This window comes from Pseudoalteromonas sp. MMG013 (assembly GCF_018100885.1).
GTDB classification, from domain to species: Bacteria; Pseudomonadota; Gammaproteobacteria; order Enterobacterales; family Alteromonadaceae; genus Pseudoalteromonas; species Pseudoalteromonas aurantia.
On sequence record NZ_JAGJEE010000030.1, the window covers coordinates 1 to 57,671 of the forward strand.

Annotated in this window: 45 protein-coding genes; 30 read left to right on the forward strand and 15 right to left on the reverse strand. The window is 40.5% G+C overall.

Translation table 11 applies throughout. The features are described 5' to 3' along the window. Positions 1-137: 137 nt before the first annotated feature. Positions 138-785: a DUF2959 domain-containing protein gene (locus J8L98_RS19685; protein ID WP_210997833.1), complete on the reverse strand. Its 648-nt coding sequence runs from the start codon at positions 783-785 to the stop codon at positions 138-140. An 86-nt stretch (positions 786-871) separates the two neighbouring features. Here J8L98_RS19685 and J8L98_RS19690 point away from each other — a divergent pair, with 86 nt between their 5' ends. The 3 genes from J8L98_RS19690 to dtd all read left to right on the forward strand — a co-directional run bounded on the left by J8L98_RS19690 (position 872) and on the right by dtd (position 3,215). Beyond that, positions 872-1,747, forward strand: a complete 876-nt coding sequence (locus tag J8L98_RS19690) for a virulence factor BrkB family protein (protein ID WP_192506263.1) — start codon at positions 872-874, stop codon at positions 1,745-1,747. Between the two features lie 27 nt (positions 1,748-1,774). Continuing rightward, on the forward strand, positions 1,775-2,716 hold the full coding sequence (locus J8L98_RS19695) for an alpha/beta fold hydrolase (RefSeq protein ID WP_210997834.1): 942 nt from the start codon (positions 1,775-1,777) through the stop codon (positions 2,714-2,716). Between the two features lie 61 nt (positions 2,717-2,777). Next, positions 2,778-3,215, forward strand: coding sequence for a D-aminoacyl-tRNA deacylase (gene dtd / locus J8L98_RS19700; protein WP_210997835.1), 438 nt, complete (start codon positions 2,778-2,780; stop codon positions 3,213-3,215). Here dtd and J8L98_RS19705 read toward each other — a convergent pair. Next, positions 3,212-3,889 (reverse strand): fused MFS/spermidine synthase, encoded by a 678-nt coding sequence (locus J8L98_RS19705; RefSeq protein WP_247682631.1) that lies wholly within the window; start codon positions 3,887-3,889, stop codon positions 3,212-3,214. The genes dtd and J8L98_RS19705 overlap by 4 nt on opposite strands. A 175-nt stretch (positions 3,890-4,064) precedes the next feature. Here J8L98_RS19705 and J8L98_RS19710 point away from each other — a divergent pair, with 175 nt between their 5' ends. After that, a complete protein-coding gene (locus tag J8L98_RS19710; protein ID WP_192506259.1) occupies positions 4,065-4,958 on the forward strand; it encodes a bifunctional GNAT family N-acetyltransferase/hotdog fold thioesterase in 894 nt (297 codons plus the stop codon). Positions 4,959-5,022: 64 nt separating this feature from the next. On the opposite strand, the gene J8L98_RS19715 is transcribed toward J8L98_RS19710, so the two are convergent. From J8L98_RS19715 to J8L98_RS19735, 5 genes are all read right to left on the reverse strand, one after another. Next, a complete protein-coding gene (locus J8L98_RS19715; protein WP_210997836.1) occupies positions 5,023-5,676 on the reverse strand; it encodes an XRE family transcriptional regulator in 654 nt (217 codons plus the stop codon). Positions 5,677-5,832: 156 nt separating this feature from the next. Next, positions 5,833-6,354 (reverse strand): hypothetical protein, encoded by a 522-nt coding sequence (locus J8L98_RS19720; RefSeq protein ID WP_210997837.1) that lies wholly within the window; start codon positions 6,352-6,354, stop codon positions 5,833-5,835. A gap of 155 nt (positions 6,355-6,509) precedes the next feature. Then, on the reverse strand, positions 6,510-7,820 hold the full coding sequence (locus J8L98_RS19725) for a trypsin-like serine protease (protein ID WP_210997838.1): 1,311 nt from the start codon (positions 7,818-7,820) through the stop codon (positions 6,510-6,512). Positions 7,821-8,163: 343 nt separating this feature from the next. Beyond that, positions 8,164-10,881, reverse strand: a complete 2,718-nt coding sequence (locus J8L98_RS19730; RefSeq protein ID WP_210997839.1) for a hypothetical protein — start codon at positions 10,879-10,881, stop codon at positions 8,164-8,166. A 141-nt stretch (positions 10,882-11,022) separates the two neighbouring features. Continuing rightward, a complete protein-coding gene (locus J8L98_RS19735) occupies positions 11,023-11,829 on the reverse strand; it encodes a helix-turn-helix transcriptional regulator (protein WP_210997840.1) in 807 nt (268 codons plus the stop codon). A gap of 99 nt (positions 11,830-11,928) precedes the next feature. Between J8L98_RS19735 and J8L98_RS19740 the strand changes: the two genes are divergently transcribed. Continuing rightward, positions 11,929-13,104 carry an MFS transporter gene (locus tag J8L98_RS19740; RefSeq protein WP_210997841.1) on the forward strand — a complete coding sequence of 392 codons (1,176 nt, stop codon included), beginning with the start codon at positions 11,929-11,931 and terminating at the stop codon, positions 13,102-13,104. A 60-nt stretch (positions 13,105-13,164) separates the two neighbouring features. Here the strand turns inward: J8L98_RS19740 and J8L98_RS19745 are convergent, their stop codons facing one another. Further along, positions 13,165-13,362, reverse strand: a complete 198-nt coding sequence (locus J8L98_RS19745; RefSeq protein WP_192506252.1) for a hypothetical protein — start codon at positions 13,360-13,362, stop codon at positions 13,165-13,167. 80 nt (positions 13,363-13,442) lie between these two features. Continuing rightward, complete coding sequence (locus J8L98_RS19750; RefSeq protein WP_210997842.1) at positions 13,443-14,336, reverse strand: LysR family transcriptional regulator; 894 nt, start codon at positions 14,334-14,336, stop codon at positions 13,443-13,445. 99 nt (positions 14,337-14,435) lie between these two features. Between J8L98_RS19750 and J8L98_RS19755 the strand changes: the two genes are divergently transcribed. Next, positions 14,436-15,638 (forward strand): MFS transporter, encoded by a 1,203-nt coding sequence (locus tag J8L98_RS19755; RefSeq protein WP_210997843.1) that lies wholly within the window; start codon positions 14,436-14,438, stop codon positions 15,636-15,638. Next, positions 15,635-16,156, forward strand: a complete 522-nt coding sequence (locus J8L98_RS19760) for a GNAT family N-acetyltransferase (RefSeq protein WP_210997844.1) — start codon at positions 15,635-15,637, stop codon at positions 16,154-16,156. Before J8L98_RS19755 ends, J8L98_RS19760 begins: the two co-directional genes overlap by 4 nt. A 56-nt stretch (positions 16,157-16,212) precedes the next feature. Here J8L98_RS19760 and J8L98_RS19765 read toward each other — a convergent pair whose 3' ends face one another. Both J8L98_RS19765 and J8L98_RS19770 read right to left on the reverse strand, forming a co-directional pair. Beyond that, positions 16,213-16,896 carry a LiaF domain-containing protein gene (locus tag J8L98_RS19765; protein WP_210997845.1) on the reverse strand — a complete coding sequence of 228 codons (684 nt, stop codon included), beginning with the start codon at positions 16,894-16,896 and terminating at the stop codon, positions 16,213-16,215. A gap of 228 nt (positions 16,897-17,124) precedes the next feature. Next, on the reverse strand, positions 17,125-18,057 hold the full coding sequence (locus J8L98_RS19770; RefSeq protein ID WP_210997846.1) for an alpha/beta hydrolase: 933 nt from the start codon (positions 18,055-18,057) through the stop codon (positions 17,125-17,127). Positions 18,058-18,723: 666 nt separating this feature from the next. Here J8L98_RS19770 and J8L98_RS19775 point away from each other — a divergent pair. Both J8L98_RS19775 and J8L98_RS25205 read left to right on the forward strand, forming a co-directional pair. Then, positions 18,724-19,854 carry a hypothetical protein gene (locus tag J8L98_RS19775; RefSeq protein WP_210997847.1) on the forward strand — a complete coding sequence of 377 codons (1,131 nt, stop codon included), beginning with the start codon at positions 18,724-18,726 and terminating at the stop codon, positions 19,852-19,854. Positions 19,855-19,989: 135 nt separating this feature from the next. After that, positions 19,990-22,542, forward strand: a complete 2,553-nt coding sequence (locus tag J8L98_RS25205; protein ID WP_210997848.1) for a serine/threonine-protein kinase — start codon at positions 19,990-19,992, stop codon at positions 22,540-22,542. A 7-nt stretch (positions 22,543-22,549) separates the two neighbouring features. Here J8L98_RS25205 and J8L98_RS19785 read toward each other — a convergent pair whose 3' ends face one another. Both J8L98_RS19785 and J8L98_RS19790 read right to left on the reverse strand, forming a co-directional pair. Then, a complete protein-coding gene (locus J8L98_RS19785) occupies positions 22,550-23,035 on the reverse strand; it encodes a hypothetical protein (RefSeq protein WP_210997849.1) in 486 nt (161 codons plus the stop codon). 242 nt (positions 23,036-23,277) lie between these two features. After that, on the reverse strand, positions 23,278-25,320 hold the full coding sequence (locus J8L98_RS19790) for a glycoside hydrolase family 97 protein (RefSeq protein ID WP_210997850.1): 2,043 nt from the start codon (positions 25,318-25,320) through the stop codon (positions 23,278-23,280). A gap of 208 nt (positions 25,321-25,528) precedes the next feature. Here J8L98_RS19790 and J8L98_RS19795 point away from each other — a divergent pair, with 208 nt between their 5' ends. Both J8L98_RS19795 and J8L98_RS19800 read left to right on the forward strand, forming a co-directional pair. Beyond that, entirely contained in the window at positions 25,529-26,167 is a 639-nt protein-coding gene (locus J8L98_RS19795) for a methylamine utilization protein (RefSeq protein WP_210997851.1), read from the forward strand. After that, a complete protein-coding gene (locus tag J8L98_RS19800) occupies positions 26,160-27,389 on the forward strand; it encodes an OprO/OprP family phosphate-selective porin (RefSeq protein ID WP_247682632.1) in 1,230 nt (409 codons plus the stop codon). Before J8L98_RS19795 ends, J8L98_RS19800 begins: the two co-directional genes overlap by 8 nt. A 45-nt stretch (positions 27,390-27,434) precedes the next feature. Here the strand turns inward: J8L98_RS19800 and sthA are convergent, their stop codons facing one another. After that, positions 27,435-28,871 carry a Si-specific NAD(P)(+) transhydrogenase gene (gene sthA, locus J8L98_RS19805; RefSeq protein ID WP_210997853.1) on the reverse strand — a complete coding sequence of 479 codons (1,437 nt, stop codon included), beginning with the start codon at positions 28,869-28,871 and terminating at the stop codon, positions 27,435-27,437. A 42-nt stretch (positions 28,872-28,913) separates the two neighbouring features. Beyond that, a complete protein-coding gene (locus J8L98_RS19810) occupies positions 28,914-30,050 on the reverse strand; it encodes a fatty acid desaturase (RefSeq protein WP_210997854.1) in 1,137 nt (378 codons plus the stop codon). Between the two features lie 105 nt (positions 30,051-30,155). On the opposite strand from J8L98_RS19810, the gene fabR reads away from it, so the two are divergent. The 19 genes from fabR (at position 30,156) to J8L98_RS19905 (ending at position 57,534) form a co-directional block, all read left to right on the forward strand. After that, positions 30,156-30,761: an HTH-type transcriptional repressor FabR gene (fabR, locus tag J8L98_RS19815; RefSeq protein WP_192506238.1), complete on the forward strand. Its 606-nt coding sequence runs from the start codon at positions 30,156-30,158 to the stop codon at positions 30,759-30,761. A 274-nt stretch (positions 30,762-31,035) separates the two neighbouring features. Continuing rightward, positions 31,036-34,311, forward strand: coding sequence for a M4 family metallopeptidase (locus J8L98_RS19820; protein WP_210997855.1), 3,276 nt, complete (start codon positions 31,036-31,038; stop codon positions 34,309-34,311). Positions 34,312-34,428: 117 nt separating this feature from the next. Beyond that, positions 34,429-36,438 carry a Hint domain-containing protein gene (locus J8L98_RS19825; RefSeq protein WP_210997856.1) on the forward strand — a complete coding sequence of 670 codons (2,010 nt, stop codon included), beginning with the start codon at positions 34,429-34,431 and terminating at the stop codon, positions 36,436-36,438. Positions 36,439-36,488: 50 nt separating this feature from the next. Continuing rightward, positions 36,489-37,739 (forward strand): hypothetical protein, encoded by a 1,251-nt coding sequence (locus tag J8L98_RS19830; RefSeq protein WP_210997857.1) that lies wholly within the window; start codon positions 36,489-36,491, stop codon positions 37,737-37,739. Between the two features lie 10 nt (positions 37,740-37,749). Further along, positions 37,750-38,595 carry a GEVED domain-containing protein gene (locus J8L98_RS19835; RefSeq protein WP_210997858.1) on the forward strand — a complete coding sequence of 282 codons (846 nt, stop codon included), beginning with the start codon at positions 37,750-37,752 and terminating at the stop codon, positions 38,593-38,595. Between the two features lie 9 nt (positions 38,596-38,604). Next, positions 38,605-40,083: an internalin gene (locus J8L98_RS19840; RefSeq protein ID WP_192506233.1), complete on the forward strand. Its 1,479-nt coding sequence runs from the start codon at positions 38,605-38,607 to the stop codon at positions 40,081-40,083. Positions 40,084-40,133: 50 nt separating this feature from the next. Beyond that, the gene (locus J8L98_RS19845) at positions 40,134-41,198 is read left to right on the forward strand and encodes a hypothetical protein (RefSeq protein WP_210997859.1); all 1,065 of its coding nucleotides are present in this window, start codon (positions 40,134-40,136) and stop codon (positions 41,196-41,198) included. A gap of 432 nt (positions 41,199-41,630) precedes the next feature. Further along, positions 41,631-43,178, forward strand: coding sequence for a 2-isopropylmalate synthase (gene leuA, locus J8L98_RS19850; RefSeq protein ID WP_210997860.1), 1,548 nt, complete (start codon positions 41,631-41,633; stop codon positions 43,176-43,178). Then, positions 43,175-44,251 carry a 3-isopropylmalate dehydrogenase gene (leuB, locus tag J8L98_RS19855; RefSeq protein WP_210997861.1) on the forward strand — a complete coding sequence of 359 codons (1,077 nt, stop codon included), beginning with the start codon at positions 43,175-43,177 and terminating at the stop codon, positions 44,249-44,251. Before leuA ends, leuB begins: the two co-directional genes overlap by 4 nt. A 56-nt stretch (positions 44,252-44,307) precedes the next feature. Continuing rightward, entirely contained in the window at positions 44,308-45,711 is a 1,404-nt protein-coding gene (gene leuC, locus J8L98_RS19860; protein WP_210997862.1) for a 3-isopropylmalate dehydratase large subunit, read from the forward strand. Next, on the forward strand, positions 45,708-46,307 hold the full coding sequence (gene leuD, locus J8L98_RS19865) for a 3-isopropylmalate dehydratase small subunit (protein ID WP_210997863.1): 600 nt from the start codon (positions 45,708-45,710) through the stop codon (positions 46,305-46,307). The genes leuC and leuD overlap by 4 nt, the downstream gene beginning before the upstream one ends. Before the next feature lie 106 nt (positions 46,308-46,413). After that, positions 46,414-47,007: a hypothetical protein gene (locus tag J8L98_RS19870; RefSeq protein WP_210997864.1), complete on the forward strand. Its 594-nt coding sequence runs from the start codon at positions 46,414-46,416 to the stop codon at positions 47,005-47,007. Positions 47,008-48,474: 1,467 nt separating this feature from the next. After that, positions 48,475-50,313, forward strand: a complete 1,839-nt coding sequence (locus J8L98_RS19875; protein WP_210997865.1) for a hypothetical protein — start codon at positions 48,475-48,477, stop codon at positions 50,311-50,313. Between the two features lie 20 nt (positions 50,314-50,333). Next, a complete protein-coding gene (locus J8L98_RS19880; protein WP_210997866.1) occupies positions 50,334-51,251 on the forward strand; it encodes a hypothetical protein in 918 nt (305 codons plus the stop codon). Positions 51,252-51,306: 55 nt separating this feature from the next. Continuing rightward, positions 51,307-53,238, forward strand: a complete 1,932-nt coding sequence (locus tag J8L98_RS19885) for a hypothetical protein (protein WP_210997867.1) — start codon at positions 51,307-51,309, stop codon at positions 53,236-53,238. Between the two features lie 60 nt (positions 53,239-53,298). Then, positions 53,299-53,850, forward strand: a complete 552-nt coding sequence (locus tag J8L98_RS19890) for a hypothetical protein (RefSeq protein ID WP_210997868.1) — start codon at positions 53,299-53,301, stop codon at positions 53,848-53,850. Between the two features lie 20 nt (positions 53,851-53,870). After that, a complete protein-coding gene (locus J8L98_RS19895; protein ID WP_210997869.1) occupies positions 53,871-56,243 on the forward strand; it encodes a PKD domain-containing protein in 2,373 nt (790 codons plus the stop codon). 23 nt (positions 56,244-56,266) lie between these two features. After that, the gene (locus J8L98_RS19900; protein WP_210997870.1) at positions 56,267-56,767 is read left to right on the forward strand and encodes a hypothetical protein; all 501 of its coding nucleotides are present in this window, start codon (positions 56,267-56,269) and stop codon (positions 56,765-56,767) included. 80 nt (positions 56,768-56,847) lie between these two features. Continuing rightward, positions 56,848-57,534 (forward strand): collagen-like protein, encoded by a 687-nt coding sequence (locus tag J8L98_RS19905; RefSeq protein ID WP_210997871.1) that lies wholly within the window; start codon positions 56,848-56,850, stop codon positions 57,532-57,534. Positions 57,535-57,671: the final 137 nt, after the last annotated feature.

Below are 57,671 nucleotides of genomic sequence, written 5' to 3' on the forward strand. Positions count from 1 at the left end.
TCAGATAGGCCACACAAGGCACCGTAGCTACATTTCATTTATGGTGAAGTTAATGGCGGGGTTGATTGCTAATACATTTCAAGCAAAGAAGCCGAGCATAAAGGTAACTCGGCTTTAGTTTTTATATAAAACTCAGGTTATGTATTTTTATTATTCATTTGTGCAATGAACTTATTTGAGTCAGCGATAGAGCGGTTCATATCGTCTATCAGCGATTGGATATCGTTTTTTAAGCTTTTAAATTCGCCTCGTATGGCCGCTATGGCTTGCGCATTTAGGTTATGCTTTAAATATAAGACATTGTCTTTTAACGATGATAACACTGGCTGCATCTTCTTTTCACTGCTGCGCATTGAGCGTAGTAATTTATCAAATTGGCGCTGTGTTTGTTTGAGTTTCTTTTCACTTTCTCGTTTTAGTGTTGCACTAGAGTATTGTGTCAGCTCTTCTTCCCATTCACTGAATAAAGCACCAGCAACATCTTCAACTTTATCTATGTTACGACTCACATCGGTTGCGGCTGATAAACTGGATTCATAGTCATCATTGAGTTGGTTATAGGCTGATTGCAACTCGCCACCATCAAAGTTGATGAGAGTAGTGAGTCGCTCAAGAGCAGACTGAAATTCTTGTTGTGACTCTTGCTGTGATTCTTTGGTTGCTTCGACACGATCAACTAGGATATCTCGTTTGTGAACACCGACTTGTTCCATTGCCGAATAGTATGCAGTTTGGCAGCCTGTAAGTACAAAACATAATGTGGCAGCGAGTGTAAAGTGTTTCATATTCAACCTATTTTCTTAGTATGTTGCTGTAAATTATGTAGCTGATTGTTATGATGTGCAAAGTGTTTTTAAGAATTAAGTACATTATGCGTGAAAAGATTGAACAATATGAACTGCATATAAAAGCATGGGGAAGACAACAGCCTCAGTGGTGGTTACGCTACTTTAGGCGCTGCCAAGAAGATCAAATTACGATTAATGCTGGATATTTAGCATATGTAACTTTGCTATCACTTGTGCCATTGATTGCAGTTGGCGTTGCTATCTTTTCGGCATTTCCGGGCTTTGAAGATACACGATTAGCAATTGAAAATTTTATTTTCAATAATTTTGTACCGACCTCTACTGACTCAATTAAAGCCCATATCAGTGCTTTTACAGGTAATGCAAATCAAATGACTGCTGTGGGGATTAGTTTTTTAGCCGCTATTGCATTATTGCTCATAAGAAATGTAGATAGTGCACTTAATCGAATTTGGCGAGTGGTAGAAAAGCGTCCATTGATGATTTCGTTTGCAATCTATTGGATGGTATTGACGCTTGGCCCTGTATTACTGGGAGCCAGTATTGGCGTTACGTCTTATATTGTGTCACTTGTCTCGTTTGCTGATCAAGGGATCCCAGGATTCAGTGGCTTTTTATTAAAGCTATTACCTTATGTTATTTCAATGGCAGGTTTCATTATGCTCTATACTTTAGTGCCTAATACACGTGTGTCTTTTCGAGCTGCCATTCCAGGTGCATTATTTGCTGCACTACTATTTGAATTGACGAAAAAAGGATTTGCGATGTATATAAGTCATTTTCCATCTTATGAGGTGATTTATGGTGCTGTTGCAACTGTGCCTATTTTGTTTGTTTGGGTGTATTTATCGTGGATCGTTGTGCTACTTGGTGCTGAATTCACGGTGTGCTTGGATGAGCGTCAAGCACCGTCGTTATTGGAGAATGAGCAGCCGTAAGATACACCTTAAACTAAGGTGTGATATATGACACAACGTTATGTGGTGAACGACCCTATACGTAGTTTCCACTTAGCTGTGGGTGAGGGGCATCAAATTCATGTTGAAGAATATGGTGATATTAATGGTCAGCCAGTCATTGTTTGTCATGGTGGCCCAGGCTCCGGCTTATGTCGTGAAAGTGCGGGGTATTTTAATCCGAAGCGCTATAGAATCATTTTATTTAGTCAACGAGGCTGCGGAGAATCAACCCCTTTAGCTTTGACACATAATTCGCCGAGTTATTTAGTCGATGACATAGCACGACTGATTGATCATTTAGCGATAGGGCAATGTATTTTAGCTGGCGGCTCGTGGGGGGCAACATTGGCACTATTGTATACTAGTCAATTCCCTCACAAAGTAAAAGGGCTTGTGTTATGGGCTAGTTTTTTGGCGTCTAAAAATGATTTGGACTGGCTTTATGGGCCACTTAGCGCTGGTGCCCAGTTTTACCCTGAACAGTACCAAAAGTTCCAACGAGGTCAAAGTGATACTCAGCAAATCTTAAATGGGTATTTAGTTGATTTAACAGGACAAGATGAATTGCAGCAACATAAAGCTGCGCAACGGTGGCATGCCTGGGATCGTCAATTGACCTTAGGAGCTTTAGCGAGTCGATATCATTTGGATAATGTTGAATGCATCCTTCAGCAAGCCAAGCTCATGAATCATTATTTTAGCCCAGAGATTATGTTGCAATTAAAACCACTACAAGAGGTCAGTGAGCAACTTAAAACCATTCCAACTTGGTTTATACATGGCCGTCATGACTTAGTGTGTCGCTTCGCAGCGGTACAACAATTGGCAAAAAACACTGGTGCGCAACTATATGTACTTGATGGCTTGGGTCATTGTGGGGCAAATGAAGTTTACGTTGAAGCTATACGACGGGCAGCAGATCTATTGGCTTGTAAACTCTCTCATTGATACCACTCATTTGCACTTTACGTTATTATTTGGTTTTATTTAAATATGTAAAGAGCTGCTTGTGCAAGGACTAATCCAAAGAGTGACGCATGCAAATGTGGTGGTTGATGGGGCTATGATAGGAGAGATTCAACAGGGGATCTTATTACTATTGGGTGTTGAAAAGGGGGATGATGAAACCTCTGTTGATAAGTTACTTCATAAAGTCACGCATTATCGTATATTTACTGACTCGGAGGGTAAGATGAATCTGAGTTTAAAGGATATTCGGGGTGACTTATTGATCGTTTCACAATTCACCCTCGCGGCAGATACTAAAAAAGGGATGAGGCCCAGTTTCTCAAGTGCGGCGACACCCGCTCAAGCAGAGCACCTTTATAATTATTTTGTGGAGCAGGCCCGTGAACTTGGTTTAGTTATATCAACGGGAGAGTTTGGTGCCGATATGCAAGTGAGCTTATGTAATGATGGTCCAGTAACATTTATGCTTAAGAGTTAGCGATTGATCACAATGACATGATTTGCATATAAGGGTACTTGCTCAATATGAGGTTTTCTTCCGAAATTAGTAATGAGTAAGTGCGTTAATTGTTTTAACTGTGATTCGTGTTCAGCTAAAAAATTTATAAATAGCTTTCCGCCAGGGCGCAGTCGAGCTCTTAACTGGCGGTAGAATTGGTGCTGAAATAAAAATATAGGGGCATCAAACTCACTAAATAAATCAAGGATGATCCAGTCATACATGTTGTTATCTGTTAGTGCGTCATCAACATCCATGCATGCAACAGCACAAGTGTGATCACCACTAAAATAGCGTTTATAGCAACGGATGATATCTGGGTTATTATCGACCGACAACACATCACATTCTGGGTAAGTTGCATGTAAATAGTCTCTTATAGCGCCTGCGCCCAGGCCTAATTCCAAAACTTTTTTTGGGGCCGGATATAACTCCCAGAGGCGAGCGAGTTGCTGTAAATGAGGAAATAGTAAATTCTCTGGGTGGTCTCTCTCCACAACAGATTGTAAGGTATCGTTGATCAATAACCATCTAAAGGTTTTATCTTGCCTTATTTGTATGCTAACACTGCCATGCTTATGCCAATAAAGTAAATGGCCCAGCAAATGACTTTGTTTAACAAATTGGTTAGCGACCGTGCCCTCGGCAGTCATAAAATTAACCATAATTACATCATCATAGTCGAGCGTTCCTGTAATTCCACTTTGTTAAGTAATATTTACGAAAGAAACTCTGTAAGACTTAAATGTTACTTGAAGTAGAGCTAATTTTTAGTAAGGTGGGGTGTTATAAAAAATCATTTTAAGATGCACAACAACAGGAATTCGTATGTTTCAAGTGACGACACCACAAAGCAGTGAAGATTGGCAGGATTATTATCAGTTGCGCTGGCAAGTGCTTCGAGCGCCTTGGGATCAGCCGAGAGGCTCGGAACAAGATGATTTGGAGCAAGAGTCAGAGCATCGCTTTATTAAGAATAATGAGGGCGATGTTCTTGCTGTAGCAAGGCTTCACTTTAATACTCAGCAGCAAGCGCAAGTACGCTATATGGCGGTGTCAGATCAACATCGAGGTCACCGTTTAGGTGGGCGGTTATTGCATGAATTAGAGAAACTTGCATGGCACCAAAATGCAGACGAGTTGGTACTGTATGCAAGGGAACGCGCACTCGCATTTTATGAGCGTCATGGATATAAAGTGTTAGAAAAAGCACATTTAGCCTATGGAGATATACAGCATTGGAAAATGGTGAAGCAGAACCCGTCTGAACCAGGATGGTTTCGTCACCCTGATTGGACGCAAATTTTACAAGATACGTGGCGTGAATCTATTCCAATTAGCGATGCTATGGGCATTAAAGTTGAAAGTTATACCGACTGGCAGTTCTCAACACGTGCAGATCTCAAAGCGAATTTAAATTTACATAATTCAATGTTTGCTGGGTCAATATATAGTATGGCAACTTTGACTGGGTGGGGCGCAACCTACTTAGCGCTAAAAGAGCTTAACCTAGAAGGCGACATTGTTTTAGCTGACGCGAATATTAAGTATTTAAAGCCTTTAACGACTGCACCTCGAGCAACAGTATGTATTGCTGAGTGTGATGGCAAATTAGAAGAGTTAGAAACACATGGGAAAGCAAAATATATCGTACCAGTAAATGTGTATGATCAAGATATTGTGGTGGCGCAATTTGAAGGCGTATTCATCGTCAAACGTTAAGTATTTATTAAGCAAATATTTTACTACGAGTTAAAGTGATATATTCACTTTAACTCGTTATTAGCTATATGCTTCTACCACACCAAACAATTTTTCCTGCAATACCATGTTGCTCGGCATTACTGTGATCAATTTTCCAGTTAGGGTAATCATGATTGTCACTTATGACATCAATGTGTTGCTTACCTTGCTTTAATCGTTTCGCCATTAAACCATCGCTGGTTTGAATAATATAAATACCTTCTTGATGAGGTGTTTGGTGGCTGAGGTCAACCAATACCATGTCATCATGGTGCAAGGTTGGCAGCATGCTATCACCGCGGATAGAAACAAATGCTAATTGCTCTCCATAGACCCCTAATTGTGTGCTTAGCCAATGCTTATTGAGTGCAAATTGCTCAGTAATATCTTCGGAGTTGTTTACACTACCAAAGCCAGCACTGGCTTCTATATCAAGCTTGGGTACCATTAATAAATCCGTGTTTTGGCTACTGGGGTGTTGTTCTATAGAGTACTGTCCAGTTAGCAACCAGTTTAAGTCTATTTTAAATAGTTCGTAAAGGTGCTCTAAATATGCCACCGAAGGGCGGCTTAAGCCTCGGCATATTCGGTAAATATGAGATTGAGATTTTCCTGTTAGCTCAGCGAAGTGACGTTTATTGCCGCCAGAAAATTGTAATACAAGTTCGTTAAAACGATGAGAAAAAGCGCTGCTCATAAACCCTCTAGTAAGATTAAATAATACTTATACAGTGTGTTGCCTGATAGAAAATGGGGCAAGATTACGCGTCATCTCAATGTCTGTACAGCAAAAGATAAAAATTCAGTGGTAGAAACAAATGCGGTATATATTCAATACCGCATGGAAAAGCAATCAGGTTTTTTGTTTACTGAAGTATTTACCTAAATCTCTCAGTTTATTAAAAGAGGCTACATATTGACCTTTGTTATTGGTAACAATAATTGTTGGCGCTTTAATATGTTTATAGCTTTTGCGGATTTCATTATCGGCATATGAAAAGATAATATCACTGGTATGGTACAGCATACTGACTTCTTTTGCCGCTTTGTGACTTTTAACCAAGTGACCTGTGCCGCTGGTCTTGAATGACACGGCTATTATTTCTAGGTTTACTTCTTTCGCTTGTGCTGCCGATAAGAGCTTATCTAGGCTGCGAAGCCATTCGGTATGTTGTGCTGGATCCCAAAACAGCAAAATGGTGGTATCAGCAAGATGGTCATCAAGCTTCATGACGGCTTTACTGCTGTTGTAACCAATAATATTGGGGAGGGCCTCATTTTTATTAAAGTGTTGCTTGTTAGGCGGTGTTGCGGAACAGCCTGCCAAGGTAACAATTAATAAACTAAACAGTGCTGCTATGTAGTGATTTTTCATATATATCCTTAAGGTTGTGTATATCCATACTGTCAGCCTTAGTATAGGAACAAAATACGTACACCGCTAGTCTATATCTATGATTAAAAGGAGATAATACAGAGGCAGTAAATGCGAGATGATTCACTGCCTGTCGATTTATCTATATGGGTTATTTAATTTTTGCAGCTATTATCAGTGCCTATTTCTCGCCAAACTCCCCAGGTACCAGACTCTGACGGCACATCTCCTTGTGTCCACCAAAGTGCTTTATACACTTTACCGTAATAGGTTACTTGATCAGGTTTATCGTATACCGCACTCGCATTCCAAGTGCCTTTGCAGCTGCTGTCAGTGCTGGTTGCCACAGCACTTATTTTGGCAACATAGGTACTTGGGCTTTCGTCAAGTTTGAAACTCAAAGCAATATTCGCAGAACCTGGCGCTGTTGCTGTGAATTCAACACTGACTTGGCAGCTTTGATTTGCTTGTAATGTGCTAGCGCTACAACTATCTACAGCCGTCACAGGCGTTGAAGCCACGCCGCTATTTACTAAACTGATGCTTTTAAACGTAAATGCGCTAGTCCCTGTGTTTTTAATTGCATAGGTATGTGAGACCTGTTCACCGAGCTTGAAGTTAGGTAACGTTTGCGATTGTTGGTATGCAACTGAAACAGGTTGAGCCCCCCCTTTGACGCTATCGATCCAATTACCTAACGCTGCAACGTCAGAGTAGACTCCGTATTTAGCAGGGCGCGCACAACCAATACCCCAGCTTACAATACCCAACTGAACAATTTGACCGCCTGAATTGATCACAATTGGACCGCCACTGTCGCCACTACAAGAATCTTGTTGGCCTTGAGTATAGCCTGCACAAAATGCGACGCTGCCAACGTTTGCGTAATTGCCGCCAGATTGATTACAGACTTGATCAGAGACAAGTGGCACACTGACCTCATGCAAATTTGATGGACGACTGCCGCCTTCACTTAAACGACCTAGTCCAGCAACGGTTAACAAGTCGCCATTGCGTGCATAGTGGTTAATGTCGGTTTGGGCCAGTATTACTTGGCGGCCGGCAGTAGGGGTACGTTCCAATTTCAGTAGAGCGACGTCATTGTTTAATGTGTTTGAGTTATATTGTGGGTGCACAAATTTCTCAGCGACTTGGATACGATCGCCATCATTGCCGCCGAGTACAAATCCTGCGACTTTTACATGCAAAAACCGTGTTGCTTTGTTTTTTACGCAGTGGGCGGCGGTTAATACATAACCATCGCCAATATAGCTGCCGCCACAGAAAGCGGTTGAGCCATTTGAGTTTAATATTTGTGTATAAAATTGCCACTGGCTGGTATCAGCAGGCTGACCACCGACGATATTGGGTGTGATTTCTGACGCTAAAGATGTGGCACTTAGTAGGAGCGTGCTACTGGTAATGAGTGGGGACACCTTTTTAAATAATGAATTTCGCTTGTTCATTGTTATTTCCATGTTGTGTTGTTGTATCTGGCAACGAGAATATGGGGACTGACATCTAAATGCAAACTAAATGTAAATGAATTGTTTTCAGTTTTATGTCATGTAATTACAAATAGGAACAGGTGATATTATTTTAATTTTCACTCATTTGTGAGGTTTTTATGCTAATTGTAGAGTTAGAGGGTTATATTTTTTATTGAAGAAAAGATTTCAAAGATATAACAAAGAAACGCCATCTTGAAAAAAAGTCATAGTGCGCCTTCAAAGTTGCTGGCGCACTATCAGCAAAAGAGCGTCAATTAATATGACTTAAGACGCTCACAAAATAATGCAAGCTGCTAAATTACGAGCTGCAATTTGTATTCCATAAACTAAGGTTTAAATTAGGTTTAGCTGCCTTTAGGGCCTCGATATCAGCACATGGCAGGTTATGATTACTGTCTAATGATAGATATTCTAGCTTGCTCAATGTAGGCAAGGCAGACAAATCACGAATATCAGTGCGGTCTAAGTCTAAGTTGGTTAACTTTGGAAAGCTGCTGAGCTTTGCAGGGTCTAATACGGTTGTAGACTCTAAATTTAACGACGTTAATGCGGGGGCAACAAACGTGCTAATGCTAAATTGTTTCGCACCGTAGATGGTAAGCGTTTTGACATGCTCAGGCAGTGTCACCCCTTCTAAATTAGTAAATGTACCACCAGAAAGCTCAATGTTCTTCAAGTTTGCGAGTTGAGGGAGTATTGGGCTATTGAGTATTGCACCAGAATTAAGATATTGGAAATTAAGAGAGGTAAGGTTTGAAAACTGCTCTACTCCCGCGAGAGATTCGATTGGCGAGAAGCCACATGTGTTAATTCGTGTAACTCTGGCCGCGTCTCTTACATCTTTTAGACATTCAGTTATAGCCGGATCAGTAATTAGTTCAAGGTTAATTGGTTGTTCAATACAGCTATGAGATTGTTTGTAATTGATATCCGCGAACGTATTCTTAAGGTGCTCTAGGTCAGCACATAGAATGTAGTGTGAATATTCTAAATCTAATGTATTTAAACTGGTTAAGCTTGATAATGCTTTTGCTGATAAAAGCTCATCAAAATAGCGCAGAGAGAGGCTCGTCAGGCTGGTTAATTGTGTGAGTGGAGCTATATCTGATACCTCAAATTGCGTTAGTTTGAGCGTTTTTAGGTTATAGTAGCCAGATAATACGGTGATATCGGTTACGTTCCTGAACCCGCTTAATTCCAGCGACTCTAGACTGGTATTTTGAGATAATTGAGAGATATCAGTAAGATCACTATTACCAGTGCGGATCGATACATTTTTTAGGTTCGGTAGTGCCCCTAAGCTTGGTAATGTATCCAGAGTGCGCGCGTATAGATCTAATTCTTCTAACGCGACTACTTTTTCTATGGCTTCGATATTCTTAATTGTATTCGTTTCAACTGTTAGCTTTTTTAACAGAGCTGAGTTTTGCAAAATAGTTGCGTCTAAATGCATGCTGTAGTGTGTACTTGCACTTAGTGCTAGCTCTGATAGGTTTGGTAGCTGACTGATAACAGATAAGTTATTAATGCTGCCAATACGTTCAATATTCAAGTACTCTATTTTTGGGGTGAACTCTAACCAGTCAATGTCATTTAATTCTGAATTGTTGCGCACATCAAGTCTTAATAGCTCAGACATACTTTTTACAAAGCTGATTGAGTTTAGATCTGTATGGTTTAGTATCAGAGATGTCAGTTGGGTCAGGTTTGCCAACTTTTCTGGACTCACTAGTGTGTAGTTAGTAATTACCAACTCATTTAATTTAGTCAGGTTTGCAAGAAGCGCAATATCAAAATCAGGTCTGGAATATCGAGCGTTGAGCTCTAACTTTTCTAAGTCAGTCATTGCGCCAATAAAGGTTAAATCTGTGAAGTTGTGATTTACTAATGACAGAGATGTCAAGGTTGTTAAAAGAGAGAGTGCAGTCGAATCGGCAGCTGATATATTTTTAAATGAAAGCTCTTTCATTGCTGGCATTACAGTAAGAAATGACAGTGATTCGAGGTTATTAATATTATGCAGTGCTAAGCTTTCTAGGTTGATAAGGGGCTTTATATGGGTTTCATTCATATATACAGAGTCTAACTTTAAATGGGTTAGATTAGTGAGTGTACTTAAATGCGCTTCATCAAAGTCACGACCGTCCACATAGTTCAGGTGTGTCAGAGTATTTGGCAGTGTATTGAACTCGATATGCAATGTATTATAGGAACTATGCTGTTCTGCATTAAATGTCAGTTGGGTTAAATTACTAAACTTATCTAGGCTGATAGTTTGGTTTTCAAAGCCGTAGGCGCCTTGAACAATTGATAATGTCGTTAACGACTTTAGTTGCTCAACAACCGTGATATCATTAATTGGGTTATTTATTAAGCTGAGATTTTGTAGTGAGCTTATATTGGCCAAAGGCGTAACGTCTGAAATGTGAGTACCTTCTAAATGTACTGATTTCAAGTTTGTAAACTTGCTCAAGTCATCCAATGTTGATACTGGGATGTTGATACATTTTAGGGAGTCAGAACCCATATCCATATTCGTACTGAGTGCGCAATTCAATAGTGCTTGATCGGTCACGTTTTCAGAAGTGATAGCGTCATATGCTTCAAGCGATACAGAGAAGTCTTTGCTGGTGGTAGCTGCTTTATCATCTGCCACAGTGAGACGTAAAACCACACTTTCTGATTCCGTCATATTCGGTGCTGTAAATTGAATGCTGGCCGTGTCTGTTCCTGAGAGTTCAAGAGCTGTACCTGAAATCTGCTCCCATGCATAACTTGCTATTGTACCGTCGGTATCTGTTGCTGTGGCTGTAACCGTCAGTTCTGCTCGTTCCATCACACTCAAATCAGTTAATTCTGCAATGCTAGGCGCTACATTTTCTGGTTCTGGTGGTGTGACCGGTGTCGTTGTTGTTGGTGTTTCAGTTGACGGGGTAGAACTACCGCCGCCACATGCTGTCAAAGCCAAAGTCAGTAGCGAGACCGCTATTCCCTTAGTGGTTTTTAATGTGTTCATAATTGCCTATATTTCAATTTATGGAGATTTTTTCGGAGCGTATTGTACATTTTATAGGTATTAATGCACTAAAATCACAAGGTTTTTAAGTGATTTCAGTAATTTGTTTCAGGTATTATTGTTTTCTATGAGATAAAAAAGTTATTTTTTTAAGTATTGCCCAGGTGTGCAATTAAAGGCTTTTTTGAATGCGGTATTAAACGCGGAGCTGGACTCAAAACCGAGTTGTTCGGCAATAAATTGCTGTGTTTGGCCGGCTTCGAGCATTTCGACAGCGCGTAATGCTCTGAGTTTTTGTTTCCATTGGCTAAAGTTCATGGAAAAGCTCTTATTGAATAAGCGATTTAGGGTGCGGCTAGATGCACCTACATGCTCACTCCATTGTTCAAGAGTACGTGGGTTGCCCGGGTTTGCATGAAGTTCACTAATGATAGGGATTAATCGTTTGTCTTGCGCGGTAGGAATAAAAAATGTACTGGTTTGTGCCATTTCCAGCCGATCTATAAATACTTGTATAAAGCGTAGGGTTTTGCCGTCTAAGCAGTAATCAGATCCCCAGCTACATATATCTAAAATCATGGCTTTTAATAATTCATCCACATGTAATAACTTGGCATGCAGGCCTAAAATATCGACATATTTCTTATCAATATAGACGCTACGAAAGTGCCCACCATAGCGACAAAAAATTTCATGAGGCAAGTTAGGAGGAAGCCAAAGAGCTTGGTTAGGTGGAATAACAAACCGGCCGACGGGGGTACCTACTGTCATCACGCCATTGCTAGTGTAGGCAAGCTGCCCCCAGCTGTGTTGGTGAGTATATACATGCTGCCACGGAGGCATCGTCATGGCACGTGGGAAAATAGGTTTGTTAAGTTGGTTTAATTTAAAGCCTGATTTTACGCTCTTCCACTTATGATGTGTCTGATCCGGTAAGCTATCTGTCATTTTTGGTAATTTCGGCCATTTTTTATGAGCATACAATAGCTAGGAGGTTTAAACAATTTAAAGAAACAGCTGCAATTAGAAGCGTGCTTAGGAACAAACATGATCAATAAGTTGGATTTAAAACAATTGCGTTCTCCATTTGGCTTTTTAGCTATTGCAACGTCGGTGATGGCCATTACCTTTGCTGGTTGGATGGCATTATTAAATAACTTTGCCATTGAAGCGGCACAATTCACTGGAGCTAACATGGGTATGCTGCAATCTTTACGTGAAATTCCCGGCTTTTTGGCATTCACTGCGGTGTTTGTATTGCTGGTGTTGAAAGAACAAACCTTTGCACTGGTCAGTTTATGCATACTCTCAATGGGTGTAGCGATAACTGGGTTTTTTCCGAGTATTTATGGTCTATATGCAACCACAGTTTTAATGTCGATTGGCTTTCACTATTTTGAGACTATTAACCAGTCGTTAAGCTTGCAGTGGTTCAATAAAGATGAAGCGCCAGAGCAGTTGGGGCGACTATTGTCTGTTAAGTCAATTGCTTCTTTAGTGACTTACGCGGGTATTTGGTTGTCAGTGACGTTTCTAGCGACGGGTTATCAAGTACTATATTTGGTGATTGGTGGGGCAGGGCTGTTGTTAACCGTGTATTTAGTCATCGCGTTTCCAGAATTTAAGATGTCTTCATCGCAGCATAAAAAAATAATTTTACGAAAAAAGTATAGTTTGTACTATATATTGCTCTTTTTTTCAGGGGCTCGCAGGCAAATATTTATGGTATTCGCTGGGTTCTTGATGGTTGAAAAGTTTGGTTTTGATGTTGCGCAAATTACCACCTTGTACATGATAAATCACATCATTAATATATTTGTTGCCCCCAAAGTAGGTCGTATGATCAGCAAAATAGGTGAACAGCGTACACTGACGCTTGAGTATTCTGGGTTGGTATTGGTGTTTATTGGGTATGCTCTGGTTGATTCACCGCTTTTTGCGGCGGCTTTATATATTATTGATCATGTATTTTTTGCGATGGCCATAGCTTTGAAGACATACTTTCAAAAAATCGCAGAACCAGAAGATATTGCGGCAACCGCGAGTGTGAGTTTTACAATTAACCATATAGCTGCGGTCATTATACCAGCAGCATTTGGTATGGTGTGGTTATATGATCAATCTTTGGTATTTTACTTTGGCGCGGTATTGGCGGGATGTTCGTTAATATTAAGTCAGTTTGTATCCCCTCATCTACGTAAAATCAGCACGGTAACGTCTTAGCAGCTATGTAGTGTACAGTAAGAATAGGGCCAATTTTTCAATTGGCCCTATGCGTAACTGTTATAAGCAGCGCTCTACGTTAGAGCAGCCTACATTGGGAGATGTTGGTCGCGTACACCAGTAAATTACTTGTGTATTTTGGCAAAAGAACGTTTCTTCAGGGCGTCCACCGGCTGCTTGTGGTGTCAATTTATGATCAATTTCTGTTGTTTTATCTAATAGGCGTTTAATTGTTTTTTTATTTAAAGATAATTTCATTATTATATTCCTTTTAAATGGCCATAATTGGCATGTTAAAAATTAGCACCTACCGAATATATGTAAATAAATTATTCAATTTAAAATGAAACAGAATGTGTTAGTTGTTGTTTTAAGTGATCGATAAATAAACGAGTATTGAGAGGAACAAATGTGCTCTTGGGGTAATAGGCCCACAATTGTTTGGTTGCAGAGCGTAGCTTTGGTAGCAATGGTACGAGTGTCCCTTCATGAAGTTGTTTTTGAATATAACTAGGGGAAATAAAAATAAGCCCCATCCCCTGAATCGCAGCTTCTAAAATAGAATCTAGATTATCTGATACAAAGTTGTAATTATTAAATAAAAATCGTGACCCACAACTTAGCTCTATATGGCCTTTTTTTTGATAATAGTTACTTAGTAGCATTTTGTGATGGGCCAAATCATCAATAGATTGAACATCTGCATGGTGTTCAATATAGTCAGGTGACGCAAATAAGTGCATTTGATAATCGAGTAACCGCGTGCCTTTATGTGCTGCAGAGTCAAACTGTTCAAATTGACGAGTGATCACCAAATCATTTCTTAAGTCGGGTAATGCACCTGGGTTAAGTACATTAAGTTGGATAGTAACTTGTGAGTATTTTGCCAAAAAAGTTTGAATATGTGGCAGTAAAATATGACTGCCGACAGCGAGTGTTGCTGCTATTTTTAGCGTGCCAGATGGTACTTTAGTCGCTTCGTCACTGTGATTTATCATGGCGTCAAATTGTATGAGTACTGCGTTGGCTTTAGGTAAGAAGCTATGACCTGCTGTAGTGAGTTTGACTAACCGAGTCGTACGTGTGAACAAGCTTATTCCTAGTTGTTTTTCTATCCAGTCAATTCGTTTACTCATGGCTGAGGCGGAGACACCTTCGTGTTCGGCCGCCAGTGTAAAGCTCTCGTGCTCGGCGAGTGCGATAAAGCTGCGAGTAGCAGTGAGCCAATCCATATTAATTCCTATTAAGAAATAATGTTTTGCCAATTACAGTGTTTTTCGTCATCAAAGTAAAGCCTATAGTGGACTTAGCATAAAAGAAAGGGGGGATGTATGCTTGTATTGGCGATTTTATTACTATCGTGTTCGCAGTTGGCAAGCCAAATATTCTTGCCTGCTTTACCACAAATAGCGCACAGCTTATCGTTAAGTCAAAGCCAAAGCCAAGCGATGATCACTGGCTATTTTATTTGTTTGGGCATCGCACAATTAGTCGTAGGCCCTTTACGAGACCGGTTTGGTGACCGACCCGTTTTTTTAATTGGGCAAGGTGTTTTTGTTATAGGCACAGTCAGTTGTGCATTAGCAACTACAGCGGAAATATTCTCGCTCGGCAGGGTTTTACAAGGTATAGGCGCAGCTGCCCCATTATTGATAAGCCGGACGTTGCTCGCTGCAACATTAAGTGGTGCACATTTAAAAAGTGCAATGGCGACTTTAGCGCTGGCCGCCAGCGGTGTTTCTGTATTAGCACCTTGGCTTGGGGGGACGCTCAGTACTTTAATCAGCTGGCAGAGTCTTGCTTGGATCCTAGCATCGTATTTTTTTATGGTAGCAACTCTGGGCTGGTGGATTTTACCTGCAAATAAGCAAAGGGTCACCGATCGTTCAGTACACCCATATAAAATGGTGAGAACTTACTGGCAGCTATTAAATGATGCTCAATTTATCGCTATAGCAGCATTTAAGTGGCTACCCACGTTTATATATTTGACCACGCAATTGTATTTTCCATTTTTATTACAGCAACATTTTGCATTAACAGAGCAGCAGTTTGGCACAATGATGATGTTGCCAATGAGTGGTTTGTTAATCGGTGCGTTTATTAGTAAGTGCTTACACCAATATTTAAATGAAGTCGTTTTATTTGCACTATTTTGGCCATTACTTTTGCTAAGCGCATTGTGTTATTTGCTCTTACCTTTTGGCTTGCTCAGCACGTTATTGGGATATGGTTTTGCGATGGTGGTGTTTGGTGGCTATTTTGCGGCCTATATGCAACTGATTGGGCTTCACTATTTGGCGCAGGCTGGGAGTGTCAATGCACTGGTTGGGGCTTGTGAGTTATTGGTATTTACACTGCTTGCTGTGGGCTGTAATGCTTATATTATTCGCTCTATACATGACCTAGCGTGGATCACGTTAACGGTGGCGAGTTTATTAGTGCTAGCTTGGGTGAAATTGTTACCAAGAGAGCTTGTTTTATACCGCAGATTAAAAGACATTTCAGGTAGAATATTACGGAGTACAGTATGAAGTTCGAAACCTCAAGGTTATTGATGAGACCCATGATTTTAGAAGACTTAAAGGCGAGTTATGCACATCGAAGTTGTCCTGAAACGTCTCGTTACATTGGTGAGCCTTTAACACTAGCACAAGCACAAGCGCGTTTACGTGAAAACTGTGAGCCTTGGTTGGGTGAAGAAAATCAACGTTTAGCATTGGCAATTACCAAAAAAGATACGCAGCAGCTTATTGGTGAGTTGATGTTCAAGTATGTTAACAAACCGAGCTTAGTTGGGGAAATTGGGTATCGACTCAATAAAGACTTTATCGGCTTTGGTTATGCATTTGAGGCCGTAAGTATGCTTATCGAATCATTATTTTCAGAGTTAAAAGTAATGAAGATCGTGGCGGTTTGTGCGGTTGATAACACCGCATCTTGGCGGTTAATGGAAAAATTGGGTATGCAAAGAGAAGGTCTATTGCGATCTCACTTTTTGATTGGCAGTGAACGCTTGGATGCATATTCATATGGTATATGCAAAACATAAGTAATTTAATTGATGTGTCCCGTACACTGAATCAACAGGACACACCTGACGAGGTTTTAATGGGATTTACGGTTATTTCTTTCGTCGTGAAATAGGTCTTTTAAACCATTGGCAAATTGCGTGACTTGTTGTTTTATCGATTGTTTGATTCGGATGTCGATACTGCCTAAGATCACTTTACCTTGGATATGAAGTCGAGGTCGTTGCGTGGTTAAATTCGTAGCGGCAAGGTTAGGCTTATTATTACTCACTGAGCCCATTATATTAGTTGTACATGTGGTGACATCAATATTTTCGGATACGATAAACTCATCACTACCCATAACACTGTTCACGTTAATAATGACATCAGGGTGCGTGAATATAGCATTTCTAAAATCCAGCTCTGTACTGCCGAAGTAATTGTTAATGGTAATTTCTTTGGGGACAATCCATTCACCAGAACGTTGATCTGAACTTAAAATAGATCTAATGGTTAACGGTGCATCATTGTTACTTGAAGCAGTAAACTTAGGTTGCATACGTGATGCTTTTTCTGTGTGATATCTCGGATCTGTTTGTAGTGGGAGATCTGCCACCAATGCCATCAGTGCGACTTGGTCGTTACAGGCATAGGCTTGATCTAGGCGGCGCTCGAATGCATCAGCTGAGATTTCACCATGGCTATAGTTTAAAATTAATTGGTCAATGACTTCTTCTTTTACTTTCTCTAATGGTCGATCACTTGCTGACACTGGCATGACTTGCTCCCTGATGCGCTGTAATTACACTGATATTCCTATGTACAGCAATATTAATACCAGTTATTTAATTAAATAAAAATCAATACCTTGCTGTTTATTCTCTCTTATTGATTGAATCAAATTAGCTAACTATTAGTCAATATTACTAACTGTTCGCACATCATGCTTGGCATGACATTGGCAGACGCTATTAATTGCAATGTATAGCGTCGGCGTCAGATCTATTTATTTAGTGAGTTTGTTCAGCTGTTTTTTTATACGTTTATTTTCAGCTTTATTAATATGCTTAGTGATCCATTGTGCAATTTGTGCCATTAAAACAGGCGGAAAGTCATGGCCTAACCCAGTTACGATTTTTAATTTTGATTTTTGGATCAATTGCGCTGTCTGTAGCGCCGCTTTGATGGGAAATATTGGGTCTTCACTGCCATGAATCACAAGTGTTGGTGCCTTTATTTTTTTCAATAGCTGAGACCTATTGCCGGTTGCGGCAATAGCGAGTAATTGACGCTTTATTCCGTTGGGGTTGTATGCGCGGTTTACTTGTGTTGTTGCATTGTGACGCAACGTAACATTATCAGGTAAAAAACGTTGGCTGCCAATAGTTTGGTTTAATTTAACATTGTATTCAATGGCTTTGTCGTGTGTTGATGTAGTTTGATGCTGGGGGAGTAACTTGAGTAAAGCTACGATGCTTTTTGTCGTCAAATGGAAGGTACCGGGTGTTGACATAATAGAAGTAAGACTGATGACTTTTTGTTTATGCTTGGCCGCGATAATTTGCGCTATCATGCCACCCATAGACGCCCCAACCAGGTGGGCGCGTGAGATGGTTAATTCATTCATAAGATTTAATACATCATCAGCCATGCACTCTAATGTATATGGCGCAGGCTTGCCGAGAGAAAAATATTTATTGATCCATGTATCAAAGAGGCTCGGGCATCCATATTCATCAAATTGACTAGATAAACCGACATCTCGATTATCAAATAAAATAACCCGAAAATGGTTATCAACTAACCCGAGATAAAACTCTTTAGGCCAAACGGTCATTTGTGCGCCTAGCCCCATAATCAAAATAACAGCGGGAGCTTTTTTATGTCCGAAATCTTGATAGCTAATCACGATGCCATTTTTCGTTTGGATTTGGTGCATTACAACACTCTATAGGTGCGTCAATAAGGTGATAAAGCATAAATCTGAAGTATAGCGGATTTGATTAAATACTCATCAACTTTACTTGCTGAGATTCGCTGGACTTCTTGAACTAATGATGAGAAGAACAAGATCAAAGATCCTTTTACTCCGTAGATAACTTTATATGTTGTTGTGATACCTATTGGTTTTTATTGGTTTTTATTGGTTTGCAACATTCGAATGAATTTACCGCGACTTTGTTAAGTTGCTTAAAATACGATCTTTATTTGTTTGGTTTTGGTTAATGAAGTGGTTTGCTCTTTTATATGGTGTGTGTTTTGTTGTTGTTTATTGCTGTTGTGGGTTGTATGTTGTCGAGTTTTAACATTTCATATTTTATGTATCTAGTTTTGAAATTAGTCGTGAAGCGAAAATTTAGTAAGAATTTTTTGCCGTTTCTCATCGGCTAAATTGATCAGATCATATTTTATTGAGATAAGATCAGTCATGGTGGCGATTAGTTTTCTATGCACTTAGTATACTACTTGACCAGTGTAAACATATTATAGAGCGTTATTGAACAGTGATTCTCCGTTATACGACCGTGTTAATCTATTTTATTATCCATATATGGTAGATGGTATTTAAAGCGAGATTGAGATGGATAATACAAGGAAAGTATAGATGAAATTAAACAGGGTGCATGCTGCTATTTGGGGAGGGGTGACTTGCTTATTGGTTGGTTGTCAAAATACGACGGGTACTAGTAACGACAGACTTGAGCGCGTAAACAATGAGACTGACTTAGGATCTGATACCTTACCTTGTTGGTTACAGACACCTGTGTCGGACAATGTGCGGGGGTTTATTGGAACAAGTGCAGTATTGAATGCATATGGTCAACTTGCAATCAGAGCAAGCAGAAAAACAGCGTTGCGTAAGCTTGCACATTTCCACAAAATTAACCTAACGGATCAAGATTTTTCGGATGTAACGGCGCAAGACCATATGGTAATTTCGCTTAGTAGTGGACACGCTGTGACGTTTGTTCCTGTTCATATAACTAAAGCTGTAATATACAGTTATGCGTTTATAGGCTCGGCGGTCGCATTACCATTATCTTGTTCTGAAAAGCATTGCAATTTTGACACTTGTTCACCTCAGTGGTTGTGTAGTACAGACCAAAATACGATTACTTCAGTCAGTTACTTTACTGCCATACCGCATGAACAACTAGCTGAAAGTGAAAGAAATGCGGGTGTTATTGCCAGTTTACTCGATACAGCTAATGTCCAAGTGATTGATACTCAAACCGAGTTGTATCAAGATTTGTCTGGGGAGATTGTGCATAGCATTAAGCGCTCTCGCTCTGGAGAGGTAACAGCTGAGCGTCTGTCTGCTCCACTTCTACACACGCGATCATGTACGTACGGTAACACCTTCGTTGCACAATATGAGGTACAACGACTTATACCTCATCGTTTTAAGTTAGCTGCTGATTGGAAATCGAAACCTTACTATCAAGGCCGTGTCATCGCTTTGGGGAGCTTTGGTGAAATGGGAGCGATGACGGCAGATACATTACTCAGTACGGCCATTGATTATGCTATTAAAGATGCCTTAATCGAACTGGCTAAAGTTAAAGGAGTTACAGTGACTTCTGAGGTAAATATTCGTTTTGAGAATGGTCACTATTTATTATCTGAAGCGCAATTTTCAGTGAATCAAGTTGTCAGTGGGGATTTGATTGACATTAAAGTGAGCTATAAAAATGGTAAGCCGATTGTTTATGTGTGGGTACTTGAGGTCGTGTAACGCACGAAGGGTATTCCACACCATGTGTACAGCTTAAAAAGTTAATGAAATATAATATTTTACTAGGATTAAATAGTTAGGCATCATAATTATATCAAGATACACTGTTGCATTTATGATTGGGTAAGATTTGTAGTGAAGAATTTTAATGAATACTATACTGATATTGTTCCTATTGGTGAAGGGGGCATGAGTCATGTATTTTTAGCTACAGATAAAAATTTGGGAAGACGTGTTGCACTTAAGGTAATTAAGCAGGTTGAGCACAATTATGAAGATATAGTGGCAGAAGCACGCTTACTCGCTAAGCTGAATCATAGTAATATTGTACAGGTTTATAATGTCAGGAAACTTTCAAATGAATTTGCAATTGAAATGGAGTACGTACAAGGTGCGACATTAAATAATTATGTTCAGGAAAATAATGTTTTACTCGAAGAGAAACTCTCGCTGCTCATTGATATTGCAGAAGGTCTTCACAGTGCTCACCAACAAAATATTTTACACTTAGATCTTAAATCTTCCAATATTCTGATTAATGAATCGAAAACGGCCAAAATAGTTGATTTTGGTATCTCTCAGTTAGTGGGTACAGAGTCAAGCTCAAGTCCAAGTAGCTTCGGTAGTTTAACTGCCATGTCTCCAGAACAGTTGAGGCAAGAGCCTTTGGATATGCGCAGTGATTTATTTTCTTTTGGATTACTGGCTTATCAACTACTGACAGGAAGCCACCCTTACACCACACAAGCTAAAACCTGTGACGATAAAGGCATTGCAGAAGAGGTTAAAACGCGGGCATTAAATTTTAATGCCCGTAATATGCTGGGTATTCCTATTGAATTAGCTGAGCTGATAGATCATTTATTGCAATTTAAAAAAACAGAACGACCCAACGGCTGTATTGAAATTATTCAACAGCTTAAACAGATTATGAGTACGGTAAGTTATGAGCAAAGTGGTGTTACTCAACCGATACCTGATTTGTCTGGGAGAAAACAACCTATCAACAGACGGTGGAAGACAGCTTCGTTGGTATGTTGTCTCTGCGGTATATTGGGGTTAGGGACTTGGTTATGGTATACCCATTTACCTAAAGTGTATGTTGCCGCATTACCTGTAGAGTTTAGTGATAATACCGGCGAATTACGCGCGCAAAAACAAGTTGTTGAATCAACTTTAAAAAACGCTATTGAACAGACTTTTATTACGGATGAACGATATTCCGTCATTCCTGCTCGCGAAATTCGTCATGTTATGCAACTTTATCGACAAGATCCAAAAAATAATGATTTACGAGCAATAGCCAAAGCACTGCAGGCTGAAATATTACTGTTGCCCAATGCACGCTGTACTGTGTATGCATGTGAAGTAGAGTTTGATGTGATTGATGTTGAATCATTTAACACGGTTGCGAGTGATCATTTCTCTGTGGCTGTTGATAGCCCTTCTAAATTCCTAACGGCTATGATGCAAAGTTTGCAACAGGTTATTACAAGTCAGAACAAGAGTGTAAGTAATACGATTGCGGCTGAGGATTACAATGCGTACTTTTCTTTGATGACGATGGTTACTCAGCAAGGTAAAAGCAATGAAGACATTTTAGCTGCATTACGCAAGATCATCTTACGTTCACCAGATTTTTATCCCGCTTATAACTTACTTAAGTCTGCGACTATTAAATATTTTAGAAAGACAGATGACCAGGCTGTGTTAAAGCAATCTATAAACATTTTAGACTCAGCACCTGCACAATACAGACAGAGCTTGAATTATCTTTCAGGTTCTTTAGAGCTGCTACAAGCCTCGGGTAAGGTAAAAGAAGCCGAAGCATTACTGACAAAACTCGATAATTATGATTTCGATAACTATGAAAAGCTGACATTGAAAGGTGTTTATTATAAGCGAAGCCAAGCGTTTGAAAAATCTATCGATTACTTTTTACAGGCTAATAAACTGCGACCAACATTAACTCTGTTGCGCAATATTTCTATTTTATACACGTATTTAGGCGACTATGAGAATGCGCTAGTGCATTTGGATAAAGTGGCTGAGTTGGCTCCTGAAGATAGCCGAGCCATACGCTTAAGAGCTGATTTATCATTGCTCACAGGTCAATTAAGTAGAGCATTGCTTTTGTACCAGCAAGTGATTGAAGCTGTTCCTAATGACTTAGAAAGTTACTCTAACTTGGCAACCATTGCCACACTGCAACAGCAATATCAGCAGTCAGAAACTTATGCTCGACATGCGGTTAAGCATGCACCGGAACATACTTTATACCTTTTAGGGCTTGCTGATACATTACTATTACAGGGAAAAAAAGAAGCCGCGCATAGTTACTATAGAGAGATATTGGTAATTACTGCGTCAACTCAAGAGTACACCAAGTTACTTGATCGCGCACAAGCATTGGCACATTTGGGGAAACATATAGACGCATTAAAGGTATTGCAGTCTCTGTATGAAGGGCATAAAAACAAGGCTGACTATTTATTCTCGTCAGCACTTGTGTCTGTTTTGGCTAATGAGCCTAAATCAGCAGTTATTGCCATTGAACAAAGTATTAATGCTGGATTAGCCCCTATTTTTTATCAACTTAGCTGGTTTGACCGACTATGCGATGAAGCTGCATTTATTACATTGCTCAATAGAGAGCAGCAACTTGCTCAAAGGTGTCACTTGCTGTAATTGTAAGTTAAGGGACTTCGACATCAATGATCACGACTCTAGGGTCTTGTGAAAAGTGTCGAACCTCCGCTGCATCTCCGGCTTTTTTGGCGACAATCCTGAAATCTACGGCATATTCTGTTTTATCAGACAGATCAACTGTTAACGCCGTATTCGGATTTTCTAACATGAGGTGCAGGACTTCTTCAGGAATCGTTGCACCGGTTTGAATTGCAGTAATGTTAACTGTTAGTTCATGTCCGTTGGAATGTGTTTCGCTATCTAATTGATAATTGAAATTATCTTGGGCATGAACAAACAAAGTTCCGTTTTCTGCGAATTTCCAGTCAGCTGTACTTGCTTGAGTCAGTGTGTATTTAAGTACGATTGTCTGAATGTTGTTTTGTACGTTTATGCGTGTTTCTTCAGCTGGTTTTTCGTTAGCGTCACTAATCGTCCAGTTTTTGCCATTATCTTTCGGTTCTACGGTGAAATTTAAGGTCTTCTTTGCCATTATCAGCGTCCTTTGTTAGTTTTAATATGTCATCGTACAATGATGAGAGCTTACATTGTAACTATAGCAATACTACCACTTCTATGAGACTTATTATTGTTTGATAGTGAAGGGATAAAATTTAAAAGAAGCGCCGATAATAGAAGAGTGAGTTCAGCGAAGGCTATTGGAGCGTATTTCTTCAATGTAGCGTGTGGAGCAAGCAAAATGCATGAGGTGTTACCTCATGCATAACAACGTGATTATAATGCTTTAAAACGGATAGCGGTACCGCCACTGGGGGCGAGCGTTAAGGTCAGCGTGTCTTTTGCGGTAACGATTTGCTTATTGATTTGTATATCATATGGATTATTTTTCCACTCGGCCTGTTTTCCATCTTGATAAATATGAGCTTCATATTGGGTGTTTTCACTTAGAAAGTTCAATTTAACCGTGTGTGTTCTGGCCTGCTCATCAGTAATTGCACCAAGGTACCAGTCGTTGCCACTATAATTACCTCGTTTCCTTTCTTGCCTTGCAAAAACAACGTAATCACCCACTTCACCCGCTAAGGCAATACTTTGCTCCCAATCGGTTGGGACATCTTTAATAAACTGAAAAGCATCGGGCTTAGCGAGATAGTTAACAGGTAAATCTGCCGCCATTTGAATGGGGCTATATAAAACTACGTACAGAGCGAGTTGCTTAGCGAGTGTGGTTTGAGGTCGGTTAGTGTTCTCACCCAGACCATTAAAACTCATGTCAAAAATGCCAGGCGTAAAGTCCATAGGCCCTGCGAGCATACGGGTATAAGCAAGCAAAGTCGTATGTTCAGGCGGGTTTGGAGGTGTTCCCCAAGCGTTAAACTCTTGCCCTCTGGCTCCTTCGCGCGCTAACCAGTTGGGGTAGGTACGACGTAACCCCGTATCTTTTATCGGTTCATGTGTGTTTATGCTGATTTTATACTTGGCTGCGAGTGTCACATTAGCTAAATACTCATTCACCATGAATTGACCGTCATGCCATTCAAAACGCGCATTGCCTCGTTCGTCTATACGCTTGATGTTGCCTCCATCCGCAACGTAACCGGTCTTTACTTGATGAACACCTGTTTGTTGATAGAGTTTGAAGGCCGCTTCCATTTGTGTTCGATAATTACTGACGCTCCCTGAGGTCTCATGATGGCCAATAAGCCGAGCCCCCACTTTTTGACCATGCTCAGCTATGGCATTAATGTCAAAGTCATCATAAGCTTTGGTAAAGCTGAATACATCGCCATTAGAAAACCAATCACCATCCCAACCTAGGTTCCACCCTTCGACTAACACACCATCAAAGCCATGCTCAGCTGCAAAGGTGAGATACGCTTTTGTGTTTTGAGTTGTCGCGCCATGCTTAGCGCCACTGCCCCAGGTGTTTTTACCAATATGCATGCCCCACCAGATACCAAGGTATTTTCCTGGTTTGACCCATGAAACGTCTCCCAGTTTGTTTGGCTCATTTAGATTTAGAATTAAATGTGAATTTAAGAGGCCAGTCGCTGAATTACTAATTTGAATGGTACGCCATGGTGTTTTAAATTGACCATTGGTTTTGACTGCAACACCATCAGACCAAGGAGTTAAGTCAGCAACGAATGTCCCTGGACGACGTTGATTCAGTGTCATGGCTGCATAGTCAATAAGGGCTGCTTCATGAACACTGACGTGAACGCCATCGGCATTTCTAAGGGTAAATGGTGTGTGTACATGGCTTGCTTTAGGTAACGTGGTGGTGTTATAGGTATACTCATAGCGATTCCACCCGCGTGCAGGTATCCACCAAGCCGTGCTATTGTGCGCATCTGTGAAATTAAACTCTGTTAATTCACGAGTAATATAGCGAGCATTGGGTTTATTGACTTCATATCGAAAGCCGATACCATCATCGAATGCGCGCACGCGCAGTATGTATGCAATATCTTGCGTCGTTTTATCCTTCAGCACTACGCTTAATTCGTTATGATGGTCAGTGATTGTACGTGCCTCTCCCCACGGCTGCTGCCATTGATGGTGTGCACGGTTCTTGTTATGTTTAGCTATCGCTAGGTTGCTGCGCATCGCTGGGTGATGCTGAAAATCAAAACCAAGTTTGGAGTCGTTAATGATTTTTTTATTGTTGAAGGAGACGCTATAAGTGGGTGGCCCCTGCTCATCAGAGATAGAAAAAACAATATTATTATTTGGTGAACTTACAGAGTGTACGGTAGCAAAAGCAGTACACGATAATAAGCTAACAGTTAATGATAACGACGTGAGTAAACGCATAACAGGTTCCTAGTTAAGCATGTTAGTGGTGAGGTAGGGTTAGCATACTGCGCTGCAATTTCAGGATGAATAGCTTGCATACGTATTCATAATGAATGATAAGTTTGGTTGTACCGGTCTGTTTATATTCGGGTGTAAAAATACGAATTTGTGTATAGATAACCTATACTAAAATATCAGCGATTTCACACATAAAAATTGGTAAAAGATGAAAAAATTTATAGGGTTATTGTGTTGGCTAGGATTTTCTTGCCAAGCATTAGAGCTGACAGTGAAGGATACACAAGGTCAACCTTTAGTCGGTGCGGCAGTGTGGCTTGAGGGGAAGCAATGGTCAGTAAATGATATCTCACTTTCACAGCAATATAATATGGGACAAAAAGATCGAAACTTCACGCCGCACGCTTTAATTGTGCCGCAAGGGGCCAAGGTTGATTTTCCTAATTTTGATTCAATTTTACATCATGTATATTCTTTCTCAGAACCCAAAGCATTTGAATTAAAGCTATATCGCGATAAGCCCCAAGCCCCGATCACCTTTTCTCAGACTGGTGTTGTGGAGCTTGGCTGTAATATTCATGACTGGATGCTAGGTTACATTTTGGTGGTGAACTCAGGGGTATTTGGTTTAACTGACATCAATGGCAAGGTTAACTTACCAGTGATGGAAAATCAGTTAGGCACAACGACGCTGCAAGTTTGGCATGAACGCTATGAGAATTTAGATAAACCAGAGTCAAAACAGCTGAACATTGTGCAAACTAATCAGAAAATACAGTACCAATTACAACAACCATTGCTTGATAAGTTGGACTTTTTAACGGATGAAACGGATGGCTATGAATAAAAGGGTCAAAGTGATTGGCAGCTTGTTTTTTCTGTTTGCCAATCAATCTTATGCAGTTGAGGGGCAGCTACACGGCTTGGTTGAAATAAGTGCACATGATCGCAGTGAACAAAAATCGTGGACCGCGGGTGGTTGGGGGATGAGTCGTTTTGGTACGCAAAGCAATGTACTTAACATTTCCAGAGGTGTACTCGAAGGTCGCGTTGATTTGAGTTCTGCATGGTCTGGTCATGCTGTTGCACAATATGTCCCAGACCAAAATGATAAGCTTGGTTTTACTGAGGCTTATGTCAATTACCAACCTCTTTCAAAACGATATCAGTTTAGGTCTCGTATCGGTGCCTTTTATCCTCGTATGTCGCTTGAAAACCCCAGTTTAGGTTGGTCTTCTCCTTATACTTATCAGTATTCCGCCATTAATGCTTGGATAGGGGAAGAAGTACGCACGTTTGGTGCCGAATTTGAAATTAAGCGTCCAGCTAGGCGGTTTCGCAGCAAATATGATATCAGTTTTTTAGGTGCGCTTTATAAAGGTAATGATCCTGCGGGTACGCTAGTAGCTTGGCGTGGTTTTACGCCTCATGATAGGCAGTCAGTGATTAATGAGCGGGTCCAATTCGCTCCTTTGTATGCACTTATGGCACCGCAATTGGCGCACCAAGGTCAGTATGTAGAGCCATTCAGCGAAGTGGATGGACGTTTTGGTTATTACTTGGGTACGCATATTGGGTATTTGAAAAAACACACATTGCGGTTGTATTGGTATGATAACAATGGTGACCCATCTGTGCTCAATCGCAACACACAGCAATATGCGTGGGACACTAAATTTTGGAGTTTAGCGTGGCGTAGTAAGCTATCAAAACAGACTCAAGTCATTATGCAAGCTATGGTTGGTAACACGGCTATGGGCGCGCGCAGAGGCGTAGATAATGATTTTAATAGCTGGTTTGTGATGCTCAGCCATACATGGCAGAATTATAGAGTGAGTGGCAGGCTGGAACAATCTAAAGTAATCGATAAAGATTTCTGGGAATTTGACCCCAATAATAGTGACACACAGGCTGTTACTTTCAATATTCGCAAACAGCTGAGTAAACAATGGCAGTTAGGAGTTGAGTGGCAATATTTAGATACTCGCGCTGAATTCCGGCCGCCTGTAGGTCGTGATGCACAACAGCAAGAAACCCTTTATAGAGCGACTGCAAAGTACCAGTTTTAGCGTGTGTATTAAAATGCGCGCCAGGTATACCCTGGCGCTGGTGGGCTAATCACATAACCGATTTAATCCATTTAGGGCTGCCACCCGATAGGCTTCTGCCATTGTGGGGTAGTTAAAAGTGGTATTAACAAAGTATTCGACATTATTACCCGTGCCTTTTTGTTCCATAATTGCCTGTCCAATATGGACAATTTCGGACGCTCGTTCACCAAAGCAGTGTACACCTAATAACTCTTTGGTTTCCGCATGGAATAGCAATTTTAAACTGCCGACTTCGGTGCCCGTGATCTGCGCACGCGCTAAGTGTTTAAATTGCGCTCTACCTACTTCATAGGGTATTTTTGCCGCGGTGAGCTCTTGTTCAGTTTTACCGACAGAGCTCATTTCAGGGATTGTATAAATTCCAGCAGGGATATCAATAATCAACTTGTCGGCACTATCGCCTTGCACGATTGCATGGGCTGCAATTCGGCCTTGATCAAAAGCAGCGCTAGCTAGACTTGGATAACCGATTACATCGCCAACGGCATAAATATTATCAATGTCAGTTTGATAGTTCCCATTTACCTTGAGCTGGCCTCTTCCATCAGCTTTTAATCCTACTGCAGCCAGATTTAAATCGTTGGTATTACCCGTACGACCATTGGCAAATAAAATACAGTCTGCTTTAACACGCTTTCCTGATTTCAAATGCAATATTACACCGTCATCTCTTCCCTCTACGGTAGCAAATTCTTCGTTGTGACGAATAACGATACCACTATTCCAAAAGTGGTAACTGAGTGCATCAGATATCTCGGCATCCATAAAGGCAAGCAGTCGATCTCGGGTATTAATTAAGTCTACTTTTGCACCGAGCCCTTTGAAAATAGAAGCATACTCACAGCCAATGACACCTGCTCCATAGATAATGACACGTTGCGGATTGTGCTTTAAGCTTAATATAGTATCACTGTCATAAACACGAGAATGTGTAAAATCCACTTCGGGAGGGCGATAGGGGCGAGAGCCCGTAGCTATCACAATTGTTTGCGCTGTTAATACTTCTTGAGAGCCATCATCATGTTGTACTTTTATCGTGTGTGCATCGATAAAACTGGCATCGCCTTGATATAAATGAATTCGATTTCTATCGTAGAAGCTACTGCGCAGGTTAGATTGCTTTGAAATAACGGTACTGGCATGATTCAAAATATCTTGAAATGTATGGCGTTGTGGCTTCTCTGTGAAACGATATAGAGGATTGGCTTTATATTCTATTAAGCGACTTACTGAATGACGTAGTGCTTTGGAAGGAATTGTTCCCCAGTGCACGCAGCCTCCACCAACAGCCTGCTGGCGCTCTATAACGGCGACGCGCTGTTGGCTTTTAGATAGATTCATTGCTGCACCTTCACCACCGGGCCCCGTGCCAATGATGATTGCGTCATACTGGTAGTTTTTTACTTCTTTTTCTTCAGGGGAACTTTGTTGTTTAGTCACAGCCTCTCCTCAACGTTAGACTAAAGAGGCTGTGAAACTCCGCTAAACGTTGAATGACGGTTTTAGCAGCCTCGCATTTAATGCTAGCCATGCTTGTTTTTGCTCGTGCCAAGCAGCTTCGAGCTCTTGGTACTGCGTTGCGAGCAGTGATTTATCACATTGCACGCGCATGGAATCTTTTTTGGCTTCTAATAGTGCTTTTTGCGCGACACAAAATGTCTGCAGTTTTTTTAGAAGCAAGTCATACTCTTGTTGTAACAATGTAAGCTTATCTTGCGCCAAAGGCAATTTTGCTAAGCGTACTTTTGTTTTAAGTAGTAACGTTTCCGCTTTGGCTTTTTCAATTCGCTCTACAGGGGTCCGTTTAAGTTTATAGGCTAGCCCCAAAGCAGCCATTGTCCGGATCATCCATTTCGTTGGATCGTAATGATACCAGCGAATGCCATTGCGATAATCACTTGCAAAAATATGATGAAAGTTATGATAACCCTCTCCATAGGTGAATAACGCTAAAAACCCATTATCACGCGCGGTATTTTTCTCAGTATAGGGTCGAGAGCCCCAGATATGCGCCAGTGAATTGATGAAGAAGGTAAAGTGTTGACTCAGCACCAACCTTAATACTCCCGCCAATAGTAGCATTGCAATAATATCACCCACAAGCACACCCAGTAACAATGGAATACCTAGGTTAGTTGCGAGTACGAGCTTTAAATAATGGCGATGCTGGAACATCACGATTTTGTTACGTTGTAAATCACGGGCATTACTGTAATTTCCATAACTCTCACCTTGATGATCACGAAGCATCCACCCTATATGGCTATACCAAAACCCATTGGTTGCTGCATAGGGATCTTTGATTGGGTCATCGACTTGACCATGGTGGACTCGATGATCACTACTCCAATGCAAGGCACTGTTTTGCAATGCAAAAGCTCCGCCTATTGCGAATATCCATTGTATCACGGGGTGTGCATCATAAGCCTTATGAGCCCATAAGCGATGGTACCCAGCAGTAATAGATAGTCCAGCATAGAACATACAAGCTGTGAATACAGCCCAATGTGTTGCGGTATAGCCATATTCATAGCCATACCAGGGTACCAATGTGATGGCAGCCAAAAAGGTGATGCTAAAGAACAGCACATTTGTCCAAATAATCGGCGGTTTTTTCATTATTTAAATCTCAGCGTACACTTGTACGCTAAAATAGTATTTCATTCTGCTGCCGTCAAGTATTAGACTCTACAATGTTTGAACTAATTATATATGGAATGAAAAATGTCAGGTGTACGTGCGCAGCAAAAACAAAAAACTCGACAAGCGCTGATAGAAGCCGCTTTTAACCAGTTAAGTGCGGAACACAGTTTTTCAAATATTAGTTTACGTGAAGTCGCACGTGAAGCAGGTATTGCCCCCACTTCTTTTTATCGCCATTTTAAGGATATGAATGAACTAGGGTTAACCATGGTGGATGAAGCTGGTCTTACATTGCGCCAGCTGATGCGTCAAGCTAGGCGACGAATAGCAAACGGTGGCAGTGTCATAAATACCTCAGTGCAAACCTTTATGGAATTTATTGATACATCAAGTAACCAGTTTAGATTATTGCTCAGAGAACGCTCAGGCACGTCTAAGGCGTTTCGAGCTGCAGTTGCGAGAGAAATTAAGCATTTTACGTTAGAGCTTGCACACTATCTAGAATCTGAAACGCCATGCAATAAAAACCATGCGTACATGCAAGCAGAAGCAATGGTTATTTTAGTTTTTAATGCGGGAGCTGATGCACTAGATCAAGATAGTCAACAACTTAGTGAATTAACAGAACGTTTGATTTGGCAGCTCCGCTACATTGCTCGAGGCGCTGCACATTATGGTGGCCACTAGTCACTCTTCAGGAAAATAGTTGAAGTAAAAACTCTTTTAATACTTTTTTGGTATTTATATTCTAATCGTCAAAATTCTCGTTCATAAACTCGAAAATGTTAATTTTTTGTTTTTTAAATAACCAGTTAGATCAAGTTCTTGCTGGTTATTTGTGCTATTTCCATACTTTATTGTTATTTTAATGTTAAATTCGATCCATTACTCTAAATAAAATATTCACAATTGTTTGCTGTGTATATTTCTTTATTTATCACATCTGTGTAAAGGAGTTAGGATGAATACGCTTTCGATATCCGCTATTAGTGGCTTGATGAGTATTGCATTTGGTAGTCATGCAATAGAGCAGCAGAATTTAATGAACCAAAGTCATATTTGGGCACAAGTACAGAAAAAAATTGTTCAGTCCAATATGGCTTTAAAAGCAGAGAAAAGTCTGTCAGAGCTCACTATTAATTATCGAGCGATGAAGACCGTTGGTGCCAATAATCGTTATCAGCACTATCAAGTATATGTTGGCAATATTCCCGTTTTAAACAGTCGCTTTGTTCTATTAGTCGATAAACTAGGCGATATCGAACAAGGTCTAGGTAGTGCTATTATTGCTGAAGAAGAATTCGCTACCTCTATACCGGATATATTTCGTTTAACCGAAACTCAAATTAAGCATACTTTAACAAAGCAGTTTATTGCGGATGGGATCCCGTTCACAAATGAACTGTCATTTAGCAAGGCGTTCATGTTGGATGAGAACGAACTCCAAGCCGTTTTTGTTGCACGAGTGCACACACCTGAGCGGCGAGTAAACTTCATTATAAACGCAGAAACTCTAAAAGTGATCCGAAAAGATAATGATATTGATGGGTTAAATCCTCAAGCAGAGTTGATTGCTGGAGGAGGAATTGGCGGTAATGAGAAATTAGGGGCGGTTTGTTATTCTCCAGCTCCAATGAGTATGAACAATTGCTTATCTTACAAGTTTCAAGCAACCGATGTCGCAGCTGCTGAGGTATTGTTTACAGATAATAATGTAAGTCTTTTTAGTGCATTCTCAGGGTACCCGTTCATTGTCACTAAAGAGCAGGGAAATTGTGCGCTAGAAAACCCTTACGTAAAGACGATCGATTATATCGCTGACAAAACAAAAGCAGCCAGTTATCAATGTAGTAACTCAAACGAGAATTTTGATAAGGAAACAATAGACAATCAGTATTATGATTACTACAGCTACTCAGGCTTAAATGATGCTCACTTCAATGCTGGCCTAGTGATGCAGTATTACCACCAACTTTTAACAGAGATGTTCCCTGATCAAGGATCTACCTGTGAGGCAACGGGTTTTTGCTTAAAGCAATTATTACAGAATGTAGGCAACAACACGTATGGTAACTCGCAAGCCAATTGGGACGATACCCATGTGAATTATGGCACAGGGAATTATGGGGGAACACATTACTACCATACAACCTTAGATATAGTGGCTCATGAGGTCAGTCATGCAGTAACGTTTTGGAATAGCCAGTTAAATGCCAGCGGTCAAGATGGTGCATTGAATGAAGCGTTTTCAGACATTGCAAGCGTCGCAGTGTTTGATTATTTTTCACAATATGTTCGGGGTTCATACCGCCAATCAACTGCATTTAAAAACAAATCAGTGGATCAGGTTACAAGTCATGATGGTAATCGAAAATGGTGGTACGGCTGGGATGTCTTATATGAAGACACGGGAGCTCGGTATTTTGAGATGCCTTCTTGGGATGGCAAGAGCATTGACCACTTTAAGTCATACGAACCGAGTCAGTCGATATATAGTACAGCGGGTGTTTTTAGAAAAGCCTTTTACGAATTGGTAAAAACGCAAGGTTGGAGTATTCAAGATGGATTTAAGTTATTTCTTCGAGCCAACGTAAATTGTTTTTTTACCGGCGCATCGGTGCAAGATGCTGGTATGTGTTTGATTGACCAAGCGCGGTTTTTTAGTCACATAGGCACAGAGAGTGAAGTAACAGCACAAATAGATAACACTTTGCACTCGGTAGGAATTGTTGCAAATAACACACAACTTTCGTCATTAGAATTTGATAGTGCGATGCATTACGACACCGTTAGTTATACTTTAAATAGTATTGCTGCCACGGATATAAAAGAGATCGAGGTTGAGTGGGGTGATGGCACTAATGAACGTTGGCAAAAAAGTAACAATTCAGCTATTCACCCATTCTTACAACGCTCGCGCGTTTTAGATATTGATGAACTTATTCGGTTTAAGCTCACAGTCACAAAAACAGACAGTACAAAGTTGGTGGGCTTTAGGCATTATTTTAGTCGAGCTGTGAAAGCCGCATGTGCACCAACGCTTGCACAAGGAAACTCTCCGTTGTCTTCACTATCTATCAACGCGCAGAGCGTGCCCTTAGCGCATCAACCTTACCAAAGTGTCCTGACGCCTACTCTACTTATGAATAAGCATAGTGAACAGCAATTGCAATTTGACAATACGCTCAATGGTAAACTCGTGTCGGTATTATTTGATAATAACCGTGATGGTTTGTTTTCATCGAATGAACTAATCATAGAGAATCAAGTGATTAATAATGGACAAGTGCGTTTTAAACTAAAAGATCAAACAACCGCTGGTATTGGCTTGATGCGATTATCATTTGGGGGGAAATATACATTCTATGATACGTGTGGATATGCAAAAGCATCTCAAGTAATTGATGTGAAAACGGACGTTGATGTGCCTGAACTTCCGATACAAGCAAGTTTTAGCTACCAGTTGTTGGCGAATAACCAGATTAAGTTTATCAATACTTCTCAAGTAAATAAGGTTCGTCAACCGAGTTACTATTGGCAATTCGGGCATGATAACCAAACGAGCCATAATGAGCAGCCTGAAACGGTGAGTTATCCGTTAACAAATGGAACTTATCGAGTGTCACTGCGAGTTACTTACCAAGATGGCAGTGGGCAAACAGATGGAGTGACTCAGGATATAATACTGACTGCCCCATCAGAGTGTAAAAGCAGAATCACTACGTCAAACAATGCGCAAGCGTTATATATTGATGAAATGCATGTATGGACATCTATTCATAACCGTAATCTCATCGCAAATGCGTCAGGTACAAATAGTACTGGTTATAAAAAGCATGCAACTAACCTCGAGTTTTTACGCCGTGCAGAATTAAATGTAGATATCAAATCTAATGTATTAAATGAAGCAACGATCGATAGGCTGTTAAGCCGCGACAATCGTGATGTACGCTTTACTGTTTGGGTTGACCAAGACAAAGATAAAGTATTTCGTTCTGATGAGTCTAATAGTTTCGATATGAGTGGTAACTACACCAAAGACTGCAATAACGGCCAATGTCGAATAAAAGCTAGCCAAGCCATATTTTTACCCAGCATGTATTCGTGGCAAAAAAAGAACTTCACACTTCGAGTCCGACTTGAAGAACATCCTTTGACTGAATTTGGTCACGATGGCTGTAATAACTTCAACTATGGTGAGGTTGAAGATATGGAAATTACAGTGAAAGGTCGTTAACGCCACCATTTTATCCCGTCATATATAGCCGTAAGGTCCTTACATAGATAGATGTAAGGGCCCTGAGCGTGAGCTCAAAATTCAATGTGTTTTGTTATAAAATAATAAGGAAAACAGATGAAAATCTTAAGTTTATCTATTGCATTGGCGTTAGGTGGGGCTTCTATTTCTGCGCACGCTTCGCAGTCAGATATCGCCATGACTGCCGCTGCGCCGTATTTTAATGTTGAACATGGGTTTGCACGTACAAACCTTAAAACAAAAGAAAACAATCAGGCTTTAAAAGATCGATTAAATAAATATGGGTTGAATAAACACAACCGTCCACACTTATTTTCTTTAATAAACAAACAGCTTGAATCAGGGTATACATCTTCTTCGTTTTTCGATGCACAGGGTCTTGAAAGTAAGGCTGAGGAATGTGATGCACATCGTGTCAGCTTATGTTCATTTTTCAAGCATATGGGCGTTGAAGTTCTCACACCTCCAGGAACAGATGAAGAGCATTTAGTGATCTCGGCGTTAAATAGTGAGAATAAAACCACTGATTATACCTTTATTGATATTACATTAGTGGATGAAAAAGGCAGTTCAATTACGTTGCCGCGCTATGCAGAGTATTTTGGGGATGGGCCAGAAAAAAAACGAAAATCAATTTACTCATCAGTGAAAGTTGCTGATGCTTTACAAAAACTGAAAACGGTTGAACGTGTTTATGCCGATGCATGGGTGACTGTAATCTATACGGATGCCAGTGGTAAAGAAGTCGTTGAAGATCGTAACTCTAAAGTAGAATATTCAAAAGACACCATATTAGCGCTGTTGGGTTACGTAGCACCAGATATGTTGGTTAGTTCAGCAGCTGAACCTGAACAGCAAAACATCGATATGGATATATTGAGAGCATCGAATGGTGCATATGGTGCGAATGTGTCTCACCCGAGGGATGTTCGCTCAGCTGCAGGCCCGACAACGCCAGATCAAAAAATTATCGTGTGTCTTAATCGAAATTACGGCGATTGTGATTATGAGAATATTTACCCAACTAATACACCCAATGATCAGCTTAAGTTAAAGATCCCATTTGTGGGTGAATACACCATGCTTGGCAAAGTGTCACGTATTTACCGCTCTGATTGGAGTGTGTTAGACGTAATAGAAAACCCAGATGGTACAACCAAGTTGGTGCCGGGTGGACAAGTTGAAAAGCCAGCTGTACTTGACTTTGGTACTAATATTTTTATTCAAACGAAAGAGGGTGGTGGGGCAACGACTATTTCAGGGGATCAGTATAGCGATATACAGAACTTCTTTGCTGACAACCTCAATGTTGAGTACATCACCGTCGGGCGACGTACCACGACTAAGTTATCTTGGAATATCCCTCGAAACCAAGGGGTTTTTGGTGACGCATCACTTTATGGCCGCTATCAAGATGCGAATTGGGTGATGAATATAGCGGTAGATAATGCGCCTCGACCTAACCAAACGCCACGCGCTGAAACAATTGTTATTGGATCCGCTGGGTTAGCGGGGTCTTGGGAAAATACTGACCATCCACAAATGCAAATCGTTTATAGCTGCTTGGCTGAAGGTAGCCTTATTACATTACCAGATGGCAGCCAATTACCGATAGAAACATTAAGTGTTGGCGATACCGTTCTAGGGGCAAGTCAATATCATCCGACTCAAAAGTTGAATCTTGAAATTGCTGATATTTCAATTGGCGTTGAGGCTATTCCCATGATCCAGCTAACAACCAAAGATGGAAAAACACTGCTGTTAACTGAGTCTCACCCTGTCATTACGCAATCAGGAGAGTCGGTATGGGCAAAAGACTTGCAGCTAGGTGAGCATATTCATACTCAAGGGGCAATGCAATTTATTAGCAAAATTGAGCAGGTAAAGTTTGATGGCAATGTTTATAACCTGCGTTTGAAGCGAACCAAGAAAGATCCTGTCGAGCTGGAAGGGGAAACTTTTAGCATGTTTGCAAATGGGATTCAGGTGGGCGATTTAGCAATGCAAAGTAACAACGAATTCAAAAATGTGATTGAAACAGAACAAGATGTACTGAATCGCATACCAGAAACTTGGCATAAAGATTATTTGAATAGCTTACGCTAATCAAGGAATGGCTCTGATGATTTTTGGGGCCGAACACACGGAGAGACATTATGAGAAATTTTGTTTATACCCCAGTATTGCTGGCTTTGTTCAGTACGGCGAGTTTTGCCGCAAGTATAACGCCCTCTTTTGAAGAAGGTGCTAAGCCTAAGATATTATCAAACAGTAGCGATAATATTGATTCAGTTCCACTAGGCACGGCCTATAAAAGTAAGGGTCAAGTTTTCCTAGGGTTACAGTCAGTAACAGGAGCGGAAGTCGAAGATTTAGGTAATTCAAAAATTGATTTTAGAGTGGGCGTCGATTTGGGATACGAACAAGCGCTTAAACTTATTGATGGAAAGGTGGACGCAGGCTTCAAGTTTCCGGCTGTTCGCATTGATGCTGGCGCCAATTATGCCAAAGATATTAGCGCGGATAAGTATACGGGGACTTACACGGTGTATTCATCCGTTAAGCCCAAATCACGTATGTTAATGCCTGCATCAACAATGGGTTACCAGCCTACATTGGCCGCGCAAGATTTGGCTATTGCTGAGCCAGGTAATAAAGCAAGCAACTTAGGTGATGGCTTCGTTCACGGTTTTGCATATGGGTCTAACATCGTTATTAACATGAAAATTGATTACCGGAATGAAGAAGATAAACGGTCTATTGGTGGCTACTTAAGTGTTGATTGGATTGGCAAAGTGAAAGTCAATGGTGAGCTTCAAAAGCTTGATGATAGTAAGCGGCAATCCATTAAAATCTCCGTAAGTGGTTATCAAAGTGGCGGTGATCCGAATCGATTATTGACGATTATTCCTAATGGCATTATGCGGTGTACATTACTAAATCCAGAGCCATGTTTTGCATTATTTGAGTCTGCAGTGAATTATTTGAAAACCGATTATATCAATCAATTTAATTCATTGGATGATTATAATATTACCGATACATATGTTGCGAATTATCAAGACTCAGGCCCAATGTTACAGCAACTGGTACCTGCTCAAGGTTATGTTGCCGTAAATTACTTAACCAAGCTGGTTGTAAAAGAGTTAACAAATCGCTGGATAACAGAACGGTTAACTTATCGTAGGGCCAAAAACTTACAACGCTATTATGCTTCTCAATTTTCCACTTTGGAGCTAAATCAACTGCACGAAATTGAGACTTCAAGCCGCAGTAATGCCAACTTATTTGCAGATATGGTGGATTATTGTGAGCAAAACCCTGAAGGGAGTTATTGTTTGGATTACGAGGCTGAAAACCTGAGTTATTACCGAGATTACAGCAGCTTTAGTCAGGTTTTAAAATAAGGATATGATCATGATAAGACAACTTATAGCCGCATCGTCATTGATGTGCATTGCAGCAACGGTTCAAGCGAACACAGAATCAGAAACAAGCGCAAATTATAATGAATTAGGAGATCTACTAACGGTTCAACAGGCGCAAGGTCGATTCGCTTGGTTAGAGAAATGCTATGACGGTTTACTTGTTGAGGTGTGGGAACGTGCGTTTGATACAACCGATATCATCAGCAAAGAACAGAAGCTTGCGCAATTAAGGGCGTTATGGTTATCCCCGGAACGTCTTGCTCAAGGGCATGCGCAATACCTCACTTTTGCTAATTCAGATTTTACTAATCCATATAACTGGCATGCTGGGGCGAATGCAGCAGATGCATGCAGCACGATGCCACCTGAATATGTACCAGTTGCTTTAAAGACGACCGTTTTAAAAAATGCATATTGTGACAATGTTGCGTTTGATAGTGAATGGGAATGGATTGATAAGGTAACGCTTGATGACTTTAGTCATGACTCGGCACGCCACAGTTACACAGCTGTGTCAGGTAAGGTGATTACGTTATCAGCCGGAAGAGAGGCTTCTATGACGATAACACCGGGTAATAAAGAGCCGCAATATCCTTCTTATGTTGCGGCAAGAGTGTGGGTTGATTGGGACCAAGACGGTCAATTTTCAGACTCAGAAATGGTGTATAAATCGGCGTCAGACGGAGTGTTTAAATTTGCAATCAGTGTCCCGACTGAGCAGCCAGAAGGAGTGACGTTAATGCGTGTAGCCACTGATTCTGGAGGTGGTTCTGACAATGCGTGTAACCGTATCCATTATGGTGAAGTTGAAGATTACCTAGTGACAATTCGTTAAGGAGCAACCATGAAATCAATATATTTTACAATGCTGGTGGTAGGATTGACTAGCCAGTATGCATTAGCAAAAGAGTCATCACTAGCAAGTCAGCAGTCAAATGCAGGCTCAACTATATCGGGGTTAATCAATGATCATGTGTCAATCGGCACTGCATATGATAGCCAAACCAAGCGTTTTTTGAATGTACAACCAATATCTGGACGTGTGGACGAAACGTTTGGAAATACAGAAGTTAAATTCAAAACCGGAATTGACATGAGCTATGATGATTTGCTCAGTACCTTGAATGGCAGTGTTGATATTGATGTTAATTTTCCCGTCGTGCGAGTTTCGGCCGGTGCGTCGTTAGCGAAAGAAATGGCATCGAGCACATATTCTAGTTCATATACATTTAGCGCAACGAGTACGCCTAAAAAACGACTGTTTTTACCTGAGGATAGTAATGTTGGGTATACGCTTACGCCTGCAGGGAGTGAAATAGCGAATAAGCACCAAGCGCGCATTCAACAGTTAGCAGGCGACGAGTTTGTGAGTGCAATAGAGTATGGCGCTAATATTATGGTCAACTTAAAAATAGATTATGGCAGTAATCGCGATAAATCTGAAATTGGTGGTTACCTGGATGTTGATTTATATGGCGGCGTATTTAACGTAGGCGGACAGCTTAAATATTTGCAAGATGATACAAAGTCATCAGTAAAAATCACCGTGAGAGCCATTCAACATGGCGGCGATCCGAAACAGTTACTGAGTATTATCCCTAATAATATTATTACGTGCTCCTTGGATAACCCTAAGCCGTGTTTTGATATGTTTTATGAAGCCGTGAAGTATTCAAAAGATGGCTTTAGAACACAGCTTAACTCATTGAGTGATTACAATGTAGTGCGTTATTACACTACACGTTACGACAGTGCTTCATTAGCTATTCGACCATTAGTTGCTGATTATCAGAAAGTACGTAATGCAACGAAATGGATGATCAGTGAGTTGGAAGATGATTTTAAGCAAGCCGTGCTAGATGAGCAGCGCGCTACGAGTCTTTTAACCAGTTATTACGCCTATTTACCGGATTCGCAAAGTAACGCAGTGGAACAAATCCAAAAATTGGCGTATGACAATGCATGGTTTTTATTCAATGCCGCACAGTTTTGCCGAGATAACCCGTTTGGTACATCCTGTGAGGTTGAAGTGCAAAAAATGAAAGATGATTGTACGCGTCGTGGTAAAACCTGTCCTGCAAGTTACGATGTTACGCAACTACAGCTACCTTCATCAGATCGTTTGGATTGGAAACAGTGTGAATTAGCTCGACAGGAAGCCGTTCGTGCGGGGGTGATCAGTGAAAATGAGAGTGTTAAATATCGCAATATGCGTTGGGCGCCAACGTTCATAAATGCCAAGACACCTGCAGTAGGTATATTAAACTGGCGATTATGTGAGGGTGCATTGAGTACTTACGGTACGGTATTTGGCACAGACTAAAGTAATGATAGAGCTAAAGTCAGAGACTTTGGCTCTAACAAGGACTGAGCATGAGACTATTATTTAGCTTTTTAATATTGTGCTTTTCGTGCGGTGTTGTAGCCCAGCGTTATTATAGTGAACGATATAGCCAATCTGATTTAGGGAAAGGGTTTGACCAAGAGTTACACCAAGAGCAGGACAGTTGTGTTACAGGGGATCTAAAATTTCATAGTGCGATGTCTGGCGAGCTTGACTACTTACAGCATCAGAACTCAGTAGCAATAAGTCGTAGAACGTTCGGTGAGATCCATGCAGGGGTAAACTTATTTATTGTTGCAGGTAGCGTTTCAACATCGATTAATCACCGAAATTCAACCGATAATTTGAGTTTAACGTCTCAACTACACCTTAAGCTTGATGAAGGGTATAGCACATTAGAAAACCGCTCGCTGGTGGCGGATTATGATAAAAAAGCATGTGGGGGTGCATTTATTTATCAACTTAATTATGGCCGAGATATATTTATTAATACACGTTTACACTTTCGCTCTGAAGCTGATTTTAAGCGTTTCGTCACGAAAATTAAAATACGTCTATTATTTTTCAAGAAAACCATCACTAAAGTGAAGTTAATTGAAAAATATGCAGCAAATGCAGTGTTAAGTATTGATGCAAATTCAAATGCCCCACTCCCCGCAAGTTTGACACAATTATTAAATAGCAATACACAGTATTGCAGAGGAAGTGATATCACGCCTTGTTTGAATACGTTACAGCGTTTATCTGATTATGTATTTGGGGATACTGGGTTTACGAGTGATTTAAATAAGTTAAAGAAAGCACCTCGTAGTGTGGCGACGCGTTCTTATCAAGACTCTGGTCACTATGAGCTGATGGATGCTGCGCAGGTACGAGTTGACCACCAATATGATCACATATGGCGCTCAGTTGAAGCGCGTTTTGGCGATGCTGTCCGACGACATACACGTGCTGAAGCATTTCTTACTATAGCGACTGAGAATGAGTATGATGATGCGCAAATTGAATATGATATGGCAACTCAGAATTTATCTGAATTAAGCGCACTGCGAGAAACATGTCAGCAGAGGCCATGGCTTGGGGAGTGTAGCTAATTTATTCACAAATGAAGCGAGTAGAGTTAATTAGCAGAGCTGACAACGGCATATTGCTTTTTATAGATATTTAATTGCTTTATAAATCTACTACAGATCAAAAATAAAGATTAGGATTTATTCTTTTTAGATACACGAAGTGGTTAATATAGTCTTTATTTGTTTTTTTATTGGTTTTATTTTTCTTAAAAAACGAACATTAGATTTATTTTTGAAAAAAATATGCTTGATCTTGGTTTTGAATGCATGATAAAACATAATTAATCCATCAACAGGACAACTTTGCTCAATGAAAAAAACAACGCGCTTGTCATTACTGCTTAACCTCTTACTCATTAAATGTAAGAGCGGGGCGTAGTGCGCGTAACTGAGCAACTACTTTCAACCCCGCACATTGCGGGGTTTTTTATTTTTTGGGCTGAGGAATAGGGTATGCAGGATAAAGTTTGGATTTTTGATACGACATTGCGTGATGGCGAGCAAGCATTAAAAGCCAGTTTAACAGAAGATGATAAATTGCAACTTGCGCATGTGATAAGCCGCCTCAATGTTGATGTTATGGAAGTTGGATTTCCTGTATCTAGTCCCGCTGACTTCAGAGCAGTACAGCGTATTGCAACTGAAGTACGTAATCCAATCATCTGTGGTTTGGCACGCGCGGTAAGCAAAGACATTGAAGCATGTGGCGAAGCTCTGCGACCTGCAGAACGCGGTCGTATCCATACATTTATTGCAACCAGCCCCTTGCACCTAGAGCACAAGCTACGTATGAGCTTGGATGATGCGACAGCTATGGCTGTTAAATCAATTAAATTAGCACGTAATTATACTGATGACGTGGAGTTCTCATGTGAAGATGCTGGGCGCACCTCACATGCAGATTTATGTCGTATTGTCGAGTCTGCGATTAATGCCGGTGCATCGACCATTAATTTGCCAGATACTGTAGGGTACGTTACACCTGATGAGTATTCAGCCATGATCCGTCATTTAATGAATAATGTGCCGAATATAGATAAAGCACGCTTAAGCGTGCATTGCCACAATGATTTAGGTTTGGCGGTGGCCAATTCTGTTGCCGCGGTGCAAGCGGGTGCGAGACAAATCGAATGTACCATTAATGGTATTGGAGAGCGCGCAGGTAATTGTTCTTTAGAAGAAGTGGCCATGATCATGAAGATGCGTCAAGACTACTTAAAAGTACATACCGCTATTCGCAGTGAAGAAATTTACCGAGCATCTCGACAGGTCGCAAAAATCTGTAATATGTCAGTGCAGCCAAATAAAGCAATTGTGGGTGAAAATGCGTTCGCTCATAGCTCTGGGATCCACCAAGACGGTGTTTTAAAGGCGCAGAATACCTATGAGATCATGTCACCAGAAAGTGTTGGTGTACCAAACAATCAACTTAATATGACGTCTCGTTCGGGTCGTCATGTAATAGAGCATCGCTTATCTGAATTGGGTTATCAAAAGTCGGATTACGATATGGACAGTTTATATACTAGCTTTTTAGCATTGGCAGACCAAAAGGGTACTGTGTATGACTATGATCTTGAGGCCATGATCCACTTTAACCAAATGGGTGATGATGATGATCAATTTAAGCTTGAATTTGTCAATTCAACCTCGAATTCCCAGTCGGTTGCCAGTTCTACTATTGGTATGACAGTCGCAGGTCAATCTAAACAAGAAGCCGCAACGGGTAATGGTCCGGTAGAAGCGTCCTTTCTAGCCATTGAGCGAATTATCGGTATGTCTGTTGAAGTCATAGAATACAACTTAGACGCGACGGGACAAGGTGCAAGCTCGCTTGGCCAAGTCGATATCATTGCAAAGTATAACGGACGGCAATATCACGGTGCAGGTCTTGCTGCTGATGTTGTTGAAGCATCGGTACGGGCTATGGTCCGTGTTTATAATCTTATTAACAGAGCGCAAAAAGTCTCTGATTTGAAACAACAAAGGAAAGCAGGATGAGCCAAGCAAGTTACCAAGTTGCCGTATTAGCCGGAGATGGCATTGGCCCAGAAGTTATGTCAGCAGCAGATAGAGTGCTAGATGCTGTGAGTGAAAAATTTGAGTTCAAGTTAAATCGTCAAACCCACGCGATTGGTGGTGCCGCCATTGACGAATGTGGTAAAGCATTACCCAAGGCAACACTGGAAGCGTGTGAAGCTGCGGATGCTATTTTATTTGGTTCGGTTGGTGGACCAAAGTGGGAACACTTACCACCGAGTGAGCAACCTGAACGTGCTTCTTTATTACCGCTACGTAAACATTTCGGATTATTTTGTAATTTACGTCCTGCACAGTTATTACCTGCATTAAGTGGTGCTTCTCCATTACGTGCAGATATTAGCGAGCAAGGCTTCGATATTTTGTGTGTACGAGAGTTAACGGGCGGGATTTATTTTGGTGAAAAAGGTCGTGACGGGGAAGGTGATCAAGAAGCTGCTTTTGATACCCAGCGTTATTCTCGAAAAGAAATAGAGCGAATTGCTCGCTTTGCGTTTGAAGCAGCTAAACTACGTAATAATCATGTCACGTCGGTTGATAAGGCTAATGTATTGGCATCCAGTGTACTTTGGCGTGAAGTGGTCACAGAGGTGAGTCAAGATTACCCTGAAGTTCAGTTGGATTACATCTATGTTGATAATGCTGCAATGCAGCTCGTAAAGCAACCAAGTCAGTTTGACGTGTTGTTATGCGATAACTTGTTTGGCGATATTTTATCTGATGAGTGTGCCATGATCACCGGCTCTATGGGATTACTCCCTTCGGCGAGTTTGAATCAATCAGGTTTTGGCTTATATGAACCAGCTGGCGGCTCTGCGCCTGATATTGCCGGTAAAGGCATTGCTAACCCAATAGCACAAATTCTAAGTGCAGCCCTCATGTTACGTTATTCGCTGGGTCAAGATGAAGCCGCACGCGCCATAGAAAAGGCTGTCGCTGAGGCGGTTGCAGCAGGTGTCGGTACACCAGATATATACCCAGAAGGTGGTTACACCACACAAGATGTGGCACAAGCCATAGTATCGCGAATTTAATTGTAACGAATGCGGTGACTTCCGTCAGGTTACCGCTCTATTTGAGGATGTAGCACGTGGCTCAAACCTTATATGACAAAATTTGGCAATCGCATGTGGTTGCACAGATCAATGAACAAACCGACTTACTCTATATAGACAGACATTTAGTTCATGAAGTGACGTCACCTCAAGCATTTTCAGGCTTGCGTGAAAAAAATCGTCCAGTACGTTGCCCTGAAAAAACCTTTGCGACAATGGATCATAATGTCTCTACTAAAAGCCGGTCTTTAGATGCGGCCAGTGAGGTATCAAAAAACCAGTTGATGGCATTAGCTGAAAACTGTAAAGAATTTGGCATTGTGTTGTATGACCTAAATTCAATAAACCAAGGTATTGTTCATGTTATGGGGCCGGAGCAAGGGATCACTCTGCCTGGCACGACCATTGTATGCGGTGACAGTCATACCTCTACCCATGGCGCTTTTGGTGCATTGGCACATGGTATTGGTACTTCTGAAGTTGAACATGTATTAGCAACCCAAACTTTACAGCAAAAAAAAGCCAAATCGTTAAAAATACAAATTAATGGTGTGCTTCGCCCAACAGTGACAGCAAAAGATTTGATCATGGCAGTGATTGGTGTACTTGGTACTGCTGGTGGTACAGGTTATGTGGCTGAATTCTGTGGTGCTGGTATTGAAGCACTATCGATGGAAGCGAGAATGACGCTGTGCAATATGAGCATTGAAATGGGTGCCAAAGCCGGTTTGATTGCGCCAGACGACATCACATATGCGTATTTAAAAGGCCGCCCGTTTGCACCTAGTGAGGAAGAGTTTGAAGCGGCTGTTTCATACTGGCGCACGCTTCATTCAGATGAAGGGGCGCAATTTGACAGAGTGGTTGAGCTTAATGCGCAAGATATACAGCCTCAAGTGACGTGGGGCACCAGCCCTGAACAGGTGATTGGTATTGATGAGGTTGTGCCGAACCCAGAGCAAGAAAGCGATTTAATTAAAGCCGATGCGATCCGCAGTGCTTTGCAGTACATGGGACTTGAAGCTGGGCAAAAATTAACAGATGCAAAAGTGGATACTGTATTTATTGGTTCTTGTACCAATAGCCGTATTGAAGATTTGCGTGCTGCGGCATCAGTGGTTGAAGGTAAAACAGTTGCGCACGGTGTTGAAGCGTTGATTGTGCCAGGGTCGGGTTTGGTGAAACAGCAAGCTGAGCAAGAAGGCCTAGCAGATATTTTTAAAGCGGCTGGTTTTGAATGGCGTGAGCCTGGTTGCTCGATGTGCTTAGCTATGAATGATGACAAACTTGGCGCCGGTAAGCGGTGTGCCTCAACATCAAATCGAAATTTCGAAGGGCGGCAAGGGCGCGGTGGGCGGACACATTTAGTTAGTCCAGCGATGGCTGCAGCGGCGGCAATTGCCGGTCACTTCACGGATATAAGAGGGGAGGCATCATGAGTACATATCACCAAGGCCTATTAGCACCGCTGGATAAAAATAATGTGGATACCGACCAGATTATTCCTAAACAGTTTCTGACATCGACGAGCCGTGATGGTTTTGATAAAGCCCTTTTTTATGATTGGCGCTATTTAGATGATGGTGCGTCTAATCCTGATTTTGTATTAAATCGAGCGTGCTATAAAGGTGCATCAATTTTACTAACCCGTGATAACTTTGGTTGTGGTTCATCTCGAGAGCATGCACCATGGGCGCTTAAGCAATATGGTTTCAGTATTATACTAGCCGAAAGTTTTGCTGATATTTTCTTTAATAATTGTGGCAACAATCAAATGCTGTGTATCGCGCTCGCGGCTGACACATTAGAATCTTTATTCTCACTCGCTGAACAGCATGATGATATGCAAGTTGAAGTAGACTTAGTACAGCAACAGTTACGCAGTCCTTATTTTGATGCGATTAACTTTGATGTTCGGGCCGATATAAAAGCCCGGCTATTAAGTGGGCTAGATTTTATTGGTGAAACAGAACAGCTCAATGACGCGATTAGTACCTTTGAGAGCAAATTAGAATCTGAGCGACCATGGCAATAATGTGACTTTAGCGGTCCACTATATCAAGCAGTGGGTTAAGCGCATTTAATTGCAAACAACCAAAGGGCTAGTTACCCTTTGGTTTTTAATTTTTAGGAACATTACTATGAAATTTGTGGTTGCAACAGCACTGACGTTAATGGGCAGTGTCGCTATCGCTCGCCCAGCACCTTTGGTCTCTATTCCTAGCCATGATGCTTTTTTTGATAATATTGCAGCGCACTGTGGTAAAGCGTATGAAGGTAAAATCACAGTTGATAATGCAACTGGACCAAATTCATTTGCAAATAAAAAACTAGTAATGCACGTACGTCGTTGTAATGAACGCGAATTGCAAGTGCCTTTTCATGTGGGCAGTGATGCGTCACGTACTTGGTTGATCACTAAAACGGGCAGCGGTTTGAGCCTTAAGCATGACCATCGCCATCAAGATGGTACCGATGATGATTCAACCATGTATGGCGGTCACACAACAGATGCAGGTTTTGCAAATGTACAGTCGTTCCCTGCTGATCAGTATTCAAAAGAGTCATTTGCTCGTCAAGGCATTCCCCAATCGATGGGCAATACATGGCAAATGTATATATATGATGAGCAGTTCACTTACCGCTTAGTGCGTCAAGGTCGAGAGTTTAGAGTTGATTTTGATTTAACGAAGCCTATTATGCCACCAAAAGCGCCATGGGGTTATAAAGACTAATATATTATTTCGGAGGTTAGCAGTGACTCACTGTTAATTTCTGACAATAATTGTTTCCTATCACAGTTTAAGTGATTCAATTCATTGTAATATAATAAATAGCTAAACTATTTAACCATCTCACAAGTAGCTTATTTAAGCTTAACACGCTATGCATCAAGGCATATTTCAATGCGATGTTGAACGGTAAACCTTATGAATAAATAGGGTTTTACTTATTGATGCCATTTACTAACTAAGTATCATGTTACTCTTAATATTTATGTAACAAAAATCAGTTATGTAAGAGCCTTGAATTTACGAGGTACCTGTTTTTATTTTTAGTAAATACCTCTTTTTATAGAGATAACGTCATTGACGTTATGTTTTTAATAAAAATGTAATAATTGGTGTTCTCGTATTTTGTATGAGTAACAATTTACCTTGTTTTAGAGACGTTTATTTTTTGGCTATCAGCAACATCTTTGAACTCGAATCTGCGACTATGAGCCATTCGTGTATTTTCCGTAATTTTCTATAAGTCGAATGCTACTATCAATACCGTAAGTGTTTCTAGAACCCTTGTCGCCATCAGTGTGATTAAATGAATATACCAGTGGACCTAGCTTATAATCCATTTTCTCTGCATTACAGTCGCTACAATGTTACTGATAAAGATAGGTTTTAATGAAGGGGGGAACACTTCTAAGCCTTTACAAAGCCGTTTTATTCAATCTCAAATTCAGCAATGGTCCGTTTAATTGTGTGATTTTATTTAGCGTATCGCATGATTTTTTAATTTGTGATGCAATGCCTTATTACTAATGATTAGCTGTTTAGATTTGTTATTGGCGTAATTTTATGTTGGTTTTCTTCATTGTGCATCATTAATTTTATCTAGATCGGATTTTTAAAGAGCAGTCTAAATTTCATATAAGCAATAAAATATATTAAATTTAACCTCTTTAAATTTCTTAATTTAAAACATGCGTTATGCCACTTTTTATTTTAGGAAGTATGATAAACAGTCCTTTTTTATGCTGCTTCAATGTTTATAATCTTATTTTATCGATAAAAAATTAATATTTTCATTATTATTTTAAGAAGAATAATTCCATTTTCCGAGTAATTAAATCATGTTTCTTTAAAGAATACAGACTTAGAGTAAGTACTACTATAGTTTTGTTACTCTCAAGGTGCGGGGGTTTTGACTTGATAAAATAAGTAGTAAAAACAACCGCCTTTCGATTAATTATTACACTAGATATGGCTGTGATAGATATTGATCCTTGAAAGAAACAGCGCTTCTCCTTACAGATTCCATGATGTTTTTGTTTATTGCATACAATAGTATGTATACAAAGTGGTTGTTAGCAAAGTGTTAATGTGTTGTTTTTAACATGTTTACTTTCCCGTTTTTGTCAATTAGGATGGACCCCTAACTTAAACGCATAGAAGTATTTTCCCTTAATATCAAATTGTATTTTTATGAATATGAAGAAGGATTTTGTGTTGAAAAAGCAAAGTAAAAGTCGATTAAAGTTGAAAATTCTCACGATAGGGTTACTCAATTTAGGGGTTGCCTATGCACAAGAGCCTATGTGTAGCGCAAGCTTTCAATTGGTAAATTATTCTCCTCAAAAATGTTACTCGGAGTTTAGTGAGTCAGATTGTACCGATGTGTGTGCGGCAGCTGATCCGGAATATAGCCCACAGTGTTTTAAATCACTGGATTTACCGTGTGACGTGATTTCAGGATTACATTCCACAGGTAAAGGTTTTCAAAGTCGTGATGATTATTCGTGGTTTCATGTATCTGATTTACTGACTTACCCAGAACTTATTTCAGAACTTCATATTTTTCAACAAGAGTTGTTTGATGAGTTATATGGTGAGTTTGTTAATAAACCAAAATATTTTGGCTTTAGTCCAGCAAGTGATGAATTCCGACGGGTAAACTTTAGGTTGGATGTTCTTACTAAACTAGACTCTTTAGCCTCTCCTTTACGCTTTGCTGGGTTGTATAGACGCTATTCGTTAGGTCTGTTATTGGAAGAACAGTTAAATAGATCAATCATAGATATTAAATTTAATATTGATAAGTACCCTTATTTTGATACAGCTCAGCGTCAGTCATTAAAAGCAGAAATTGATTCTGTATTAACTGTGAAACTACGTTATTGGGATTTATTAAAGCGCTATACACCAGATCAAATTGCCAGTAGTCGCGTGGGTCATTTGAATAGACGAGTCAGAACATTGTCTAGGCTGATTAATGTTTTGCCGCTTGCTCTACAAGATAAAATGCTCGAAAAGTCGCAATTACTTACACCACATATCGATATTGAGTTGAAAAAATGTGACACAGGTATTTGTTATACGAAGATCACAGCACCTGAAGCGATGCCGTTTTATCCTGAATTTGATTATCGTTTGCTGAAGTTTGAGCAAGTGCTAACTGCACTGAACAATGAAGCGTCAGCATTAACTAATATTTATAATGATAATTATCAGGTGATCGAACCTAGGTTATTGAGACAGCCCGATTTTGCCGGCTTTGTGAGTAGCAAGTTAGTGGATTATAGGGCTTTACGTTCTCAGGCTAATTTAGAACGTTTAGCGACAGCAATAGACATTGCTTATTTGTCGAAAAACCAAACTGGTAAAGCGGTATTGTCTGCGCTAACTGAGCGCAGTGATGTTACAGACAATATGGGAATCACCAGTTTAAGCGCTTTTGATACACAGCCTATTTTATTGTGTCAGGAGTTTAGAAAAATAAATCCTGAAATGGCCGCGATTCAGGATGAGGGTTTTACGTTAGCCACAGAAGCAAGAAGTTTGCTTTCACTCATGATTCGTGACGGGTATACGGCAGAGTTACTGACTCAGTTAGAGACAATAATCGCTCGCTTGAATCAACTCGCAGCTCGAAGTCAAGTGATTAGCAATGTCGAAATGTTTGATAAAGACCGATTAGTAACAATTGATTGGGATTTGTTTGAAGCATCAGCATTAACTCATTCACGAGAGTTTATTGAGCTGGAGTATCTTGAATACAATGGCATGTTTTGGACACCGAACATGTCAAGAACGCTGTCTGAAATTTTTCCTTCCATATACCATGCCGGCACAATGTCAGGGTCGCTTTTACCTTCAGGAGTAACTGCAAATTCTCAGCTAAATAATTTGCAAATTACCTTTAGCCAAAGTGCTTTCCATGCTTGTTCTGCAAATAATGCCACGATAAATGCCGTTGTAAAAGTGACTGACGGACAAGGCACCGTCAGTCGTCAAGTTTTAACCGCTAATTTCGATCAACTATAAGTATTAATAAAGGATATATTATGAAAATGTTATTGTTAGCCACTTTGTCTTTGACAGGTGCTACCTTAGCTCAAGCAGCTCCAATAGAAGTATTTAATGCAGACACACAGTGTGCGTCAAGAATGACGGGCACAGGAGAACGATTTGTTCCTCCTTGTCAGTTCTCTTCACAAAGCATGACAGCCGACCGTAATACAGCGTACTCGAGTGACGGACTTGTCAGGAATGGTTCTTTTAAAACAATTTTGAATTATAACTTTGTCTGTGAGTCTCTACGACCTCTGTCTGTACGTTATACGTTGAGTGCAGGCTCCGATGCATCCGAGACCAATAGAATTGCCGGTTCACGCATTAATGAAATTAATACCTTATCTATGGTGCATGGAAACCATGATGCTGACTTAGTTTTCAATGGATTAGATGGTGTTGTTGGTTTTCAGGCAATAAAGCCAGGCTGCCAACTCAATGTTAACCAGTTGCTGACTTATCCTGAGCCAAGCTATTTTGGCCAGTTAGCTTCACATTTAGTGACACATAATGGCGTGATAAAGTCGCTAGTCAGTATCGCACAACCATCAACTAGCAGTGTTCAATTAGTCAGCTCAATCGATAACACGTTAGATCTGTTAAGCAACTTAACGTTTGATATTGAAGATCCGATATTCCTCGATCAAATCACAACCGCCCAAGCCGATTTAGAGCGTTCAAAGGCTGTTTTTACAAACAACTGCCGTGCCGGAAGTTCTTCATCTCATTGCACCATAGAACTCTCGCGTTTGCGTCAAGTATTACAGAATAATTTAACGTGGAATGAAGCCGGAATTAGAAGTTTACATACTTATTTGTCAGAGCAAACGCGTTGGTTATCTGGTCAATCAATCGGCAGAGACGCGCTTGTGCTTTCAAATGCGGTTAACAGATTACGTAGCCGCTTGTAACTGATTTTAAAGAGTAAGGATTTATTCACCCAAACCGTAATAAAGGAAATGAAAGATGTACGGAAAATTAATAACAACTTCGGTTGTCGCTGCGTTACTGCAAAGTACAGCAGCAAATGCTTTACCGGATTTAACGACAGGTAATCCACTTGATGCACTTGGTATGTCAACGCCAGCAGGCGTTGGCAATGTTATGTCTGACAGTGATAAACCTTTAACATTGCATGTTGCACCGGTACCTGTTAAACAAATCAATGGCTTATACGCAGAATTAGGAGGAGCAGGCCCGGGTTGTGATAACTATGTAAATACTAAAACTCAAGCCTACCGTCAGCTGGCAACACCGGTATTACAAGAGCAAGCGTATTTAAAAGGTGATTTTGTTAGTAACTGGTATCAGCTGACTTATGGTATTCCACGTGCCAACTTTGAAGGTCTTAATGAGATCAAGAAGGCGCGCAAAGTGATTACTGATGCAGCACTTGCGAATCAAGGTTTAATTGATACATACAATATATTGAAAGCACAGTGGAATCAGCTAAACATTGAATTAAGTGCAGCCTTTGCTGAGCGTGACAGGTTAGAGCGAGCAAGAATATCGGAAGGTCAAGGATGTTTTACGAGTAGCGGTGGTGATTTCGCCAAGTACTTTGAGTGTATTACAAAGGTGACCAATAAGTACCAGCCTCTTGAAGCAGCTGTTGCCTCGACGATTAGTGATTTGCAAACGCAAGTTGGCAATATCAGAACGAGCTATCTAACAGCGAAAGGGGCATACGACGCATACAAAGAAAAGCTGGTATTGGCTGAAAGTAATGTGAATTTCCATAGTTTAATCATTAACTCGCAATCTGTTATTTCTAAAAATGCTTGGACATTAGAAACCGACGTTGTCAAAGAACATGGCAAGGCTTTAGTTGGATTAGCCAGTGCGGGTTATAACATTTGGGATAAAGAACGAGACCTATTATCAACCGCATTGAGAAATTCAAACAACCACCAATTCTCGGCGAAACAGTTGAACTTGTTTAATGTACGGGTGAACTCAGGGGTTACACGAAATAATCCTAATGTGACGGCATCTGGAGAGAGTTTATTTTCACGTAATGTTTGGAGTTACCCAGCGGATACCCTGATCAACAAAGATATCTTGAATGATTGGAAAATGCCGTTTGAGCGTGAAGAAATTGGTGACACTATCCACTTTGATGCAATGGATGAAGGGTCATTTGCATCAGGTGGAATTGATTTCTTTGTTACTCGTGATGCACGTTGTGGTGATTACAGCCAGACAGTAGAAGAGAATTATTCAGGTACAGAAAACAATGTATCTGTTTCTTGGAAAGTCACACGTAAACTTTGGGAACCACAACCAAATCGCGCAGTATTTGTTGCTAATTTAGGGTTGTCGTATAACTACTATGCCTATCCTGGTCCAATTTCTGGTGAGTGTTCTATTAATGTTGACCGTATGAATAGTTACTGGAGAAGTGTAGGAAAATCTACGGGTTGGAGCTGGTTTAAGCGTAAAACATCGAGCTGGGATAACACTGTTGAGACGGCAAGAGACAATATGGGAATGGAATGTAAGTTGGATCTTAAACCACAAACAAATGACCCAGATGAAGCAGCGCGTATCGCAGAAGAAATCGAAAGAGAGATGTACAGCGATATGTGGCAAATGTTCTTGTCGATCTATGCTAAATCTTATGATATTGAGCTAGAAAAGCCAGAGCTCCAAGATCCTAAGAAAGAAGCTGGGTTAACTGAGATATGTAATAGTCGAAATACATATTGTCGTTATAGCAACATTGTTCTTAAAGCATTGAATGCACTCGGTGGTACTAAAGCAACGGGTACAACGTCACATGTTTCTCGTCAATACGGAAAAATTTATAAACGTTTTGATAAGAAAATATGGAATGTACAAGAAGGCAGTGCATTAGTACAAGTTAAGGTATGTGTTGATAACACGCAATGTAATTAATTTGCGTTTTTAAAGGGGGTTCTTCCCCCTTTTAATCATGTTTAATTTTAGGATTTGGATATGAAAATCAAAGCAATTGCTGCTGTTATCGCCGTATCTATTATTGGTTATTTGGGGCTTTCCAGTAAAGAGGTTGCTTTAACCAATGAGGCAGTAACTTCCACTTCAACAACGGCAGTGGCCTTAGAAGATATTGAACTTACTACGAGTAAAGAGATAGCAAAACCTGTTGGTATTAAAAGTAGAGAAAAAGGTGCTCAAGTCGGCGTAGAACAAGAGCCGAATGTACAGGATATAGTACAAAATGCCATTGATATCGATACCAGCGAAGAAGACAAATATTACGACTTCATTATTGAAAACTTCCCTGAGTTGACTGAAGACGTCAATACATATCGACATGCGATTAAAGAGCAGCGGCAAAAAGTGAGTGTGTTTAGTGCACATATGAGCGAAAGAAATAAACAGGTGTCGTTGTCAAAAAATATTGATAGTGGTGCTGATAGTGCCTTGAAGGAGCAACAGGATATTTTGTTGGCGCAAGCAAGAGTACTTGGACAGCAAGCTATGGCGCTGAATCAAGCGATTAGAGAAGCGGCCTACAATAAGTAGCCATTAAGGAGATGAAGTAAATGAAATGGACAGAAAGCATATTAGTTCCCCTTTGTTTTGTGGTGTCAGCATGTGGCAGCAGCGAAAGCCACAGTGACACCGGCAATACAGTACTGGTAAGTAACATTAAGCCAGTCGCGAAAATTGTAGATATGACTCCGATTAAAGCGATTCAAACGCCATTGAAATTCAATGGCACGGATAGTTCCGATGCTGATGGTGATGCCTTAACTTATCACTGGAGCTTAGTGCGAGTGATCGATCAGAAAGTGATCCCTCTAGAACAAAATACCGGCAATGAAATAGCCGTCAGTGTCGCGGAGCAAGGTAATTACTCTTTGCGACTGTATGTGAATGATGGGCATGAAGATAGCACTGCAGCTCAGTTTGAATTTTTGGTACCAGAGCAAGCTGCACTTGTTGCTGATGCGGGCAGAGACATTACTGTTAAAAAAGGGCAGGTGATTTCATTAAGCGGGGAAAATAGCAAAGCAAGTAATGGAACAATATCGGAATATCACTGGAAAATTCTTGATAAACCAGCGGATAGTAGTGCACGGATCTTTAGAAACCAAAGTACTAAAACTAATTTTGTCGCGGATGCTGTCGGTACATTTATAGTGCAATTATCGGTGACGGATAAAGCTGGGTTGACGGCGCAGGATTCGGTTGTGATCACCAGTGATGCCATTGATGTAAACTCGCCGCCAATGGCAATAATTAATGTTGAAAAATCAACATTAGCACCTAATGAGATTATTAGATTAGATGGTTCTAAAAGCCATGATCCGGACCGCTTAGACCGTTTGAGCTATCGCTGGTCTGTGTTATCGGCTCCAGAGAATAGTCAACCAGTTGTGAGTAAAGCATCTGCAAGGAGAGCATCTTTCTCTTCGAATATCGACGGTGTTTATGATGTGCAATTAGCGGTTACCGATCAGCATGGAGCTCAGGATGAGGTGGTGCACCAATTTATAGTTCAATCAGAAAATCAGGTGCCGATTGCCGTTTTAGGCTCAGATAAAGTGGTTAAACTATCTGAAACCGTGTCTTTATCCTGTGTATCTTGCTTTGACCCAGAAGGAGAGCAACTTAGCTATGAGTGGTTGTTATTAGGTGCACCGCAAAGTAGCGCCGCGCACATAGTGTCAAGTCAGTCAGCTGTTACAGAGTTTACTCCGGACGTTGATGGGGAATATTTAGTTGCTGTGCGAGTTTCAGATGGACTGCACTCTACAACGTCTAATACTCAAATGTTTGATGTAAAGGCAAATCAAAAACCAATCGCGCAAATAGCGCCTATATCTACAGTCGCTCTCGGCTCTCAGATAGTTTTGGATGGGACGGGCAGTCTAGATCCTGAAGGTGCAGACCTTACCTATGAATGGCAGGTTGTTTCTCAACCTGCCAATGAGGTGCTTGATACATCTATAGCGGGTAAAGCAACGTTGCAAGCGAGTCATACGGGCACCTATGTATTTTCACTCAAAACCCATGATGGCACACAATACTCCGATACAGTGACACAAACTGTTTTAGTAACACAAGATAGAGCGCCAGTGATTAATATTCACGGTGGAGATAGCCAAAGTGCACGTCTTGGAGATCAAGTCACTCTTGATGCAACAGCTAGCTATGACCCAGAGGGCGAAGCACTGGTTTATCAATGGAAGCTTGTTGCACCAGCAGGTTCAAACACCGTAATGGATGATAGTCGTACTGGGCTATTGAACTTCACACCTGATATAGCAGGGCTTTACGATGTTAATTTAACCGTATCAGACGCAGGCGGGTTGCAGACCAGTAGTACAGTCACTGTTACGGTCACAGAGCAAATGGATGATCTCCTGTCAGGGACAGTAAAAGGTCGTGTAGTTGATACTGTATTAAATGGTGTGCCAAATGCGGTATTTAAGATAAATGACGAGTTACACACAGCCGGTAGCGACGGGTTTTATGAATTTCCAGTAAAAGTGGAAAATGGCGCAGTAATAACGCTTGAGACACACGATGAGCGCTTGGTCAGTGCTAAGCATATTACGACTCATATCAGTCAAAATGACTTTATTGTAAATGTGGGTGAGTCATTTGTACCAGTGAATCAGGTTGTAGATACTTATATTTGGGGTTGTGCTGGCTATACCGGGCCACAAGAGGTAAGCATTAAATTTAAAATGGTAGAGACTTTCCCTACTATGGACAAATTCACAGCCCAGTTTGAAAAATCATTTCTATTTACTGTTGAAGGTAATAAAAAAATCTCTTTACCAGCAACAGCTACATACGAAGTAACGACCGATGACAATATAACTATATCGCCATCGGAATCGACTAAAACTATATATTACGCTCCTGATTTTGGGGCAGTTAATATAATTAATATCTGTAATTAACTTTTCAATAAGGAAAATTAAAAGTGAAATATCTATCTATGCTTTTTTTGTTTATATCTATTTCAGCTAATGCCGTAGTACCTATATATGTGAGTGGTGAGAAGTTTCAATATAATGAAAGTGACTTTGACCCTATTATAGAACGAGGTCATGTCATTGGTTATGAAGCTAATATTCCAGTACATGTGGATCTAGAAGACCCGTTCTTTGGTTATCCAGAGCTGGTTTTTGATATGAAATCTGAAGTCAAAGGCAGTATTGGGGCTGCCCCAATGTTTGCCGAAATGTCAGCTGTTTGTTCAGGTGATACATCAAGCGTCGATATTGGGCGTGATGCTGATATTATTATTAAAAGAGCCGGTGTTGTTAGAAATGCACGTTTCTCTATTTATAATAGGTTGCGTACAAATGGTGTTTGTAAAAATTTGAATGTTAAAATTGAAAAGATTCACAGCTCAGTTACTGATACAGAAGCTTATGTTGATAATTTTAATTTTGATTTAATTGTTTACTTTGGCTACTAAAGTTAAAAATAAAATCAACAGAGCGTTGTTTTAATAATTCCATTTAAAATGACGAAAAAATAAAATAAAAGGACTACTTTATGAAAAATCTTATTACATTGGCTATACTTTCTGTAGGAGCTATTTCTTTTCAATCAGCTGCAAATGAGCAAGAGAGTGATTTAGCACTATCGAAAATTGACCATTCAGCGCAAGTAGAATTAAACAATTTAGAGCAAGCTGAGTTTAACGATATCGTGTTCGGACCTCACTGTTGTTATGAAAACCCGGGCCAACCTGGACAACCAGGTCGTCCAGGTTGTCAAGGGCAACCAGGGCAGCCAGGATTTGCTTCTGTATCAGATGCGGAAATGCTAGCTGCGGCACAACCTTCAATGTTATCAGCCCCTATTTATATTGGAGGCGCTCGCTATACATTGACTAAGTCTAACTTTAACCCTGTCTATGAAACACGTGTAATTTACGACCCTTGTTATTTTGAACCACCTCGCACTTATCGCCAACTTGTTGGGTATGAAGTGTCATTCCCAGTTGATGGGGATTTTGGTCAAGACCTAATTTATGATCTAGTAGGTCGCTCAAATAAATCAATGTCGCTATCGGCATCGTGTGGAAGTTTCTCTGGGTCTGATTCAGGTAGTAAATATGTGATTTCTACTCGTAAAAATACCGGTGGAAGCTGTAAAAATATGCATGTTAAATTTAGATTTACGGGGTCAGCACCGAGTTATATTAATCTGAATGTTACTATTTCAGAAGAAATATAATAAATTAATTTCTGTTCCTCGTCGCAGTTTTTGTACTGCGTACGAGGTGCTGGTTTTATATTCGTTGAAATTATTTGTTTTTTCTTTGTTTCTAACTTTCCTTTTAATGTCGGTTTTTTAAATGGTTATGTGTGGCG

What these genes read in the sequence shown, in the direction of transcription:
- J8L98_RS19685 (WP_210997833.1), bottom strand. Translation starts at nt 785, where the DNA reads ATGAAACACTTTACACTCGCTGCCACATTATGTTTTGTACTTACAGGC.
- J8L98_RS19690 (WP_192506263.1), top strand. Translation starts at nt 872, where the DNA reads ATGCGTGAAAAGATTGAACAATATGAACTGCATATAAAAGCATGGGGA.
- J8L98_RS19695 (WP_210997834.1), top strand. Translation starts at nt 1,775, where the DNA reads ATGACACAACGTTATGTGGTGAACGACCCTATACGTAGTTTCCACTTA.
- J8L98_RS19705 (WP_247682631.1), bottom strand. Translation starts at nt 3,889, where the DNA reads ATGACTGCCGAGGGCACGGTCGCTAACCAATTTGTTAAACAAAGTCAT.
- J8L98_RS19710 (WP_192506259.1), top strand. Translation starts at nt 4,065, where the DNA reads ATGTTTCAAGTGACGACACCACAAAGCAGTGAAGATTGGCAGGATTAT.
- J8L98_RS19715 (WP_210997836.1), bottom strand. Translation starts at nt 5,676, where the DNA reads ATGAGCAGCGCTTTTTCTCATCGTTTTAACGAACTTGTATTACAATTT.
- J8L98_RS19720 (WP_210997837.1), bottom strand. Translation starts at nt 6,354, where the DNA reads ATGAAAAATCACTACATAGCAGCACTGTTTAGTTTATTAATTGTTACC.
- J8L98_RS19725 (WP_210997838.1), bottom strand. Translation starts at nt 7,820, where the DNA reads ATGAACAAGCGAAATTCATTATTTAAAAAGGTGTCCCCACTCATTACC.
- J8L98_RS19730 (WP_210997839.1), bottom strand. Translation starts at nt 10,881, where the DNA reads ATGAACACATTAAAAACCACTAAGGGAATAGCGGTCTCGCTACTGACT.
- J8L98_RS19735 (WP_210997840.1), bottom strand. Translation starts at nt 11,829, where the DNA reads ATGACAGATAGCTTACCGGATCAGACACATCATAAGTGGAAGAGCGTA.
- J8L98_RS19740 (WP_210997841.1), top strand. Translation starts at nt 11,929, where the DNA reads ATGATCAATAAGTTGGATTTAAAACAATTGCGTTCTCCATTTGGCTTT.
- J8L98_RS19745 (WP_192506252.1), bottom strand. Translation starts at nt 13,362, where the DNA reads ATGAAATTATCTTTAAATAAAAAAACAATTAAACGCCTATTAGATAAA.
- J8L98_RS19750 (WP_210997842.1), bottom strand. Translation starts at nt 14,336, where the DNA reads ATGGATTGGCTCACTGCTACTCGCAGCTTTATCGCACTCGCCGAGCAC.
- J8L98_RS19755 (WP_210997843.1), top strand. Translation starts at nt 14,436, where the DNA reads ATGCTTGTATTGGCGATTTTATTACTATCGTGTTCGCAGTTGGCAAGC.
- J8L98_RS19760 (WP_210997844.1), top strand. Translation starts at nt 15,635, where the DNA reads ATGAAGTTCGAAACCTCAAGGTTATTGATGAGACCCATGATTTTAGAA.
- J8L98_RS19765 (WP_210997845.1), bottom strand. Translation starts at nt 16,896, where the DNA reads ATGCCAGTGTCAGCAAGTGATCGACCATTAGAGAAAGTAAAAGAAGAA.
- J8L98_RS19770 (WP_210997846.1), bottom strand. Translation starts at nt 18,057, where the DNA reads ATGCACCAAATCCAAACGAAAAATGGCATCGTGATTAGCTATCAAGAT.
- J8L98_RS19775 (WP_210997847.1), top strand. Translation starts at nt 18,724, where the DNA reads ATGAAATTAAACAGGGTGCATGCTGCTATTTGGGGAGGGGTGACTTGC.
- J8L98_RS19785 (WP_210997849.1), bottom strand. Translation starts at nt 23,035, where the DNA reads ATGGCAAAGAAGACCTTAAATTTCACCGTAGAACCGAAAGATAATGGC.
- J8L98_RS19790 (WP_210997850.1), bottom strand. Translation starts at nt 25,320, where the DNA reads ATGCGTTTACTCACGTCGTTATCATTAACTGTTAGCTTATTATCGTGT.
- J8L98_RS19795 (WP_210997851.1), top strand. Translation starts at nt 25,529, where the DNA reads ATGAAAAAATTTATAGGGTTATTGTGTTGGCTAGGATTTTCTTGCCAA.
- J8L98_RS19800 (WP_247682632.1), top strand. Translation starts at nt 26,160, where the DNA reads ATGAATAAAAGGGTCAAAGTGATTGGCAGCTTGTTTTTTCTGTTTGCC.
- J8L98_RS19810 (WP_210997854.1), bottom strand. Translation starts at nt 30,050, where the DNA reads ATGAAAAAACCGCCGATTATTTGGACAAATGTGCTGTTCTTTAGCATC.
- fabR (WP_192506238.1), top strand. Translation starts at nt 30,156, where the DNA reads ATGTCAGGTGTACGTGCGCAGCAAAAACAAAAAACTCGACAAGCGCTG.
- J8L98_RS19820 (WP_210997855.1), top strand. Translation starts at nt 31,036, where the DNA reads ATGAATACGCTTTCGATATCCGCTATTAGTGGCTTGATGAGTATTGCA.
- J8L98_RS19825 (WP_210997856.1), top strand. Translation starts at nt 34,429, where the DNA reads ATGAAAATCTTAAGTTTATCTATTGCATTGGCGTTAGGTGGGGCTTCT.
- J8L98_RS19830 (WP_210997857.1), top strand. Translation starts at nt 36,489, where the DNA reads ATGAGAAATTTTGTTTATACCCCAGTATTGCTGGCTTTGTTCAGTACG.
- J8L98_RS19835 (WP_210997858.1), top strand. Translation starts at nt 37,750, where the DNA reads ATGATAAGACAACTTATAGCCGCATCGTCATTGATGTGCATTGCAGCA.
- J8L98_RS19840 (WP_192506233.1), top strand. Translation starts at nt 38,605, where the DNA reads ATGAAATCAATATATTTTACAATGCTGGTGGTAGGATTGACTAGCCAG.
- J8L98_RS19845 (WP_210997859.1), top strand. Translation starts at nt 40,134, where the DNA reads ATGAGACTATTATTTAGCTTTTTAATATTGTGCTTTTCGTGCGGTGTT.
- leuA (WP_210997860.1), top strand. Translation starts at nt 41,631, where the DNA reads ATGCAGGATAAAGTTTGGATTTTTGATACGACATTGCGTGATGGCGAG.
- leuB (WP_210997861.1), top strand. Translation starts at nt 43,175, where the DNA reads ATGAGCCAAGCAAGTTACCAAGTTGCCGTATTAGCCGGAGATGGCATT.
- leuD (WP_210997863.1), top strand. Translation starts at nt 45,708, where the DNA reads ATGAGTACATATCACCAAGGCCTATTAGCACCGCTGGATAAAAATAAT.
- J8L98_RS19870 (WP_210997864.1), top strand. Translation starts at nt 46,414, where the DNA reads ATGAAATTTGTGGTTGCAACAGCACTGACGTTAATGGGCAGTGTCGCT.
- J8L98_RS19875 (WP_210997865.1), top strand. Translation starts at nt 48,475, where the DNA reads ATGAATATGAAGAAGGATTTTGTGTTGAAAAAGCAAAGTAAAAGTCGA.
- J8L98_RS19880 (WP_210997866.1), top strand. Translation starts at nt 50,334, where the DNA reads ATGAAAATGTTATTGTTAGCCACTTTGTCTTTGACAGGTGCTACCTTA.
- J8L98_RS19885 (WP_210997867.1), top strand. Translation starts at nt 51,307, where the DNA reads ATGTACGGAAAATTAATAACAACTTCGGTTGTCGCTGCGTTACTGCAA.
- J8L98_RS19890 (WP_210997868.1), top strand. Translation starts at nt 53,299, where the DNA reads ATGAAAATCAAAGCAATTGCTGCTGTTATCGCCGTATCTATTATTGGT.
- J8L98_RS19895 (WP_210997869.1), top strand. Translation starts at nt 53,871, where the DNA reads ATGAAATGGACAGAAAGCATATTAGTTCCCCTTTGTTTTGTGGTGTCA.
- J8L98_RS19905 (WP_210997871.1), top strand. Translation starts at nt 56,848, where the DNA reads ATGAAAAATCTTATTACATTGGCTATACTTTCTGTAGGAGCTATTTCT.